This window comes from Microbacterium sp. NPDC080220 (assembly GCF_040686395.1).
Taxonomy (GTDB): Bacteria; Actinomycetota; Actinomycetes; order Actinomycetales; family Microbacteriaceae; genus Microbacterium; species Microbacterium gawkjiense.
Genome location: NZ_JBFBOP010000002.1, coordinates 112,688 through 168,234, shown reverse-complemented (window position 1 = coordinate 168,234; position 55,547 = coordinate 112,688). Strand labels below are relative to the sequence as shown.

The 55,547-nt window shown below is 70.2% G+C and carries 54 protein-coding genes and 1 tRNA gene (2 of these 55 running past the window's edge); 35 read left to right on the top strand and 20 right to left on the bottom strand.

Annotated features, from left to right (window positions below):
• Nucleotides 1–609: the beginning of a non-homologous end-joining DNA ligase gene (gene ligD, locus AB0P29_RS04340; RefSeq protein WP_363378777.1), read on the bottom strand. 624 nt of this gene lie to the left of the window's left edge; only the first 609 of its 1,233 coding nucleotides appear in the window; its start codon is at nucleotides 607–609; its stop codon lies beyond the left edge, outside the window.
• A gap of 99 nt (nucleotides 610–708) precedes the next feature.
• Between ligD and AB0P29_RS04335 the strand changes: the two genes are divergently transcribed.
• Complete coding sequence (locus AB0P29_RS04335; protein ID WP_363378775.1) at nucleotides 709–2,004, top strand: M18 family aminopeptidase; 1,296 nt, start codon at nucleotides 709–711, stop codon at nucleotides 2,002–2,004.
• Nucleotides 2,005–2,071: 67 nt separating this feature from the next.
• On the opposite strand, the gene AB0P29_RS04330 is transcribed toward AB0P29_RS04335, so the two are convergent.
• Complete coding sequence (locus AB0P29_RS04330; RefSeq protein ID WP_217530740.1) at nucleotides 2,072–3,094, bottom strand: hypothetical protein; 1,023 nt, start codon at nucleotides 3,092–3,094, stop codon at nucleotides 2,072–2,074.
• 246 nt (nucleotides 3,095–3,340) lie between these two features.
• Here AB0P29_RS04330 and AB0P29_RS04325 point away from each other — a divergent pair, with 246 nt between their 5' ends.
• The 3 genes from AB0P29_RS04325 (at nucleotide 3,341) to AB0P29_RS04315 (ending at nucleotide 6,311) form a co-directional block, all read left to right on the top strand.
• Nucleotides 3,341–3,952 (top strand): PadR family transcriptional regulator, encoded by a 612-nt coding sequence (locus AB0P29_RS04325; protein WP_064002954.1) that lies wholly within the window; start codon nucleotides 3,341–3,343, stop codon nucleotides 3,950–3,952.
• 5 nt (nucleotides 3,953–3,957) lie between these two features.
• Complete coding sequence (locus AB0P29_RS04320; RefSeq protein WP_363378772.1) at nucleotides 3,958–5,685, top strand: AarF/UbiB family protein; 1,728 nt, start codon at nucleotides 3,958–3,960, stop codon at nucleotides 5,683–5,685.
• Nucleotides 5,686–5,753: 68 nt separating this feature from the next.
• The gene (locus tag AB0P29_RS04315) at nucleotides 5,754–6,311 is read left to right on the top strand and encodes an NYN domain-containing protein (RefSeq protein ID WP_064002956.1); all 558 of its coding nucleotides are present in this window, start codon (nucleotides 5,754–5,756) and stop codon (nucleotides 6,309–6,311) included.
• 6 nt (nucleotides 6,312–6,317) lie between these two features.
• Here the strand turns inward: AB0P29_RS04315 and AB0P29_RS04310 are convergent, their stop codons facing one another.
• Nucleotides 6,318–7,352 (bottom strand): beta-propeller fold lactonase family protein, encoded by a 1,035-nt coding sequence (locus AB0P29_RS04310; RefSeq protein WP_363378770.1) that lies wholly within the window; start codon nucleotides 7,350–7,352, stop codon nucleotides 6,318–6,320.
• 87 nt (nucleotides 7,353–7,439) lie between these two features.
• Between AB0P29_RS04310 and AB0P29_RS04305 the strand changes: the two genes are divergently transcribed.
• From AB0P29_RS04305 to AB0P29_RS04290, 4 genes are read left to right on the top strand one after another with little or no spacing between them, the layout of a single operon-like run.
• A complete protein-coding gene (locus AB0P29_RS04305; protein WP_363378768.1) occupies nucleotides 7,440–8,237 on the top strand; it encodes a sulfite exporter TauE/SafE family protein in 798 nt (265 codons plus the stop codon).
• A gap of 38 nt (nucleotides 8,238–8,275) precedes the next feature.
• A complete protein-coding gene (locus tag AB0P29_RS04300; RefSeq protein WP_363378766.1) occupies nucleotides 8,276–8,722 on the top strand; it encodes a MaoC family dehydratase N-terminal domain-containing protein in 447 nt (148 codons plus the stop codon).
• Nucleotides 8,719–9,138 carry a MaoC/PaaZ C-terminal domain-containing protein gene (locus tag AB0P29_RS04295; protein ID WP_363378764.1) on the top strand — a complete coding sequence of 140 codons (420 nt, stop codon included), beginning with the start codon at nucleotides 8,719–8,721 and terminating at the stop codon, nucleotides 9,136–9,138. Before AB0P29_RS04300 ends, AB0P29_RS04295 begins: the two co-directional genes overlap by 4 nt.
• On the top strand, nucleotides 9,138–10,274 hold the full coding sequence (locus tag AB0P29_RS04290) for a UDP-N-acetylmuramate dehydrogenase (protein WP_363378762.1): 1,137 nt from the start codon (nucleotides 9,138–9,140) through the stop codon (nucleotides 10,272–10,274). Before AB0P29_RS04295 ends, AB0P29_RS04290 begins: the two co-directional genes overlap by 1 nt.
• 43 nt (nucleotides 10,275–10,317) lie before the next feature.
• Here the strand turns inward: AB0P29_RS04290 and AB0P29_RS04285 are convergent, their stop codons facing one another.
• Both AB0P29_RS04285 and map read right to left on the bottom strand, forming a co-directional pair.
• Nucleotides 10,318–11,535, bottom strand: coding sequence for a pyridoxal phosphate-dependent aminotransferase (locus AB0P29_RS04285; protein WP_363378759.1), 1,218 nt, complete (start codon nucleotides 11,533–11,535; stop codon nucleotides 10,318–10,320).
• 62 nt (nucleotides 11,536–11,597) lie between these two features.
• Nucleotides 11,598–12,371 carry a type I methionyl aminopeptidase gene (gene map / locus AB0P29_RS04280; RefSeq protein ID WP_363378757.1) on the bottom strand — a complete coding sequence of 258 codons (774 nt, stop codon included), beginning with the start codon at nucleotides 12,369–12,371 and terminating at the stop codon, nucleotides 11,598–11,600.
• Between the two features lie 87 nt (nucleotides 12,372–12,458).
• On the opposite strand from map, the gene AB0P29_RS04275 reads away from it, so the two are divergent.
• Nucleotides 12,459–14,249 (top strand): DEAD/DEAH box helicase, encoded by a 1,791-nt coding sequence (locus AB0P29_RS04275; RefSeq protein WP_363378756.1) that lies wholly within the window; start codon nucleotides 12,459–12,461, stop codon nucleotides 14,247–14,249.
• Nucleotides 14,250–14,311: 62 nt separating this feature from the next.
• Here AB0P29_RS04275 and AB0P29_RS04270 read toward each other — a convergent pair whose 3' ends face one another.
• The gene (locus tag AB0P29_RS04270) at nucleotides 14,312–15,907 is read right to left on the bottom strand and encodes an isocitrate lyase (RefSeq protein WP_363378754.1); all 1,596 of its coding nucleotides are present in this window, start codon (nucleotides 15,905–15,907) and stop codon (nucleotides 14,312–14,314) included.
• A 29-nt stretch (nucleotides 15,908–15,936) separates the two neighbouring features.
• Nucleotides 15,937–17,595 (bottom strand): malate synthase A, encoded by a 1,659-nt coding sequence (aceB, locus tag AB0P29_RS04265; protein WP_363378752.1) that lies wholly within the window; start codon nucleotides 17,593–17,595, stop codon nucleotides 15,937–15,939.
• Nucleotides 17,596–17,740: 145 nt separating this feature from the next.
• Here aceB and AB0P29_RS04260 point away from each other — a divergent pair, with 145 nt between their 5' ends.
• The gene (locus AB0P29_RS04260) at nucleotides 17,741–19,204 is read left to right on the top strand and encodes a helix-turn-helix domain-containing protein (protein WP_363378750.1); all 1,464 of its coding nucleotides are present in this window, start codon (nucleotides 17,741–17,743) and stop codon (nucleotides 19,202–19,204) included.
• 94 nt (nucleotides 19,205–19,298) lie between these two features.
• Here AB0P29_RS04260 and AB0P29_RS04255 read toward each other — a convergent pair whose 3' ends face one another.
• Entirely contained in the window at nucleotides 19,299–20,831 is a 1,533-nt protein-coding gene (locus AB0P29_RS04255; RefSeq protein ID WP_363378748.1) for a PucR family transcriptional regulator, read from the bottom strand.
• A gap of 96 nt (nucleotides 20,832–20,927) precedes the next feature.
• On the opposite strand from AB0P29_RS04255, the gene gabT reads away from it, so the two are divergent.
• Genes gabT through AB0P29_RS04220 form a run of 7 tightly spaced genes read left to right on the top strand, consistent with a single transcriptional unit; the run spans nucleotide 20,928 to nucleotide 30,423 of the window.
• Nucleotides 20,928–22,286, top strand: coding sequence for a 4-aminobutyrate--2-oxoglutarate transaminase (gabT, locus tag AB0P29_RS04250; RefSeq protein WP_064002969.1), 1,359 nt, complete (start codon nucleotides 20,928–20,930; stop codon nucleotides 22,284–22,286).
• Nucleotides 22,287–22,288: 2 nt separating this feature from the next.
• Nucleotides 22,289–23,758, top strand: coding sequence for an amino acid permease (locus AB0P29_RS04245; RefSeq protein WP_363378745.1), 1,470 nt, complete (start codon nucleotides 22,289–22,291; stop codon nucleotides 23,756–23,758).
• The gene (locus tag AB0P29_RS04240; RefSeq protein WP_363378743.1) at nucleotides 23,759–25,117 is read left to right on the top strand and encodes an NAD(P)/FAD-dependent oxidoreductase; all 1,359 of its coding nucleotides are present in this window, start codon (nucleotides 23,759–23,761) and stop codon (nucleotides 25,115–25,117) included.
• Entirely contained in the window at nucleotides 25,114–25,998 is an 885-nt protein-coding gene (locus tag AB0P29_RS04235; protein ID WP_217530784.1) for a universal stress protein, read from the top strand. The genes AB0P29_RS04240 and AB0P29_RS04235 overlap by 4 nt, the downstream gene beginning before the upstream one ends.
• 17 nt (nucleotides 25,999–26,015) lie before the next feature.
• Nucleotides 26,016–27,581, top strand: coding sequence for an APC family permease (locus AB0P29_RS04230; protein ID WP_064002973.1), 1,566 nt, complete (start codon nucleotides 26,016–26,018; stop codon nucleotides 27,579–27,581).
• Nucleotides 27,578–29,038 (top strand): NAD-dependent succinate-semialdehyde dehydrogenase, encoded by a 1,461-nt coding sequence (locus AB0P29_RS04225; protein WP_363378740.1) that lies wholly within the window; start codon nucleotides 27,578–27,580, stop codon nucleotides 29,036–29,038. Before AB0P29_RS04230 ends, AB0P29_RS04225 begins: the two co-directional genes overlap by 4 nt.
• A 20-nt stretch (nucleotides 29,039–29,058) precedes the next feature.
• Nucleotides 29,059–30,423 (top strand): NAD-dependent succinate-semialdehyde dehydrogenase, encoded by a 1,365-nt coding sequence (locus AB0P29_RS04220; RefSeq protein WP_363378738.1) that lies wholly within the window; start codon nucleotides 29,059–29,061, stop codon nucleotides 30,421–30,423.
• Here AB0P29_RS04220 and AB0P29_RS04215 read toward each other — a convergent pair.
• Nucleotides 30,395–30,592: a hypothetical protein gene (locus tag AB0P29_RS04215; protein ID WP_363378736.1), complete on the bottom strand. Its 198-nt coding sequence runs from the start codon at nucleotides 30,590–30,592 to the stop codon at nucleotides 30,395–30,397. The two genes, AB0P29_RS04220 and AB0P29_RS04215, sit on opposite strands and share 29 nt — an antisense overlap.
• A complete protein-coding gene (locus tag AB0P29_RS04210) occupies nucleotides 30,520–31,344 on the bottom strand; it encodes an ATP-binding protein (RefSeq protein ID WP_363378734.1) in 825 nt (274 codons plus the stop codon). The genes AB0P29_RS04215 and AB0P29_RS04210 overlap by 73 nt, the downstream gene beginning before the upstream one ends.
• Before the next feature lie 216 nt (nucleotides 31,345–31,560).
• On the opposite strand from AB0P29_RS04210, the gene AB0P29_RS04205 reads away from it, so the two are divergent.
• The 9 genes from AB0P29_RS04205 to AB0P29_RS04165 all read left to right on the top strand — a co-directional run bounded on the left by AB0P29_RS04205 (nucleotide 31,561) and on the right by AB0P29_RS04165 (nucleotide 37,917).
• Nucleotides 31,561–31,633 (top strand) — tRNA-Trp (locus AB0P29_RS04205).
• A 44-nt stretch (nucleotides 31,634–31,677) separates the two neighbouring features.
• Complete coding sequence (secE, locus tag AB0P29_RS04200; protein WP_064002978.1) at nucleotides 31,678–31,944, top strand: preprotein translocase subunit SecE; 267 nt, start codon at nucleotides 31,678–31,680, stop codon at nucleotides 31,942–31,944.
• 107 nt (nucleotides 31,945–32,051) lie between these two features.
• Nucleotides 32,052–33,056, top strand: a complete 1,005-nt coding sequence (nusG, locus tag AB0P29_RS04195; RefSeq protein WP_363378732.1) for a transcription termination/antitermination protein NusG — start codon at nucleotides 32,052–32,054, stop codon at nucleotides 33,054–33,056.
• A gap of 188 nt (nucleotides 33,057–33,244) precedes the next feature.
• The gene (gene rplK, locus AB0P29_RS04190) at nucleotides 33,245–33,676 is read left to right on the top strand and encodes a 50S ribosomal protein L11 (RefSeq protein ID WP_064002980.1); all 432 of its coding nucleotides are present in this window, start codon (nucleotides 33,245–33,247) and stop codon (nucleotides 33,674–33,676) included.
• 13 nt (nucleotides 33,677–33,689) lie between these two features.
• Nucleotides 33,690–34,379 carry a 50S ribosomal protein L1 gene (gene rplA, locus AB0P29_RS04185; protein WP_064002981.1) on the top strand — a complete coding sequence of 230 codons (690 nt, stop codon included), beginning with the start codon at nucleotides 33,690–33,692 and terminating at the stop codon, nucleotides 34,377–34,379.
• Nucleotides 34,380–34,452: 73 nt separating this feature from the next.
• On the top strand, nucleotides 34,453–35,493 hold the full coding sequence (locus AB0P29_RS04180; protein WP_363378729.1) for a DUF561 domain-containing protein: 1,041 nt from the start codon (nucleotides 34,453–34,455) through the stop codon (nucleotides 35,491–35,493).
• Between the two features lie 112 nt (nucleotides 35,494–35,605).
• Entirely contained in the window at nucleotides 35,606–36,400 is a 795-nt protein-coding gene (locus AB0P29_RS04175) for an amino acid ABC transporter substrate-binding protein (protein ID WP_363378728.1), read from the top strand.
• A gap of 70 nt (nucleotides 36,401–36,470) precedes the next feature.
• Nucleotides 36,471–37,145 carry an amino acid ABC transporter permease gene (locus tag AB0P29_RS04170; protein ID WP_363378725.1) on the top strand — a complete coding sequence of 225 codons (675 nt, stop codon included), beginning with the start codon at nucleotides 36,471–36,473 and terminating at the stop codon, nucleotides 37,143–37,145.
• Complete coding sequence (locus AB0P29_RS04165) at nucleotides 37,132–37,917, top strand: amino acid ABC transporter ATP-binding protein (protein ID WP_363378723.1); 786 nt, start codon at nucleotides 37,132–37,134, stop codon at nucleotides 37,915–37,917. The genes AB0P29_RS04170 and AB0P29_RS04165 overlap by 14 nt, the downstream gene beginning before the upstream one ends.
• 4 nt (nucleotides 37,918–37,921) lie before the next feature.
• On the opposite strand, the gene AB0P29_RS04160 is transcribed toward AB0P29_RS04165, so the two are convergent.
• The 6 genes from AB0P29_RS04160 to AB0P29_RS04135 all read right to left on the bottom strand — a co-directional run bounded on the left by AB0P29_RS04160 (nucleotide 37,922) and on the right by AB0P29_RS04135 (nucleotide 42,611).
• Entirely contained in the window at nucleotides 37,922–38,200 is a 279-nt protein-coding gene (locus AB0P29_RS04160) for an acylphosphatase (protein ID WP_217530793.1), read from the bottom strand.
• Nucleotides 38,200–39,231: an NADP-dependent oxidoreductase gene (locus tag AB0P29_RS04155; protein WP_363378721.1), complete on the bottom strand. Its 1,032-nt coding sequence runs from the start codon at nucleotides 39,229–39,231 to the stop codon at nucleotides 38,200–38,202. The genes AB0P29_RS04160 and AB0P29_RS04155 overlap by 1 nt, the downstream gene beginning before the upstream one ends.
• A gap of 125 nt (nucleotides 39,232–39,356) precedes the next feature.
• On the bottom strand, nucleotides 39,357–39,833 hold the full coding sequence (locus tag AB0P29_RS04150) for a MarR family winged helix-turn-helix transcriptional regulator (protein WP_217530797.1): 477 nt from the start codon (nucleotides 39,831–39,833) through the stop codon (nucleotides 39,357–39,359).
• Between the two features lie 10 nt (nucleotides 39,834–39,843).
• Nucleotides 39,844–41,523: an MDR family MFS transporter gene (locus tag AB0P29_RS04145; RefSeq protein WP_363378718.1), complete on the bottom strand. Its 1,680-nt coding sequence runs from the start codon at nucleotides 41,521–41,523 to the stop codon at nucleotides 39,844–39,846.
• A gap of 128 nt (nucleotides 41,524–41,651) precedes the next feature.
• Nucleotides 41,652–42,329 carry a YqaJ viral recombinase family protein gene (locus AB0P29_RS04140; RefSeq protein ID WP_359919516.1) on the bottom strand — a complete coding sequence of 226 codons (678 nt, stop codon included), beginning with the start codon at nucleotides 42,327–42,329 and terminating at the stop codon, nucleotides 41,652–41,654.
• A 66-nt stretch (nucleotides 42,330–42,395) separates the two neighbouring features.
• Nucleotides 42,396–42,611, bottom strand: a complete 216-nt coding sequence (locus AB0P29_RS04135; protein ID WP_363378716.1) for a hypothetical protein — start codon at nucleotides 42,609–42,611, stop codon at nucleotides 42,396–42,398.
• A gap of 64 nt (nucleotides 42,612–42,675) precedes the next feature.
• Here AB0P29_RS04135 and AB0P29_RS04130 point away from each other — a divergent pair, with 64 nt between their 5' ends.
• The 3 genes from AB0P29_RS04130 to rplL all read left to right on the top strand — a co-directional run bounded on the left by AB0P29_RS04130 (nucleotide 42,676) and on the right by rplL (nucleotide 45,120).
• A complete protein-coding gene (locus AB0P29_RS04130) occupies nucleotides 42,676–43,764 on the top strand; it encodes a hypothetical protein (protein WP_363378714.1) in 1,089 nt (362 codons plus the stop codon).
• Nucleotides 43,765–44,200: 436 nt separating this feature from the next.
• A complete protein-coding gene (gene rplJ / locus AB0P29_RS04125) occupies nucleotides 44,201–44,689 on the top strand; it encodes a 50S ribosomal protein L10 (RefSeq protein WP_363378712.1) in 489 nt (162 codons plus the stop codon).
• A gap of 50 nt (nucleotides 44,690–44,739) precedes the next feature.
• The gene (rplL, locus tag AB0P29_RS04120; protein WP_018186979.1) at nucleotides 44,740–45,120 is read left to right on the top strand and encodes a 50S ribosomal protein L7/L12; all 381 of its coding nucleotides are present in this window, start codon (nucleotides 44,740–44,742) and stop codon (nucleotides 45,118–45,120) included.
• 77 nt (nucleotides 45,121–45,197) lie between these two features.
• Here rplL and AB0P29_RS04115 read toward each other — a convergent pair whose 3' ends face one another.
• Nucleotides 45,198–46,238, bottom strand: a complete 1,041-nt coding sequence (locus AB0P29_RS04115; RefSeq protein ID WP_363378710.1) for a LacI family DNA-binding transcriptional regulator — start codon at nucleotides 46,236–46,238, stop codon at nucleotides 45,198–45,200.
• Between the two features lie 265 nt (nucleotides 46,239–46,503).
• On the opposite strand from AB0P29_RS04115, the gene AB0P29_RS04110 reads away from it, so the two are divergent.
• The 3 genes from AB0P29_RS04110 (at nucleotide 46,504) to AB0P29_RS04100 (ending at nucleotide 50,257) form a co-directional block, all read left to right on the top strand.
• Nucleotides 46,504–47,838: an extracellular solute-binding protein gene (locus AB0P29_RS04110; protein WP_363378708.1), complete on the top strand. Its 1,335-nt coding sequence runs from the start codon at nucleotides 46,504–46,506 to the stop codon at nucleotides 47,836–47,838.
• A gap of 110 nt (nucleotides 47,839–47,948) precedes the next feature.
• Entirely contained in the window at nucleotides 47,949–49,286 is a 1,338-nt protein-coding gene (locus AB0P29_RS04105; RefSeq protein WP_064002999.1) for a sugar ABC transporter permease, read from the top strand.
• Entirely contained in the window at nucleotides 49,286–50,257 is a 972-nt protein-coding gene (locus tag AB0P29_RS04100; RefSeq protein WP_363378706.1) for a carbohydrate ABC transporter permease, read from the top strand. Before AB0P29_RS04105 ends, AB0P29_RS04100 begins: the two co-directional genes overlap by 1 nt.
• 66 nt (nucleotides 50,258–50,323) lie before the next feature.
• On the opposite strand, the gene AB0P29_RS04095 is transcribed toward AB0P29_RS04100, so the two are convergent.
• Together AB0P29_RS04095 and AB0P29_RS04090 are read right to left on the bottom strand one after the other, a co-directional pair.
• Nucleotides 50,324–51,010: a DUF305 domain-containing protein gene (locus tag AB0P29_RS04095; protein ID WP_217530814.1), complete on the bottom strand. Its 687-nt coding sequence runs from the start codon at nucleotides 51,008–51,010 to the stop codon at nucleotides 50,324–50,326.
• Entirely contained in the window at nucleotides 51,007–51,717 is a 711-nt protein-coding gene (locus AB0P29_RS04090) for a DUF3105 domain-containing protein (RefSeq protein ID WP_363378704.1), read from the bottom strand. The genes AB0P29_RS04095 and AB0P29_RS04090 overlap by 4 nt, the downstream gene beginning before the upstream one ends.
• A 179-nt stretch (nucleotides 51,718–51,896) precedes the next feature.
• Between AB0P29_RS04090 and AB0P29_RS04085 the strand changes: the two genes are divergently transcribed.
• From AB0P29_RS04085 to AB0P29_RS04075, 3 genes are read left to right on the top strand one after another with little or no spacing between them, the layout of a single operon-like run.
• Complete coding sequence (locus tag AB0P29_RS04085; protein WP_363378701.1) at nucleotides 51,897–52,550, top strand: phosphatase PAP2 family protein; 654 nt, start codon at nucleotides 51,897–51,899, stop codon at nucleotides 52,548–52,550.
• Nucleotides 52,551–52,555: 5 nt separating this feature from the next.
• Entirely contained in the window at nucleotides 52,556–54,466 is a 1,911-nt protein-coding gene (locus AB0P29_RS04080; RefSeq protein ID WP_363378699.1) for a helicase HerA-like domain-containing protein, read from the top strand.
• On the top strand, nucleotides 54,463–55,068 hold the full coding sequence (locus AB0P29_RS04075; protein WP_363378696.1) for a GNAT family N-acetyltransferase: 606 nt from the start codon (nucleotides 54,463–54,465) through the stop codon (nucleotides 55,066–55,068). The genes AB0P29_RS04080 and AB0P29_RS04075 overlap by 4 nt, the downstream gene beginning before the upstream one ends.
• On the opposite strand, the gene AB0P29_RS04070 is transcribed toward AB0P29_RS04075, so the two are convergent.
• On the bottom strand, nucleotides 55,063–55,547 hold the 3' end of the coding sequence (locus AB0P29_RS04070) for an MFS transporter (RefSeq protein ID WP_363378694.1). It continues 1,024 nt past the right edge of the window; 485 of the gene's 1,509 nt are visible here — the last part of the coding sequence; its start codon lies off the right edge, out of view — the gene reads right to left on this strand; the stop codon is at nucleotides 55,063–55,065. The genes AB0P29_RS04075 and AB0P29_RS04070 overlap by 6 nt on opposite strands.

Here is a 55,547-nt window from a genome sequence, read left to right as displayed (position 1 = left end):
CTCGCGCGCGAACGTCTGCGCGGCCAGTCGCACCTGCGGGTAGTCGTGGGCTCGATCGGTGCGGACCAGGATGTGGATGCCGCGCGACCCCGACGTCTTCGGCCAGCCCACGAGCCCGACGTCGGCGAGCACGTCGCGCGCGACGAAGGCGACGTCGACGATCTGCGCCCAGTCCACGCCGGGCATCGGGTCGAGGTCGATGCGGAGCTCGTCCGGGTGGTCGAGGTCGTCGGCGCGGACCGGATGCGGGTTGAGGTCGAGGCATCCGAGCCCCACCGCCCAGACCAGGCCCGCGGCATCCCGGATCACCGCCTCTTCGGCGCTCGTCCCCGAGGCGTAGCGGAGCGTCGCGGACGACACGAAGTCCGGCCGGTTCTCGGGCACGCGCTTCTGGAAGAACGCCTCCTGGCCGATGCCCTTCACGAAGCGCTTCAGCACCATCGGGCGGTCGGCCACGCCCCGGAGCGCGCCGTCGGCGACGGAGAGGTAGTAGTCGGCGAGGTCGCGCTTGGTGATCCCCGGCTCGGGGAACACCACCTTGTCGGGGCTCGAGAGCCGCACCACGTGCCCGTCGACCTCGAGCGTGACCGCGTCGTCCTTCTTCGCCATGCGCCCGGTCTACCCCGCCCGCGCCGGCCCCGCCACGGGGTTGCGGAGCGGGGTGTCTACGATCGAGAGGTCCCGTCCGGCATCCCTCCTGGAGGTCCCATGTCCACGCCCGTGTCCGGCACGGCCGCACTCGACCACGCCGCCGACCTGGCCGACTTCGTCGCCGCCTCGCCGTCGAGCTACCACGCCGCAGCCGAGGTCGCCCGTCGACTGCGCGAGGTCGGCTTCCGCGAGCTCGACGAGCGCGAGGCCTGGCCGGCGCAGCCGGGTGGCCGGTTCCTCGTGGTCCGCGACGGTGCGGTCCTCGCCTGGATCGTCCCGGAGAGAGCGGATGCCGCGACCGGCGTCCACGTCTTCGGAGCCCACAGCGACTCGCCCGCCCTGAAGCTCAAGCCGCGCCCCACGACCGGGTCGCACGGGTGGCTGCAGGCCGGCGTCGAGGTCTACGGCGGGCCGCTGCTGAACTCCTGGCTCGACCGTGAGCTGCGCCTCGCGGGTCGCCTCGTGCTCGACGACGGCACGAGCGTCCTCGCCGCGACCGGACCGCTCCTGCGTCTGCCGCAGCTCGCGATCCACCTCGACCGCGAGGTCAACGACGGGCTCGCCCTCGACCGGCAGCGGCAGACCCAGCCGGTCTGGGGTCTGGGGGACGCCGATTCGGCGGATCTGCTCGGCGAGCTCGCGGCGCAGGCCGGCGTCGACGCGACCCGCATCCGCGGATACGACGTGGTCACGGCGGATGCCGCACGCGGCGTGGTCTTCGGCAAGGACGATGCGTTCTTCGCCTCGGGGCGGCTCGACGACCTCGCGTCGGTGCACGCCGGTGTCGTCGCGCTCGCGCGCGCGGCGGACGGGTTCGACGGGGAGCGCATCGCGATGCTCGCCGTCTTCGACCACGAGGAGGTCGGCTCCGCCACCCGCTCGGGTGCCGCGGGGCCCTTTCTCGCCGACGTACTCGAGCGGATCCAGCTGAGCCTCGGCGCCGACCGCGAACAGCAGCTGCGCGCCCTCGCGTCGTCGTGGTGCGTCTCGAGCGATGTCGGTCACGCCGTGCACCCCAACTACGCCGAGAAGCACGACCCCGTCGTCCAGCCGCGGCTGGGCTCCGGCCCGATCCTCAAGATCAACGCGAACCAGCGCTACGCGACCGACGGCGCCGGGGCCGCTGCGTGGCACGGCTGGTGCGAGACCGCCGGTATCGGCTCGCAGGAGTTCGTCTCGAACAACGCGGTGCCGTGCGGCTCGACCATCGGTCCGATCACGGCGACGCGACTGGGCATCGCCACGGTCGACGTCGGCATCCCGATCCTGTCGATGCACTCGGCCCGCGAGCTCGCGGGCGTCACCGACCTGTACGACCTCGCCCGTGTCGCCGAGGCGGTCTTCACCTCCTGAAACGGCGGATGCCGCGGGCCCGCCGACGTCGTGTCGGGGACCCGCGGCATCCGGGGGCGTGCGGGGGTCAGTACCAGCCGTTGGACTGGGAGTGGCCCCATGCGCCGCAGGGGCTGCCGTAGCGGCCGTCGATGTAGCCGAGGCCCCAGGCGATCTGCGTCGCCGGGTTCGTCTTCCAGTCGGAGCCGGCGCTGCCCATCTTGCTGCCGGGCAGGGCCTGCGGGATGCCGTAGGCGCCGCTCGAGGAGTTGTAGGCCTGGTAGTTCCAGTTCGACTCCTTGTTCCAGAGGGAGACGAGGCACGAGAACTGGTCGTCGCCCCAGCCGTAGTTTCCGAGCATGCTGCGCGCGGTCGCCTGCGCGGCGCCGGCGGACGTGCCCGAGGCGGCGCGCTTGGTCGTGCCGGCGGAGCTCGACGAGCCCGACGACGACGAGCCGGAGGAGCTGGACCGGGATGCCTCGGCCGCGGCAGCTTCTTCGGCGGCCTTTTTCTCGGCAGCGGCCTTCGCCGCAGCCTCGGCCTTGCGCTTCTCCTCGGCCAGACGCTCCTTCTCCTTCTGAATGGCGGCGTCCAGGCGGCCCTGGAGCGCGCCCGTCTGCTCGTTCACCTCGGCGACCGCCTCTTCGACGGCGGCGGTGGCGTCGCGCGTGTCGAGCAGCAGCGGGAGGGCGGAGACGTTCTCGAGGTCCGAGACGGCCTGAGCGAGGTCATCGGTTTCGACCGTGGTGTCGTCCGTACCGACGTCCAGCTTCGAGGTCGCGATGTCCGCGGTGACCTTCTTCGAGGCTGCGACCGCGTCGTCGGCGCGGTCGAGGGTGGACTGGATCTTCGAGGCGGGGACCGAGGTGGCGACGCCGGCGGTGATCGAGTCGGGCAGTGCCTTCGTGAACGAGGCCAGCGCGATCGCCGGGGTCGATTCGGCACGTGCCGTGGCCGGAGCGGGGGCCATGGCGGTGGCGCTCGCGGCGATGGCGAACGCGGTGGTCAACGTCGTGAGGACGAGGACCGGACGGCGCCGGAGTCGGCGTGCGTCGGTGCGGGTCGTGCGGATGGATCGGCGGGTGGGGGTGGATGGCGTGTCTGTAGGCATGCAGAGAGAATGGTTCCGTGTAGCGAGAACACGCTCCGATGGAGCGCGCGTGTCCGTTCGGGCGGGCACGAGTCGCCCACTCTGTCCCACGTTCCTGGGCGTTACCCGAACGTTACCTGGACAGTGACGTCGTCGACGGTGTCCGAAAAAGACCTGGTCACGATCCCTGGGAAGTTGCTGACGCCGCCCATCGAATGTCGTCAGCGATATATCGTTGGGTATCGGTCACCATCTGGAGGAGACATCATGAACAGCTCATTCGGCTCGCAGGGCTTCGGTTCGGGCGGCTTCGGCGGCGGCGGTCGCGGCTTCGGATCGGGGTCCCAGGGCTTCGACCTCAGCGGCCTCGGCGCGAATCTCATGGAGGCGTTCGAACAGTTCCGCACCCAGTTCGACCAGCGTCCCGCATCGCCCCGGATGAGCCGCGGCGACGTCCGCACCGCCGTGCTCGCCCTCCTCGCCGAGAAGCCGATGCACGGGTACCAGATCATCCAGGAGATCGACTCGCGCAGCGGCGGCTCGTGGAAGCCGAGCGCCGGCTCGGTCTACCCCACTCTTCAGCTCCTCGCCGACGAGGGCCTGATCGTCGCCGAGGAGGCGAACGGTCGCAAGACGTACTCGCTGACGGACGCCGGCCGGATGGTCGCCGAGGAGGCCGTGGGATCGGCCCCGTGGGAGACCGCCGCGCCGCAGAAGGAGCACCCGCACCGCGCGACCGCGCTGCCCAAGGCGGGTGTCGAGCTCGCCCAGGCCGCCGCGCAGGTGGCGCGCTCCGGCTCTCCCGAGCAGGTGGCACAGGCCGTCGAGATCCTCGACGAGGCCCGCCGCCGGCTCTACGCCCTGCTCGCGCAGGGCTGACCCGCGTGGCAGCACGGCGTCGGGAAGGCGACGACCTTCCCGACGACCGCGACGCACGGGCGCGCTACCGCCGCATCCTGCGTTTCGCCGCGAGGGCCCTCGTGGTCACGTGGTGGTTCGAGCTGTTCCTTCCCCGGATCGGTCTCGGCTGGATCGGCGTGCGCGGCCGTTCGGCGCGCATGCAGCGGATCGCCCGGCGCTTCCACGCGCTCGCGATCGACCTCGGCGGTCTCATGATCAAGGTCGGGCAGTTCATGTCCTCGCGCCTCGACGTGCTGCCGCCCGAGATCACCAAGGAGCTCGAAGGTCTGCAGGACGAGGTCCCCGCCGTCCCGTTCCCGCTCATCCGTGCCGAGGCCGAGGGCGAGCTCGGGGTCACCCTCGACCGCGCGTTCGCCGCCATGGAGACCGTGCCGGTGGCCGCGGCATCCCTCGGCCAGGCTCACCGCGCACGACTGTCGTCGGAGGACGCAGCCCTGACCGGGCTGGACGCCGTCGTCGTGAAGGTGCAGCGCCCGGGCATCCAGGACATCGTCGACACCGACCTCGCGGCACTGCGCCGGGTCGGCAGGTGGCTGAGCCACGTACGGATCGTGTCGGACCGCGTCGACGCGCCGCAGCTCGTCGAAGAGTTCGCCGAGACGAGTCTCGAGGAGATCGACTACCTGCACGAGGCCGCCAACGGCGAGAGGTTCGCGGCGGACTTCGCCGGCGACCCTCGCGTCGGCGTCCCCACCGTCGTCTGGGAGCGCACCTCGCGGCGCACCCTGACCCTCGAAGACGTCACGGCCATCAAGATCACCGACCACGAGTCGCTCCGGGCCGCCGGCATCGATCCCGCCGAGGTGGCGCAGGTGTTCGCCTCCGTCATGTTCGACCAGGTGTTCACGCACGGGTTCTTCCACGCCGACCCGCATCCGGGCAACATCTTCGTCACGCCGATGCCGACGACGGATGCCGCGGGTCCCGCGACCCCGCCGTGGCGGCTCACGTTCATCGACTTCGGGATGATGGGCGAGGTTCCGCCGAGCCTGCGCGCCGGTCTCCGCCGCCTCATGATCGCCGTCGCCGCGCGCGACGGCGTGGCCCTTGTGCAGAGCATCCGCGATGTCGGCGTCCTGCTGCCGAGTGCCGACACGAGCGAGCTCGAGCGCGCCATGACCCAGCTGTTCGCGCGCTTCGGCGGGATGGGCTTCGCCGAGCTGCGCGAGGTCGACCCGCGGGAGTTCCGCGCGTTCGCGATCGAGTTCCAGGACGTCGTGCGGACGCTGCCGTTCCAGCTGCCGGAGAACTTCCTGCTCATCGTGCGCGCCATGTCGCTGACCTCGGGTGTCTGCAGCGCCCTCGACCCCGCGTTCAACCTGTGGGATGCCGTCGAGCCCTATGCCTCGCGTCTCGTCCGGGAGGAGGGGCGCAACGCCGTGACCGACGTGCTGCGGCGCGCGGTGACCTCGCTGACGACCGCTTCGCGCCTGCCGGGCCGCGTCGACGACCTGATCACCCGCGTCGAGGACCATCGCATCACCCTGCCCGACCCGGCGCTGGAGCGTCGCGTCGGGCGGCTCGAGCAGCTCGGCCGTCGCACCCTGTCGGGCATGCTGTTCGCCGGCCTTCTCGTCGGGGGCGCGGTGATCCGCCCCGACGATCCGGTGCTCGGCGGTGTCCTCATGACGGGGTCGCTCCTGCCGCTCGCGCACGCCGTGCTCGCGGGGGTCTTCGGCCGCCGCTGGTGAGCGCGCGCCGGCGCCTAGGATGAGTCGGGCGCACCGGTCCGCGGGTGGCGGTGCGCGGAGGAGGCGGCATGGCCGGCAATCGCAGGACCTGGGTGCTCGTCGACGGAGAGAACATCGACGCCACCCTGGGCGGATCGATCCTCGGCCGGCGTCCGCAGCCCGATGAGCGGCCGCGGTGGGACCGCATCCTGTCGTTCGTCGCGGACAGCTGGAACCAGGATGCCCGCGGGCTCTTCTTCCTCAACGCGTCCATCAACCTGCCGATGTCGTTCGTGCAGGCGCTCCTGGCCCTCGGCTACCAGCCCGTGCCGCTGTCGGGAGACCCCGACGAGAAGGTCGTCGACCTCGCCATCCAGCGCACCCTCCGCGCCCTGCAGGACCACGGCGACGACGTCGTCCTCGTCAGTCACGACGGCGACTTCGTCGACGACCTCGGCGTCCTCGCCGACGGCTCGCGCCGTGTCGGCGTCCTCGCCTTCGAGGAGTTCCGCAACGCCGGCTTCGCCCAGATCCCCGGCATCCGCTTCTTCGACCTCGAGTACGACGCCGGAGCCTTCGACGCTCAGCTGCCGCGCGTGCGCATCATCCCGATCGCCGAGTTCGACCCGGAGCAGTTCCTGCGCTGAGCGCGCTCAGGCGAAGCGGACCCAGTTCGCGCCGCGGCCGGTCTCGTACCGGCCCTGCAGGTGCAGGTCCGCGCCGTCGACGCGGTACAGCGAGACGGTCGTCGAGCGCTCGCCCGCCGCGACGAGCAGCGTGCGGTCGTCGCTGACGGCGAAGCCACGCGGCTGCTCCTCGGTCACGACGAAGCCGGTCGGTTCGGAGAGGGAGCCGTCCGGCGCGATGCGCAGGGCCGCCAATGTGCTCGCGGTCCGCTCGGAGGCCCACACGACGCCGTCGGTGAGGTGGATGTCGGCGCCCCAGACGTAGTGGTTCTCGCGGGGGTCCTCGTCGATGACGCTGTGACGGAGCTTCTCGGACGGGTCGTGCGCGGGCGTCGCCGACAGCAGCTCGAGCGTCCCCGCCGCCGGATCGCGCCGGTAACGCAGGACCTCGCCGGTGAACTCCGTCAGGACGTACAGCGTCTGCTCGTCGTCGCCGAACGCGAGGTGACGCGGGCCGCTGCCGGTCGGAGCCGCGGCCACCGGCGGGTCGAGCGGGGTCAGCGCGAGGTCGTCGCCGAGCGAGAACTGCGCGAGGAGGTCGCTCTCGAGCGAGACGAAGTAGGCGTGGCGGCCGTCGCTGCTCGCGAGCACCGAGTGCAGTCGCGGGAAGCGGACCTCGGCGGCGGGCGGGCTGACGACGCCGTACGCGTCGACGGCGCAGACGATCCCGTACCCGCCGGAGTACGCCGCACCCAGCAGCACCGAGCCGTCCCGCGTGAGCGAGAGGTAGTTCATCGCGCCGCCGGGCAGCGGCACGCGGGTCAGCGGGGTGAGGTCGCCCGTCTCGCGGTCGAGGGAGAGGGTGAGGATGCCGGCCTCCGCGTTCTCGTCGTCGGCCTTGACCGACGCGTAGACGAGGCCGCGCTCGGGGTCGACGGCGAAGTTCGAGCATCCGGTGGTGCCGGTCGTGACCGACAGGCGCTCGAGCCCCGCATCCGTCACACGGAACGTGCTGATCGAGGATTCACCGGCATTGGCCACGAGGACGAGCGATGGGGACATGCTTCGATCGTAGGCCGAGGCTCCGCGCGGGCGTCCGCCGGGCCGGGAGTAGGGTCGAGGCATGCGTTTCCTGTCGGGCCCCGCCTCGTGACCACGACACCCCCCGTCGCCCGCACCCCCCGCTACTACCTGGGCGCACTGGGCATCGGCCTGCTCGCCGGGCTCATGTCGGGCATGTTCGGCGTGGGCGGCGGAACGGTCATCGTGCCCCTTCTGCTGACGCTGCTGGTCTTCGATCAGAAGCGCGCCGCCGGCACCTCGCTCGCCGCCATCGTGCCCACCGCCGCGGTCGGCGTCGTGTCGTACGCGGCCGTCGGGGCCGTCGCCTGGGTGCCTGCGCTGATCCTCGCCGCCGCCGCGGTCGTCGGCGCGCAGATCGGTACGTGGCTCCTGGCCCGCCTGCCGCAGAACGCGATCCGCTGGGGCTTCATCGCCTTCCTCGTCGTCGTCATCGTGATGCTCTTCATCGTCGTGCCGTCCCGCGAGGCGGAGTTGCCGCTGACGTGGCTCACGGGAACGGGCCTGGCCGTGCTCGGTGTCTTCACCGGCGTGATGGCGGGGCTCCTCGGGGTGGGCGGCGGCGTCATCGTCGTGCCCGCGCTCATCTTCCTTTTCGGCACGAGCGACCTGGTGGCCAAGGGCACCTCGCTGCTCATGATGATCCCGACCGCGATCTCGGGGACGATCGGCAACCTCCGCCGCCACAACGTCGACCTCGTCGCCGCCGGCGTGATCGGCATCGCCGCGTGCACGACCACCGCCCTCGGCGCGTGGCTTGCGACCCTCGTCGACCCGTTCACGGCGAACGTCCTCTTCGCGGTCTACCTGACCTTCATCGCCGTGCAGCTGTCGATCAAGGCCGTGCGGGCCCACCGCGCCCGCTGAACCGGGCCGGCGCCGGACCCGGACGGTAGGATCGACCGGTGCCCGTGAATCCCGAGTTGCAAGGTCGCGCCTTCCCGCCGACCGCCCCGTACCTCGTCGGCCGCGAGAAGGTGCGCGAGTTCGCCCGCGCGGTGTTCGCGACCGACCCGCAGCACGACGACCCCGAGGTCGCGCGTTCCCTCGGCTACGCCGACGTCGTCGCGCCGCCGACCTTCGCGATGGTGATCCAGGACGCCACGCTGCAGCAGCTGCTGAGCGAGCCGGATTCCGGGATCGTGCTCGAGCGCGTCGTGCACGCCGAGCAGCGCTTCCGCTACACGCGGCCCATCGTCGCCGGCGACGAGCTGACGGGACGCCTGACGGTCACCGGCATCCGCGCCTTCGGGAAGGGTGCGATGGTGACGAGTGAGGCCGAGATCACGGATGCCGCCGGTGACCGCGTCGTCACCGCGACCTCCGTCCTGCTGGTGGGAGGCGACGAATGACCGCCGTGGGCCCGAACCTCGAGGTCGGCGCGGTCGTCGCCGAGCGCACCGTGCACCTGACCCGCGCCGCGCTCGTGCGGTACGCGGGCGCATCGGGGGACTTCAACCCGATCCACTACAACGACGCCATCGCCGAGCGCGTGGGGCTGCCGGGTGTCCTCGCCCACGGCATGCTCACGATGGGCCTCGCCGTCGAGACGATCGTGTCGTGGCTGGGGGACTCCGGCCGCATCCTCGACTACGGCGTCCGCTTCACGCGCCCCGTCGTCGTCGACACCGATGCGGGGGCCGACGTCTCCGTCGTCGCCAAGGTCGGCGCGATCGAGGACGACGCCGTGCGCATCGACCTGACCGTCTCGCACGACGGCACGACCGTTCTCGGCAAGGCGCAGGTGCGCGTGCGCGCGGCATCCTGATGCCCGAGATCGCCCCCGTCCCGCTGTCGCAGCTCACGACGCTCCGCGTCGGAGGGATGCCGCGCCGCATGGTCGAGGCCGCGACGACCGACGAGCTCGTCGCCGCCCTCCGTGACGTGTGGGACGACGGCGAACGCTGGCTCGTCGTCGGCGGCGGGTCGAACCTGCTGTTCGGCGACGACGAGTTCGACGGCACCGTCGTCCTCGTGCGGACGAGCGGCATCGAGCGCCTCCCGTCGCCGCACCCCGGCCGCGTGCGGCTCAAGGTGCAGGCCGGTCACAACTGGGACGACCTCGTCGCGCAGACCGTGGCCGCAGGACTCAGCGGCATCGAAGCCATGTCGGGGATCCCCGGCACCACCGGCGCCGCCCCCATCCAGAACGTCGGCGCCTACGGCCAGGAGATCGTCGAGTCGCTCGTCGAGGTCGAGCTCATCGATGAGGCGACCGGCGAGGTGTCGGTGGTCCCGGCATCCGATCTGGGACTCGGGCTCCGCACCTCGGTGCTGAAGAAGCATTACGGGTCGGTCCCCGAGCGCTCCGCCGTCATCCTCTCGGTCACGCTGGAGCTCACGCAGGTCGGTCACGGCGACGTCCCCGTGCGCGGCGCGCAGCTGCGGTCGGCGCTGGGCCTCGAACCGGATGCCGCGGTCTCGCTCGCGTGGATCCGCGAGACGGTGCTCGACATCCGCTCCCGCAAGGGCATGGTGCTCGACGAGGACGACCACGACACGTGGAGTGCGGGGTCGTTCTTCCAGAACCCGATCGTCTCGGCGCAGTTCGCCGCGACGCTGCCGCCCGAGGCGCCGCGCTGGTCGATGGCGCCCGAGCCCGAGGCCGACCGCGTGATCCCGCTCGACCGGTTCGACGGATTCATCCCGCCCCGCTCGGACGGCCCCGCGCCGGTCAAGATCAGCGCCGCGTGGCTCATCGAGCAGGCGGGGATGCGCAAGGGCTTCCGCCTGCCGGGCTCGCGCGCGTCGCTGTCGACGAAGCACGCGCTCGCCCTCACGAACCGCGGACGCGCGACCGCAGAGGAGGTCGCCGCGCTGGCGCGACTCATCCAGCAGCGCGTGCAGTCCGAGTTCGGGGTGCTGCTGCAGCCCGAGCCGGTGCTCTTCGACGTCGAGCTCTGACCCGAGCCGTCGACCTCGGTGGTCGACGCCCGGCGGGCGCGCGTCAGCCGAAGAGGCGCTGCAGGCGCTGGACTCCCTCGAGCAGCTGCTCCTCACCGAGGGCGTACGACAGGCGCAGGTAGCCGGACGGGCCGAAGGCCTCGCCCGGGACGACGGCGACCTCGGCGCGCTCGAGGATGTAATCCGCCAGCTCGAGCGACGTGTCGATGTGCACACCGTCCCACTCGCGCCCCAGCAGTCCGGTGACGTCCGGGTAGACGTAGAACGCGCCGAGCGGGTTCGGGACCGTGACGCCGGGGATCTTCGCGAGCTCCGAGACGATCAGTCCGCGACGGCGGTCGAAGGCCTGGCGCATCTTCTCGGCCTCGTCCTGCGGGCCGGTGAGGGCGGCGAGGGCCGCGCGCTGCGCGATGTTGTTGACGTTCGAGCTGAGGTGCGACTGCAGGTTGCCGGCGACCTTGATCGCGGCGGCGGGGCCCACCATCCAGCCCACGCGCCAGCCGGTCATGGCGTACGTCTTCGCGACGCCGTTGACGAGGATCGTCTGGCCGGCGAGCTCGGGCACGGCCTCGACGATCGAGACCGCGCGAGCGCCTTCGTAGACGAGGTTCTGGTAGATCTCGTCGCTGATGACCCAGATGCCGTGGGCGAGGGCCCACTCGCCGATCGCCTTCGTCTCATCGGCGGTGTAGACGGCGCCCGTCGGGTTCGACGGCGACACGAACACGAGCGCGGTCGTCTTGTCGGTGCGGGCGGCCTCGAGCTGGTCGACGGTGACCTTGTACTCCTGGTCGGCGCCGGCGAACACCTCGACGGGCACACCGTCGGCCAGGGCGATCGCCTCGGGGTAGGTGGTCCAATACGGCGCGGGCAGCAGCACCTCGTCGCCCGGGTTCACGACCGCCTGGAAGGCCTGGTAGACGGCTTGCTTGCCGCCGTTGGTGACGATCACCTGCGACGGGGCGACCTCCAGCCCCGAGTCGCGCAGCGTCTTCGCGGCGATCGCCTCGCGCAGCACGGGCAGACCGGCCGCGGGGGTGTACCGGAAGTTGGCGGGATCGCGCAGCGCCTCGGCCGCGGCATCCACGACGAACTGCGGGGTCGCGAAGTCGGGCTCGCCGGCCGCGTACGAGACCACCGGTCGTCCCGCGGCCTGCAGCGCCTTCGCCTTCGCGTCGACCTTCAGGGTCGCGGACTCGGCGATCGCGCTGAGCTTCGTGGAGACGGCGGGCGTGCGGGGGGCGGCAGCGTGTTCGGTCACCCTCCGAGCGTACCGTCGGGCGCAATGTCGCGGGATGCCGACCGGCACCCTGTCCGGCCGGTTCAGCGCGTCGGGCGCGTCAGGATCTCGTTGCCGGATTCGAGGATCGCGACCGTGTGCTCGGTGTGGGCGGTGCGGCATGCGGTCGCGCTGCGCAGCGTCCAGCCGTCCTCGTCGACCTTCAGTTCCTCGGTGTCGACCATGACCCACGGCTCGATCGCGAGCATGAGTCCGGGGCGCAGGCGATACCCGCGGCCGGCGCGGCCGATGTTCGAGACGTGCGGGTCCTGATGCATCGTCGTGCCGATGCCGTGCCCGCCGAACTCGGTGTTCACGGGGTAGCCGGCACCGGTCAACACGTCGCCGATCGCGGCGGAGATGTCACCGATGCGCGCGCCAGGCTGGGCGGCTTCGATGCCGGCGGCGAGGGCCTCCTCGGTCGCACGGATGAGGGCATCGTTCTCGGCGTGGGGCGCGCCGCCGACGGTGAAGCTGATCGCGGCATCGGCGGCGACCCCGCCCGTCTTGATCGCGAGGTCCAGCGTCAGCAGGTCACCGGCGGCGACACGCTGGTCCCGCGGACGGCCGTGCAGCACGGCGTCGTTGACGGCGGTGCAGATGTAATGGCCGAACGGGCCGCGGCCGAACGACGGCGCGTAGTCGACGTAACAGGACTCGGCGCCGGCGCCGAGGATCATGTCCTTCGCCCATGCATCGATCTCAAGCAGGTTCGTGCCCGGCTTCACGCGCTCCTTGATGCCGTGCAGGATGTCGCCGACGAGGCCGCCCGTCGTGCGGGCGCGGTCGATCTGGTCGGGGGTGAGGATCTCGATCACGAGGCAGTCCGTTCCGGTCGGCAGGCGCGACCTCTCATCCTACGCCCGCCCGGATGGTTCCCAGCCCGGCTCCACTACGGTGGATAGGTGAGTGACCCCCAGACCCCGACCGAGCCCGCAGACACCCCCGCCCTCCCCGGCTTCGACGAGCTGGGCCTCACCGGTCCCGTCCTCGCCGCCATCAAAGACCTCGGCTACGAGACGCCCTCCGCGATCCAGGCCGCGACCATCCCCGTCCTCCTCGGCGGCCGCGACGTCGTCGGCATGGCACAGACCGGCACCGGCAAGACCGCCGCGTTCGCGCTGCCGATCATGGAGAACCTCGACCTGACGCAGAAGACGCCGCAGGCGCTCGTGCTCGCCCCCACCCGTGAGCTCGCGCTCCAGGTGTGCGAAGCGTTCGAGTCCTACGCCGCGCGCATGAAGGGCGTCCACGTCCTCCCCGTCTACGGCGGTCAGGGCTACGGCGTGCAGCTGTCGGCTCTCCGCCGCGGCGTGCACATCGTCGTCGGCACGCCCGGCCGCATCATGGACCACCTCGAGAAGGGCACCCTCGACCTCTCGCAGCTGAAGAACCTCGTGCTCGACGAGGCCGACGAGATGCTGAAGATGGGCTTCGCCGAGGATGTCGAGCAGATCCTCGCGCAGACCCCCGCCGAGAAGCAGGTCGCCCTGTTCTCGGCGACGATGCCGGCATCCATCCGCCGTCTCGCGCAGCAGTACCTGCGCGACCCGGAGGAGATCACGGTCAAGACCAAGACATCCACGAACACGAACATCACGCAGCGGTATCTGATCGTGTCGTACCAGCAGAAGGTCGACGCCCTCACCCGCATCCTCGAGGTCGAGGACTTCGACGGGATGATCATCTTCGTCCGCACGAAGAACGAGACCGAGACCCTCGCCGAGAAGCTGCGTGCCCGCGGGTTCAGCGCGGCGCCCATCAACGGTGACATCCCGCAGCCGCAGCGCGAGCGCAGCATCCAGCAGCTGAAGGACGGCAAGCTCGACATCCTCGTCGCGACCGACGTCGCCGCGCGGGGCCTCGACGTGGAGCGCATCAGCCACGTCGTGAACTTCGACATCCCCACCGACACCGAGTCGTACGTGCACCGCATCGGCCGCACCGGTCGCGCCGGCCGCACCGGCGACGCGATCAGCTTCGTCACGCCGCGCGAGCGCTATCTGCTCGCCCACATCGAGCGAGCGACGCGTCAGGCGCCCACGCAGATGCAGCTGCCGACGACCGAGGACATAAACTCGACCCGTCTCGCGCGCTTCGACGACGCCATCACGGCGGCGCTCGCCGAGACCGACCGCATCAACGGGTTCCGCGACGTCATCGCGCACTACGTCCGCAACCACGACGTGCCCGAGCAGGACGTCGCCGCGGCGCTCGCCGTCGTGGCGCAGGGCGAGACACCGCTGCTGCTCGACCCCGAGCGCGACGAACTCGCGAAGGCGGTCGCCGCCGACGCCGAGCGCGGCACGCGCAAGGACCGTCCGGCGCGCGCCGACGGCCCCCGTGAGCGTCGTGGCAAGGGCGACTTCACGACGTACCGCATCGCGGTCGGACGCCGGCAGCGCGTCGAGCCCCGGCAGATCGTGGGCGCACTCGCGAACGAGGGCGGCCTCGGCCGCGACGACTTCGGCGCCATCACGATCCGTCCCGACTTCTCGCTCGTCGAGCTCCCGACGAACATGGATGCCGGCGTCCTCGACCGCCTGCGCGCCACGCGCATCTCGGGTCAGCTGATCAACATCGCCCCCGACCGGGGACGCCCCGGCCAGCGGGGCGGTGATCGGCGCCCGTTCGACGACCGCCCGAAGCGCAGCTTCGACGACCGTCCGCCGCGGAAGCCCCGGCACAAGGACTGACCGCACGAAGAGGGGGCGGATGCCTGAACAGGCATCCGCCCCCTCTTCGTTCCCCCCGGACGTCAGCCGAACTGGTTCATCGTGTTGTGCGCGCCGCCCGCCTTCAGGGCGGCCTCGCCGGCGAAGTACTCCTTGTGGTTGTCGCCGATGTCGCTGCCGGCCATGTTCTGGTGCTTGACGGTCGCGATGCCCTCGCGGATCTCGCGCCGCTGCACGCCGCGCACGTATGCGAGCATGCCCTCGTCGCCGAAGTAGCCCTTGGCCAGGTCATCCGTCGACAGCGCGGCGGTGTGGTAAGTCGGCAGGGTGATGAGGTGGTGGAAGATCCCCGCCCGCGCGGCGCTGTCGCGCTGGAAGGTGCGGATCTTCTCGTCCGCCAGCCGGGCGAGCTCGGTGTCGTCGTAGGCGACGTTCATGAGGTCGGCGCGGTCGTAGGCCGAGAGGTCCTCACCGCGCTGCTCGAGCGCGTCGTACGCCTGCTGCCGGAAGTTCAGCGTCCAGTTGAACGACGGGCTGTTGTTGTACACGAGCTTCGCGTTCGGCACCTCGGCGCGGATCGCGTCGACCATGCCCGCGATCTGCTCGATGTGCGGCTTCTCCGTCTCGATCCACAGCAGGTCGGCGCCGTTACGGAGCGACGTGATGCAGTCGAGCACGACGCGCGCCTCGCCCGTCCCGGGCCGGAACTGGTACAGGTTGCTGGGCAGGCGCTTGGGCCGCAGCAGCGTGCCGCCCCGCTTGATGACGACGTCGCCGTTGCCGAGGTCGTCGCCCGAGATCTCCTCGACGTCGAGGAACGCGTTGTACTGGTCGCCGAGGTCGCCCGGCTCTCGCGTGACGGCGAGCTTCTGCGTGAGGCCGGCGCCGAGCGAATCGGTGCGGGCGACGATGACGCCGTTGTCGATGCCGAGCTCGAGGAATGCGTAGCGGACCGCGTTGAGCTTCGCGATGAAGTCCTCGTGCGGGACGGTGACCTTGCCGTCCTGGTGACCGCACTGCTTCTCGTCCGACACCTGGTTCTCGATCTGGATGGCGCACGCGCCCGCCTCGATCATCTTCTTCGCCAGCAGGTACGTCGCCTCGGGGTTGCCGAAGCCGGCGTCGATGTCGGCGATGATCGGGACGACGTGCGTCTCGAAGCTGTCGATCTGCGACTGCACGAACTCGGCGGCCGTCTCGTCGCCGGCGGCGCGGGCGTCGTCGAGCTTGGTGAACAGCAGGTCGAGCTCACGGGCATCCGCCTGCCGGAGGAACGTGTACAGCTCCTCGATGAGGGCGGGGACGGCCGTCTTCTCGTGCATGGACTGGTCGGGGAGCGGCCCGAACTCGGAGCGCAGCGCCGCGACCATCCAGCCCGACAGGTACAGGTAGCGCTTGTTCGTGCTCTTGAGGTGCTTCTTGATCGAGATCAGCTTCTGCTGCCCGATGAAGCCGTGCCAGACGCCGAGCGACTGCGTGTAGAGGGACGAGTCGGCGTCGTACTCGGCCATGTCGCGCCGCATGATGTCGGCGGTGTACTGCGCGATCTCCAGTCCCGTGCGGAACCGGTTCTGCGCGCGCATCCGGGCGACGGATTCGGGGTCGATGGCATCCCAGGAGGGGCCGTTCGCCTCCTTCAGGGTGCGGATGGCGTCGATGTCGTTCGAGTAAGCGGTCATTGCTCTTCCTCTGGTGTGCGGGGCCGGGGTCAGTCGGCGTCGGTCAGGTAGGTGGCGTAGGCGCCGAGGGTCAGGAACGTCGGGAACTCGGCGCCGAGGGCGACATCGCGGAACACGGCGGCGGCGTCGTCGAACCGGTCGCCGCCCTGGCGCTCGACCTCGCTCAGCACCTGCGCGATGAGGCCCTCGATGTAGTCCCGGGTGATCGGCGTGCCGTCCTCGGTGGTGCGGTCCTGGTGGATCCACTGCCACACCTGCGACCGGCTGATCTCCGCGGTCGCGGCATCCTCCATCAGGTTGTCGATCGCGACGGCGCCGAGTCCGCGCAGCCACGCCTCGATGTAGCGGATCGCCACCGACACGTTGCCGTAGACCCCGGCAGCGCTGATCGGCAGGCCGATGTGGCAGTCGATCAGCTGCGACGGGTGCACCTGGACGTCCTCCCGCAGGCGGTCGACCTGGTTCGGCCGGTCGCCGAGCACGGCGTCGAACTCCGCCTGCGCGACCGGGATGAGGTCGGGGTGGGCGACCCACGTGCCGTCGAAGCCGTCGCCGGCCTCGCGCTTCTTGTCGGCGGCGACCTTCTCGAACGCCTGCCGCGTCACCTCGGGGTCGCGCCGGTTCGGGATGAAGGCGCTCATGCCGCCGATCGCGTAGGCGCCGCGCTTGTGGCACGTCTGCACCAGCAGCTCGGTGTACGCCCGCATGAACGGGACGGTCATGGTGACCTGGCTGCGGTCGGGGAGGACGAACCGGGCGCCGCGGCCGCGGTAGTTCTTGATCATCGAGAAGATGTAGTCCCACCGGCCGGCGTTCAGACCCGCGATGTGGTCGCGCAGCTCGAACAGGATCTCGTCCATCTCGAACGCGGCGGGAAGCGTCTCGATGAGGACGGTCGCGCGGATCGTGCCGTGCGGGATGCCGACGTACTGCTCGCTGTAGGTGAAGACGTCGTCCCACAGCTTGGCCTCCTCGGACGACTCGATCTTCGGGAGGTAGAAGTACGGGCCGCGGCCGTTGGCGATCAGCTGCGCGGCGTTGTGGAAGAAGTACAGGCCGAAGTCGACGAGCGAGCCGGACGCCGCGAGGGTGCGGCCGTTCCGGTCGGTGAACTCCATGTGCTTCTCCATGAGGTGCCAGCCGCGCGGCCGCATGACAATCGTCGGCGTCCGCTCCGCCGTGACGCGGTACTCCTTGCCCGCCTCGTTCGTGTAGGTCAGCTGCCCGCGGATCGCGTCGAAGAGCGAGAGCTGGCCCTCGATGACGTTGCGCCACGTGGGGCTGGTGGCGTCCTCCTGGTCGGCCAGCCACACCTTCGCGCCGGAGTTCAGCGCGTTGATCGTCATCTTCGGGTCGGTCGGGCCGGTGATCTCCACCCGGCGGTCCTCAAGCCCGGGGCCGGGGCCGGCGACGCGCCATTCCGCGTCGTCGCGGATGTGCGCCGTGTCATCCCGGAACGTGGGGTCCTGGCCGTTGCCGATCTCGAAGCGCCGACGCATCCGCGCGGCCAGCCGGTCGTGGCGACGACCGCCGAAGCGGGCGTGGAGCTCGGCGAGGAAGTCGAGCGCGGCGGGAGTCAGGATCTCCTCGTACCGGTCGCCCATCCGACCGCGAACGACGAGCGTCGGCGTGATCTGCGTCGGGGTGGGGGTGGTGACGGGCGCGATGCCCGTGGCAGTGAGGGTCATGGCCGGCTCCTTCGCGGTGAGGTCGACGCCGGTGCGGCGCCGATTCGGTTCGTGACACCCAGCCTGTGTGAAGTTCGACTCTCGCAACGAACATTTCCGGAGAGAAGATTGCGCGATCTTCTGCTTCCGTGACACACTCCCGGTCATGACAATCATCGAAGACGCCCCGGTCGACGGCGATGCGGCCGACGCGCTCACCATCGGGAGGCGGGTGCGGCAGCTGCGCGTCGCGCGCGGGATGACGCTCGACGACCTGGCATCCGCCGTGTCCCGAGCGCCGAGCCAGTTGTCGATGATCGAGACGGGCAAGCGGGAGCCGAAGCTCACGCTGCTGCAGGCGATCGCGCGTGCCCTCGGCACGACGATCGACGCGCTGCTCGAGGCGGAGCCGCTCGACGAGCGCGCCACGCTGGAGATCGCGGTGGAGAGGGCGATGAAGGGGCCGACGTTCCAGTCCCTCGGGATCGAGCCGTTCCGCATCGGCAAGGCCGTGCCCGACGAGGTGCTGCGTACCGTGCTGCGCCTGCAGGGCGAGGTCGAGCGGCTCAACGACGAGCGCTCCGCGACGCCAGAAGAGGCGCGTCGCGCCAACGTGGAGCTCCGCCACCTCATGCGGCGGCAGGACAACTACTTTCCGGAGCTCGAGGACCACGCGCAGCGGATCCTCGCCGCCGTCGACCATCCAGGCGGCCCGCTCACGCAGCGGACCGCATCCGAGATCGCCGCCCACCTCGGCTTCTCACTGCACTACGTGAGCGACCTGCCGCAGTCCACGCGCAGCGTCGCCGACATCCGCCACGGCCGGCTGTACCTCTCGAGCACGGTGCCGCACCGCGGCGACTCGCGGACCCCCGTGCTGCAGGCGCTCGCCAGCCGCATCCTCGGCCATGCCGAACCGCGCTCCTACGCCGAATTCCTGCGCCAGCGCGTCGAGACCAACTACCTCGTCGGCGCGATGATGGTGCCCGAGGCGCACGCGGCGGCGGCGCTGCAGGAGGCGAAGTCCCGTCGCGCGCTCTCGATCGAGGACCTCCGCGATGCCTATTCGGTGTCGTACGAGACCGCCGCGCACCGGTTCACCAACCTCGCGACGCGGCACCTCGACTTCCCGGTGCACTTCCTCAAGGTGCACGAGTCGGGCACGATCACGAAGGCGTACGAGAACGACGACGTGAACTTCCCCGCCGACCGGTTCGGCTCGATCGAGGGGCAGCTGTGCTGCCGCAAGTGGACGAGCCGGGTCGTGTTCGACATCCCCGACAAGTTCAACCCGTACTACCAGTACACCGACACCGGGAACGGGACCTACTGGTGCACGGCCCGCGTGGAGGCGTCGAGCGAAGGCTCCCACTCGGTGAGCGTGGGCGTCCGCTTCGACGACACGAAGTGGTTCATCGGCCGCGAGACGACGAACCGCGGCGTGTCACGTCACTCCGTCGAGGTGTGCTGCCGGCGCCCGCCGGAGGACCTCGAGTCGCAGTGGCGCGACCAGGCGTGGCCGAACGTGCGGACGCCGCGGACGCTGCTCGCGACGCTGCCGACGGGGGCCTTCCCCGGCGTCGACACGACCGACCTGTACGAGTTCCTCGAGGCGCACGCGCCGGAGTGAGGCCGCCGCCGGGCCGAACGGCGGAGATCCTCGCGACGCGCCGTGGTGCGGCATCCGTTCCGCGGCGTGTCCGACCGGATCTCCGCCGTCGGCCTCACCCCCCGAGCTGCAGCGCCGCCCACAGCTCGGCGCGCCCGGCGAACGACGAGAGGTCGACGCCGAGCACGCGTTCCGCGGCGGCGAGGCGCGTGCGCACGGTGTGGCGGTGCACACCGAGCGCGGATGCGGCGCCGTCGTTCGACCCGTCGGCGGCCACCCACGCGCGCAGGGTCTGTTCGAGCCGGCCGCCCTGCTCGCGGTCGTGCCGGCGCAGCGGCTCGAGGAAGGCGGCGGCCACCGTCGGCGCGGTCCCCGCCGACAGCGCCGACAGGATGCCGCCGGCCTGCACCTCCGCGAATCCCACCACGCCCGCGCTCCCGGCGCGTCCGCGCGCCACGCGGGCCTGGTCCAGGGCCTTCGCGAAGCCGGCGTAGGGCGTCGGTTCCGACACCCCCAGCCGCGCGTCGAAGCGTCCGGCGAACTCGTCGAGGACCGATGACGCGGATGCCGGGACCACGATCACCACGTCGTCGTCGACGCTCCCGAAGAACAGCCCGCCGTGGCGCTCCTCGGCGCGCAGCTCCAGCAGGTCGAGCAGTGCGTCCGCGCGGCGACCGGCGGCATCCGTCACCGCCACCACGACCGGCGCGGGCGGCAGGGCGCCCCAGACGTCCCGGGAGATCTGCCGGGCGAGGGCCGGATCCCCGGTGAGGAGCGAGCGCACCATCCCCGAGCGCAGCGCCTTGCGCGCCCGCGACAGGCGCTGATGCTGCTCGAGGGCGAGCCCCGCCATCGCGATCACCGCGGTGACGACGTCGCGCCCGGCGCGGTCGAGCTCGCCGGCGGCGATCGCGAGGACGCCGCGCAGCTCGCCGCCGCGCCCGAGGGTCTGCAGCGTGAAGGCGGCGGCGTCCGAGTGCAGCGACGAGCCGGCGCGCGCACCGCGCCGCAGCACCGCGCCGACCTCGGCGCGCAGGGTGTCCGCCGCCGTGGGCGAGAGCGCGCCAGCGGGGTGCTCTCGGACGAGCTCGCCGGCGGCGTCGTACATCCCGACCCAGGTGTCGAGCTGCTTGGCGAGCTCGGCGATCGTCGCCCCGAGCCCGTCGGGGCGGAGCGCGGCGAGGGCGAGGGCGCGCTGCGCCGACAGCGCCCACGTGCGCCGTGCGTAGGCCTGCGCGGCGACGGCTTCGGCGTTGGCGCGGGCGACGGCGATGAAGGGTGTGCTGTAGGGGACCTCGAACAGGGGGAGCCCGGCGGCCCGGCACGCCGCCGCGAGGTCGGGCGGGATGCCGTCGCGCACCACCTCGGTGCCGAAACCGAGCGCCGCCACGCCGCGGTCCACGAGCCGCCGGACGTACGCGTCGAAGGGGTAGTCGCCGTCGGTCGGGAACTGGGTGCCGGTCGTCAGGAGGACGAGGTCCTCGGCGAGGAACGGGGTCGGATCGTCGAGGTCGGAGCTGTGCACCCACCGGGTCGGTCGGTCGAGCGCCCCCGGCCGGAAGGCCGACTCGTCGTCGGCGAGGCGGAGGGCCAGCTCGCGGCGAGAGAGCAGCGCCCGCAGGGTCGGCTCGGCCTCGCGCGTGACCATGTCGCCTCCTCCGGTGTGTACACGATGTACACCCCTGCGCTGAGGATAGACGCAACGGCGAGTGACCGCTCGCCCGCGCCCCTCTACGCTCGCCGCATGAGCACCTCGACCGCAGCCGTCACCACGCCCCTCGGCGGACCGTCCCTCCCGCAGGAGCGCCGCCTCGAGACCGCGATCCCCGGGCCCCGCTCGCAGGAGCTCCTTTCGCGCAAGGCCGAGGCCGTCGCCGCGGGCGTCGGGCACACCGTCCCGATCGCGGCCGTCGCCGCCGGCGGTGGCGTCGTGGTCGATGCTGACGGCAACTCGCTCATCGACCTCGGCTCGGGCATCGCCGTCACGACGGTGGGTGTCGCGCACCCGAAGGTCGTCGAGGCGATCGCCGCCCAGGCCGCGCAGCTGACGCACACCTGCTTCATGATCTCGCCGTACGAGTCCTACGTGGAGGTGGCCGAGAACCTCAACCGGCTCACCCCCGGCGACCACGCGAAGAAGAGCGCCCTGTTCAACTCGGGCGCCGAGGCGGTCGAGAACGCCGTCAAGATCGCCCGCAAGTTCACCGGCAAGCAGGCCGTCGTCGCCTTCGACCACGCCTACCACGGCCGCACCAACCTCACGATGGCGCTCACCGCCAAGTCCATGCCCTACAAGAGCGGCTTCGGTCCGTTCGCCTCCGAGATCTACCGCGTGCCCGGTTCGTACCCGCTCCGCGACGGACTGTCGGGGGCGGATGCTGCGGCCCGCGCGATCTCGATGATCGAGAAGCAGGTCGGTGCCGACAACCTGGCCGCCGTCATCATCGAGCCCATCCAGGGCGAGGGCGGCTTCGTCGTCCCGGCCGACGGCTTCCTGCCGGCCGTCGTCGACTGGTGCCGGGACAACGGCGTCGTCTTCATCGCCGACGAGGTGCAGTCGGGCTTCGCCCGCACCGGCGCCATGTTCGCGAGCGAGCACTTCGGCATCGTGCCGGACCTGATCACCACGGCCAAGGGCATTGCTGGGGGCATGCCCTTGGCCGCGGTCACCGGTCGCGCCGACATCATGGATGCGACGCACACCGGCGGCCTCGGCGGCACGTACGGCGGTAACCCCGTCGCGTGCGCGGCCGCGCTCGCGGCGATGGACGCCTTCGAGAACGACGGCCTCATCGAGCGCGCGCAGCAGATCGAGGCGCTCCTCACGGCGCGACTGGGCGCCATGGCGGCATCCGACCCCCGCATCGCGGAGGTCCGCGGGCTCGGCGCCATGATCGCGATCGAGTTCGTCGACCCGACGACCGGTGCGCCGGACGGTGCGCTCACGTCCGCGGTCGCGAAGGCCTGCATCGCCGAAGGCGTCATCGTGCTCACGTGCGGCACCTACGGCAACGTGATCCGCTTCCTGCCCCCGCTGTCGATCAGCGACGACCTGCTGACCGAGGGCCTCGACGTCCTCGCGCGGGCGCTGAAGACGGTCTGAGTATGACGGGGTCCGAAAACTGGTCGCAGCCGGTCTCGCCCGAGACGTCGGCGGGGCTCGGCGCGGTGACGCAGGCGCGCGCCAGCAAGCTGCGCTCGCGCCACGTGACGATGATCACCCTCGGCGGGATCATCGGGGCGAGCCTGTTCGTCGGCTCCGGCAACGTCATCCGCGAGGTCGGACCCGCCGCGATCGTCTCGTACCTGATCGGCGGTCTGCTCGTCTTCTTCGCCATGCGCATGCTGGGCGAGATGGCGGCATCCCGCCCCGCAATCGGTTCCTTCATGGAGTACGCCCGCGTCGGTCTCGGCGACTGGGCGGCGTACCTCGTGGGCTGGCTCTACTGGTACTTCTGGGTCGGGGTCCTCGCCTACGAGGCGGTGCTCGGCGGCGAGACGCTCCACACGTGGCTCCCGGCGCTGCCGTCCTGGGCCTGGTCGCTCATCCTCATCGCGATCTTCGTCGGCACCAACGTCATCTCGGTGCGCACCTTCGGGGAGGTCGAGTTCTGGCTCGCGAGCATCAAGGTGGTCGCCATCGTCGTGTTCCTGGGCGCCGGCATCCTTTTCGCCCTCGGACTCTGGCCGAATGCGACCTTCGCCGTCCCGAACCTGTGGGAACACGGCGGCTTCGCCCCCAACGGCATCGGCGTCGCCTTCACCGGCGTCGCGCTCGTGATCTTCTCGTACTTCGGCACCGAGATCGCCGTCATGGCCTCGGCCGAGTCAGTGGACCCCGCCAAGGGCATCCGACAGGCGACGAGCACGATCATCTGGCGCATCCTGCTGTTCTTCGTAGGATCGGTCCTCGTCATCGTCACCGTCGTCCCCTGGGACGAACTGCCCGTGCCGACCGACGTCGCCAACGCGCCCTTCACGATCGCACTGTCGCGCTTCGGCATCCCGTTCGCCGACGTCATCATGCAGCTCGTCATCTTCACGGCCGTCATCTCAGTGCTGAACTCCGGGCTGTACTCGGCCTCGCGCATGTTCGCGGCCCTCGCCGACAAGGGGTTCGCCCCGAAGGTCGTCGCCCGCCGGTCGCGCACCGGGGTGCCCGTGTTCGCCCTGCTCGCCTCGACGATCGGCGGGCTCATCGCGACGCTCGTGAACTTCGTCGCCCCCAGCTCGGGCATCTTCGACTTCATCATGAACTCGGCGGGCCTCGTCGCCCTCTTCGTCTACGTCTTCATCGCGCTCACGCAGATGCGGCTGCGGCAGAAGATGACGCCCGACGAGGTCGCCGCGTTGAAGCTCAAGGTGTGGCTGCACCCGTGGCTCAACATCCTGCTGATCGCCGCGATCACCGCCGTCGTCGCCATCATGCTGACGTCGGAGTCCGGGCGCGCGCAGGTGTGGACGAGCCTCATCGCGACCGCCGTGCTACTCGTGTTCTGGCCGCTCGTGCGGCGCAACCTCCGTCGCCGGCCCGACCACGCGCCGACGACCAGCTCTCTGACGAAGGAGTCGTGAATGACCGAGATCACCCGTGACGTCGTGATCGTGGGAGCCGGTGCCGCCGGCCTCACCGCCGCGAACGAGCTGCGCAAGGCCGGTCTGTCGGTCGCCGTCCTCGAGGCGCGCGAGCGCGTCGGCGGTCGCCTGTGGACCGACGTCGTCGACGGCGCGATGCTCGAGCTCGGCGGCCAGTGGGTCTCGCCCGACCAGGACGCCCTCATCGAGACGGTCGCCGAACTGGGTCTCGAGACCTTCAGCCGCTACCGCGAGGGCGACAGCGTCTACGTCGGGCCCGACGGCACCGTGTCGCGTTTCACGGGCGAGATGTTCCCCGTGAGCCCCGAGACCGAGCGGACGATCGACGCGATCACCCGCCGGCTCGACGCGATGGTCGCCGAGATCGACCCCGACCGTCCCTACGCGCACCCGAAGGCCGCCGAGTGGGACACGATCACGTGGGACGCGTGGCTCCGCCAGCAGACCGACGACGACGAGGCGGTCCGCAACCTCGCCTTCGCGACCGGGTCGGCGATGCTCACGAAGCCGACGCACGCCTTCTCGCTGCTGCAGTCCCTGCTCATGGCCGCGAGCGCCGGCAGCTACTCGCACCTCGTCGACGCGGACTTCATCCTCGACAAGCGCGTCGTGGGCGGCCTGCAGCAGGTGCCGGTGCTCTTGGCGGAGCGCCTCGGCGACGACGTCTTCCTGAACCGTCCGGTGCGCACGCTCGAATGGTCGGATGCCGGGGTCACGGCGCACGCGGAGGGCCTCACCGTCCGCGCGCGCAGCGCGATCCTCGCCCTCGCGCCGGTGCTGTACCACCGGATCTCGTTCGAGCCGCCGATGCCGCGTCTGCAGCATCAGATGCACCAGCACCTGTCGATGGGGTTCGTCATCAAGGTGCACGCCGTCTACGAGACGCCGTTCTGGCGCGAGAAGGGCCTGTCGGGCACCGCCTTCAGCCCCTACGAGATCTGCCACGAGGCCTACGACAACACGAACCACGAGGACCCGCGCGGCACGCTCGTCGGCTTCGTGTCGGACCGTAACGCCGACGACATGTTCCGCCTGTCGGCCGAGGAGCGCAAGGAACGCATCCTCGAGTCGCTGTCTCACTACTACGGCCCCGAGGCGAAGGACCCGGTCGTCTACTACGAGAGCGACTGGGGCACCGAGGAGTGGACCCGCGGCGCCTACGCGGCGAGCTTCGACATGGGCGGCCTGCACCGCTACGGCGCGGATGTGCGCACGCCCGTCGGGCCCATCCACTTCGCCTGCAGCGACATCGCGGGCGCCGGCTACCAGCACGTCGACGGCGCGATCCGCATGGGTCGCCTGGCCGCCCGGAACATCCTCGCGGACGGCCGGACATGAGCGGCCGGATCGTCGTCGGGTACACCGCGACGAAGGCGGGCCGCGACGCGGTGGCCGTCGCGGGCGGGCTCGCCGCGGCATCCGGTGCCGAGCTCGACATCGTCCTGGTCCTGCCGGGGGAGGGGCGCAGCGTCATCACCCCTCCCGACGCGTCGTACGACCGCTACCTGCTCGGCCAGGCCGAGTCCTGGCTCGCCGAGGCGGCCGCGGATGTGCCGAACGGCGTGGTCCACCGCGAGCACGCCCGCTACGCCGAGTCGTTCGCCGAGGGTCTCGTCGAGGCCGCCGACGAGTTCGGCGCCTCGCACCTCGTGGTGGGCGCCGCCGACGGCGGCTCGCGGGGCCGTCACCGGCTGGGCTCCACGACGAGCCAGCTGCTCCACTCCTCCGACGTTCCGGTTGTGCTCGTGCCGCGCGGTGCGCGCAAGCGGGTGACGGATGCCGGTGTCCCGCGCCTGACCGTCGCGGTCGGCACGCGTGCCGGTGCCGACGTCCTCCTCGAGGAGGCCGTCGCGCTCGCGTCGGCGACGGGGGCGTCGCTGCGCCTCGTCTCGCTCGTGACGGTCGACCTGCCCGCCTCGGTCGACACGGGGGTCATCCGCCTCGCCGGGGCCGCCCACGCCGAGAAGGTCCTCGACGACGTCCTGACGGCCATCCCCGAGGGTGTCCGCGCCGACATCGTGACCGCGAAGGGCGACAGCATCGAGGATGCCGTGGCCCACCTCGACTGGCTGCCGGGCGAGATGATCCTCGTCGGCTCGAGCCGCCTCGCGCAGCCGCGGCGCCTCTTCCTGGGATCGGTCGCGGCGAAGCTGCTGAGCGAGATCCCGGTGCCGATGGTCGTCGTGCCTCGCACCCGCACCCCCGAACAGTCCCGCTGATCCGAAGGAGCTCGACGATGAGCCAGCACGCCGCAGAGAAGATCCCCGGCGCGAAAGACGCCGCGATCTCCGCCAAGGGCCTCAGCGCCGGAACGGTGGGCCTGGTCGGCGCCGTCGTGATCGGTGTCTCGACGATCGCCCCCGCCTACACGCTCACCGCCTCCCTGGGGCCGACAGTCTCGGCGGTGGGCGTGCAGGTGCCCGCCGTGATCCTCGTCGGGTTCATCCCGATGCTGCTCGTCGCTCTGGGCTACCGCGAGCTGAACCGGGTCATGCCCGACTCCGGAACGAGCTTCACGTGGGGCGTCCGCGCCTTCGGCCCGTGGATCGGATGGATGACGGGCTGGGGCCTGATCGCGGCGACCGTCATCGTGCTGTCGAACCTCGCTGGCATCGCCGTCGAGTTCCTCTTCCTGCTGATCGCGCAGATCAGCGGCAACGAGGGCATCGCCGAGCTCGCCTTCAACCCGTTCATCAACGTCGGGGTGTGTCTCCTGTTCCTCCTGGGCGCGACGCTCGTGTCCTACCGCGACATGCAAACCACGCAGAAGTTCCAGTACGTCCTCGTTGGTTTCCAGGTCATCGTGCTCGTCCTCTTCGCGGTCGCCGCCTTCGTGAAGAGCTTCAGCGGGGACGGCATCGACCACCTCGCCTTCGACTGGTCGTGGGTCAACCCGTTCGAGGTGTCGAGCTTCAGCGCCTTCGCCGCGGGCATCTCGCTGTCGATCTTCATCTTCTGGGGCTGGGACGTCGTCCTGACGATGAACGAGGAGACGAAGGACCCCGACCGCACGCCCGGACGCGCCGCGATGGTGACCGTCGTGGTCGTGATGGCGCTCTACCTCGCCCTGTCCGTCAGTCTGATGATGTTCGCCGGCGTCGGGACCGGGGAACTCGGGCTCGGCAACGAGGACATCTCGGCGAACGTCTTCTTCGCGCTCTCGGGCCCCGTGCTCGGACCGTTGGCGTTCCTCGTCTCGCTGGCCGTGCTCTCGAGCTCGGCGGCATCCCTCCAGTCCACCGCGGTGGGACCGGCCCGGACGCTGCTGGCGATGGGGCACTACGGCGCGTTGCCGCGTCGGTTCGCCGCCGTCAGCCCGCGGTTCTTCACGCCCGGCTTCGCGACGATCGTGTCCTCCGTCGTCGCCGCGGTGTTCTACGCGGTCATGCGGCTGCTCAGCGAGAACGTCCTCACCGACACGATCCTGTCGCTCGGGATGATGATCTGCTTCTACTACGGGCTCACCGCCTTCGCGTGCGTCTGGTACTTCCGCAAGCAGTGGTTCGATTCCGTCCGGTCGTTCCTGTTCACATTCCTCTCGCCGCTCGTCGGCGGGGTGATCCTCGCCGTCATCTTCGTCACGACCCTCGTCGACTCGATGGACCCGGCCTACGGGTCCGGCTCCGAGGTGTTCGGCGTCGGCCTCGTGTTCATCCTCGGGATGCTGATCATCGTCGTCGGGATCGTCACCATGATCTGGCAGTCCGTCCGCCGTCCGGCGTTCTTCCGCGGGCAGACGCTCGCGATGGACGCACCCCCCAGTGCGCGGAAGCTGCGCGCAGAAAGCGAGAACAACCGATGACCTCCCGCGAGTCCGACTTCCTCGCCCAGATCCCGAACCAGCTCTTCATCGGAGGCCGGTGGGTGGATGCCGAGGGGGGAAAGACCCTCGACGTGTTCGACCCGTCGACGGGAGACGTGATCCGGCGGATCGCCGACGCCTCGCCGGGCGACGGCATCCGGGCCCTCGACGCGGCCGTCGCAGCGCAGGAGGCGTGGGCGGCGACCGCGCCCAGGGAGCGGAGCGACATCCTCCGCCGCGCGTTCGACCTCGTGCAGGCCCGCAAGGAGGACCTCGCCCTCCTCATGACCCTCGAGATGGGCAAGCCCCTCGCCGAGTCCCGGGGAGAGGTGGCCTACGGGGGCGAGTTCCTGCGCTGGTTCAGCGAGGAGGCCGTGCGCATCTCGGGCCGCTACGGCATGAATCCCGAGGGCACGGGGCGCATGGTCGTCTCGCAGCGCCCCGTGGGTCCGTCCTTCTTCATCACGCCGTGGAACTTCCCGCTCGCGATGGCGACTCGCAAGATCGCCCCCGCGCTCGCCGCGGGCTGCACCGTGGTCGTGAAGCCCGCCGAGCTGACGCCGCTGACGACCCTGTTCTTCGCGCAGCTGCTCGCCGAGGCCGGCGTCCCCGAGGGCGTCGTCAACGTGATCACGACCTCGTCGTCGAGCGCGGTGTCGGGGCCGATCATCTCCGACCCGCGGCTGCGGAAGCTGTCGTTCACGGGGTCCACGCCCGTCGGTCAGAAGCTCATCGCCCAGGCGGCCGAGGGCGTCCTGCGCGTCTCGATGGAGCTCGGCGGCAACGCGCCGTTCGTCGTCTTCGAGGACGCCGACCTCGACAAGGCCGTCGACGGCGCGATGCTCGCCAAGTTCCGCAACATCGGACAGGCCTGCACCGCGGCCAACCGCTTCATCGTGCACGAGTCGGTCGCGGCCGAGTTCTCGCAGCGCGTCGCCGACCGCGTGCGCGCCATGAACGTGGGCCGCGGCACCGAGGACGGCGTGCAGATCGGTCCGCTCATCGACGACCGCGCGGTCGCGAAGGCGCAGGAGCTCGTCGGCGACGCCGTCGAGCGGGGCGCCCGCATCCTGGCCGGCGGCAACGCCCTCGAAGGTCCCGGCACCTTCTACGAGCCGACGGTCGTCGAGGGTGTCGTCCCCGGCAGCGCCATCCTCCGCGAGGAGATCTTCGGGCCGGTGCTCGCGATCTCCACCTTCTCCGAAGAGGACGAGGCCGTGCGCCTGGCCAACGACACCGAGTACGGGCTGGTGTCCTACGTCTTCACGCAGGACCTCGCCCGCGGCCACCGCATGATCGACCGTCTCGAGACGGGCATGATGGGCCTGAACGTCGGCGTCGTGTCCAACGCCGCCGCCCCGTTCGGCGGGGTCAAGCAGTCGGGCATGGGGCGCGAAGGCGGCCTGGAAGGCATCCACGAATACCTGAACGTGAAGTACACCCTGATCCCCGCCTGAGCGGGACGAAGAGGAGCATCATGAGCGACTACGCCGTCATCGACCCCGCCACGGGGCAGACCCACGCCACCTACCCGACCGCCACCGCCGACGAGGTGGAGCACGCCCTGGCCACCGCCGACGAGGCCGCCCGCGGGTGGGGGCGCACCTCCACGCCCGCCGAGCGGGCCGATCTGCTGCGCCGCGCCGCGCAGCTGCACCGCGAGCGCCGGGACGAGCTCGCGAAGATCATCGTCCGCGAGATGGGCAAGCAGATCGACGGGGCGCTCGGCGAGGTCGACTTCGCCGCCGACATCACCGAGTACTACGCCGACCACATCGAGGAGATCACCGCGGACGCGCCCGTCCCGATCGACGGCGACGGCACCGCCGTCATCCGCAAGGCGCCCCTGGGCGTGCTGCTGGGCGTCATGCCGTGGAACTTCCCCTACTACCAGGTGGCCCGTTTCGCGGCTCCGAACCTGGCGGTCGGCAACACGATCCTCCTCAAGCACGCGCCGCAGTGCCCCGAGTCCGCCGCGGCGATCGAGGCGATCTACCGCGACGCGGGCTTCCCCGAGGGCGCGTACACGAACGTCTACCTGACGAACGAGCAGGCCGCCGACGTCATAGCCGACCCGCGGGTGCAGGGCGCCTCGGTGACGGGTTCCGAGCGTGCCGGCGCGGCGGTCGCCGAGGTCGCCGGGCGCAACCTCAAGAAGGTCGCCCTCGAGCTCGGCGGGTCCGACCCGTTCATCGTGCTGTCGGCCGATGACATCGACGCGGTCGCGCAGGCGGCGGTCGACGCGCGCCTCGACAACACCGGGCAGTCCTGCAACGGCGCGAAGCGGTTCATCGTCGTCGACGGGCTCTACGACGCGTTCCTCGAGGCGTTCACCGCCAAGATGGCCGCGGCGAGCGTCGGTGACCCGTGGAGCTCGGACACGGTCCTCGGCCCGCTCTCGTCGGTCGCGGCCGCCGAGCGTCTCGAGAAGCAGATCCGGGATGCTGCGGCCCAGGGCGCCACGATCGTCACCGGCGGCACCCGCGACGGTGCCTTCTTCACCCCGACCGTCCTCACGGGTGTCACCCCCGAGATGGACGTGTACCGCGAGGAGCTGTTCGGTCCGGCGGGCGTCGTCTACCGCGTCGCGAACGAGGACGAGGCGGTCCGCCTCGCCAACGACACCCCGTTCGGCCTCGGATCGTACGTATACACGACCGACGCCGAACAGGCGAAGCGGGTCGCCGACAGGATCGAGGCGGGCATGGTCTACGTCAACCTCGTGCTCGCCGACGAGCCGGGCCTGCCCTTCGGCGGCATCAAGCGCAGCGGCACCGGCCGCGAGCTGGGGCTCCTGGCGGCCGACGAGTTCGTCAACAAGAAGCTAATCCGCATCGGCTGAACGAACGGCCGGCCAGCAGGCGCGCGCGCGTGTCGAGCACGTCGGCGACGTACCAGTGCGCCTCGTTGGCCCGGCCGAGCGCCAGCGCCTGGTCGATCACGTCGGAGGCGTCCTCGTCGCCGCGCTGCATCTTGGCCTGCGCGAGCAGGTGCAGCGCCTCGGCGAGCACGCCGACCTGGTCCTCGCGGTCCCGGATGAGGCCGATCGCGGTGTCGAACGAGCACGGCGTCGTCGAACTCCCCGAAGTTGCCGAGGTGCCGGCCCTGCTGCACGAGCGCCTGCGCCTGGCCCTCGGCCTCCGGTGACGGTCGTCTCGCCGCCGCCGGGGAGGTCGACCACGACGGTGTGGGGCAAGTAGCGCCCGAACGTCTCGGCGAGGTCGAGGACGGTGCTCGTCTCGAGCAGCGACCGCGTGTCGGCGCGCGGGGTCAGGTGCACGCTCGTCCCGACGGGGAGGTCGCCCGCGTACGGCGACACCGTGAAGGTGCCGTCGGCGTGTCCGGTCCATTCCACGGCGCCGCCCCTCGCGGCGCTGCGCGAACGGATGACGATCGTGTCGCACACCATGAAGCACGACAGCATCCCGATGCCGAACTGGCCGAGGAAGTCGCCGCGCGGCAGATCGAAGATGTCGCGCTTCGAGCTGCGTCCCACCGTCGCGAGCAGATCCGCGACCTCGGCCTCGGTGAGCCCGATGCCGTCGTCGCGCAGGACGAACTCGTCCGACGCGGCGCTCACGGGCGTGATCCGGATGCGGCCGCCCCCGCCGTCGAGCGCACGTCGAGCGGCGATCGCGTCGACGGCGTTCTGGAGGAGTTCGCGCAGGAACACGCGGGGGCTCGAGTAGATGTGGCGACTGAGGAGGTCGATGACACCCCGGAGGTCGACCTGGAACTGGTGGGCGGCGGAACTGTCGGTCACCGGGCTCCTCGTGATCGTCCGCGCGCCGGACCCCCTCCGGCGCTGCCGCGACGGGACGGCCGGACAAGCCTAGCGAGGCCCTTCCGGGAGGGGGAGGGATGCCGCGCGTTCGCCAGCCCGCGAGGCATGCCGTATGCTTGTGCGCGCAGTTGTCTGCATTCTTTTGCCGTGCCCATGGGGTCGGCGAGGATGTGGATCCCCGGGTCGCAAGACCTTAGGGCGGTAGCTCAATTGGCAGAGCAGCGGTCTCCAAAACCGCAGGTTGCAGGTTCGATTCCTGTCCGCCCTGCGCGTCAGCGTCAGCTGACTCGAACCGAGCAACAGGTGGGTTGAATGGTCCAGGATGAGCCGAACGGCGAGGTCGTCGCTGCCAGCAGCGGCGCCACCCGTGAGAAGAAGCTCAACTTCTTCCAGCGGATCGCCCTCTTCATCCGTCAGGTGATCGCCGAACTCCGCAAGGTCGTCACGCCGACCCGGCAGGAGCTCGTCAAGTTCACGCTCGTGGTCCTCGGATTCGTCGTCGTCGTGATGGCGATCGTCTACGGGCTCGACCTGCTCTTCACCTGGGTCACGGACATCGTCTTCGACGTGCCGAGCTGACGAACGGACGACCATCCGTCGCGGTGACGGACGGCATCCCGGACCACGGGATCACCCGCCGACGCGCCGCTGAACATCGAAGCCGAACCTGCAGGGAAGTGAATGACGTGACCGAAAGATATGTCGACGACGCCGACTGGTCGACCGCCGCGGAGCAGTCCAGCGAGGACGACGAGGCCCAGGAGGGCAACGTCCTGGCCGACCAGGAGCGTTCCGCCGAGTCCGCCGAGCACGCCGCCCTGCACATCGAGGACGACGAGCCCTCCGATGACGAGCCCCCGGGAGAGGACGCCGTCGTGATCGAAGACCCCGAGGCCGACCGCATCGTGAACGACGCGCTCGAGATCGACCAGGCCGACGAGGCCGAGGCCGCCGCCGAGGTGCTGACCGAGTCGCTCGCCGACGAGGAGGCCGAGCGCGCCGCGGCCGCCGCCGACGAGGTCGCCCCCTACGACGGTCCCGAACTCGGCGACGACGAGGACGAGACCCCCGAAGACCCGTACGAGGCGTTCCGTCAGGAGCTGCGCTCGCTCGAGGGCAAGTGGTACGTCATCCACTCCTACGCCGGCTTCGAGCGCAAGGTGAAGGCCAACATCGAGCAGCGCAAGTCGACGCTCGAGGTCGAGGACGACATCTACCAGGTCGAGGTCCCCATGGAGGACGTCGTCGAGATCAAGAACGGCCAGCGCAAGATGGTCAACCGCGTGCGGATCCCCGGCTACGTGCTGGTCCGCATGGAGCTCAACGAGGACACCTGGTCGGTCGTGCGTCACACGCCCGGTGTCACCGGCTTCGTCGGCAACGCCCACAACCCCACGCCGCTGCGCTTCGAAGAGGCCTTCAACATGCTGAAGCCCCTCGTCGAGGCCAAGGAGGTCGCCCCCGCCAAGGCCGGTGCCGCCAAGGGCTCCGCCACGCAGGCGCGCTCGGTCGTCACCGAGGTCGACTTCGAGATCGGCGAGACGATCACGATCAAGGAGGGTTCGTTCGCGGGTCTGCCCGGATCGATCTCCGAGATCAAGCCCGAGAGCGGCAAGCTCACCGTCCTCGTCTCGCTCTTCGAGCGCGAGACGCCGGTCGAGCTCAGCTTCGACCAGGTCACCAAGCAGTAAGCGCCGCACCGCGCGACGCGAAGGCCCCGCTCCGGCGGGGCCTTCGCCGTACTGCCGGAGGATGCCGGATGCGGTAGACTCATGTGGTTTGTGTGTCGCTTCGTCGCGCGCACGGACACCACCACGACCCGGAACCGCCGGGACCGTGGGAGAACGGGGCATCCGTCCCGCTCGTGAAAGGAAGAGGAATGGCACCGAAGAAGAAGGTGACCGGCCTGATCAAGCTTCAGATCAACGCCGGTGCCGCCAACCCGGCGCCGCCGATCGGCCCCGCGCTCGGTCAGCATGGCGTCAACATCATGGAGTTCTGCAAGGCGTACAACGCCGCGACCGAGTCGCAGCGCGGCAACGTCATCCCCGTCGAGATCACCGTCTACGAGGACCGCAGCTTCACCTTCGTCCTGAAGACCCCGCCCGCCGCGGAGCTCATCAAGAAGGCCGCCGGCGTCGCGAAGGGCTCGAAGACTCCGCACACCGTCAAGGTCGCGAAGCTCACCAAGGACCAGGTCCGTCAGATCGCCGAGACGAAGATGCCCGACCTGAACGCGAACGACATCGAGGCCGCCTCGCTGATCATCGCCGGCACCGCCCGCTCCATGGGCATCACGGTCGAGGACTGAGGGGAAGAACATCATGGCTAAGTCCAAGGCTTACGAAGCAGCAGCGGCGAAGATCGACCGCTCCACGTTCTACTCCTCCGAGGAGGCCGTCGCCCTCGCGAAGGAGACCGGCTCCGCGAAGTTCGACTCGACCGTCGAGGTCGCGCTGAAGCTCGCCGTCGACCCGCGCAAGGCGGACCAGATGGTCCGCGGCACGGTCATCCTGCCCCACGGCACCGGCAAGACCGCGCGCGTCATCGTGTTCGCGACCGGTCCCGCCGCCGAAGCGGCCATCGCCGCGGGTGCGGACGAGGTCGGTGGCGCCGAGCTCATCGAGAAGGTCGCCGGTGGCTACACCGCGTTCGACTCGGCGGTCTCCACCCCCGAGCTCATGGGCCAGGTCGGTCGCCTCGGTAAGGTCCTCGGACCCCGCGGCCTCATGCCGAACCCCAAGACCGGCACCGTGACCCCCAACCCGGCCAAGGCCGTCGAGGAGATCAAGGGCGGAAAGATCGAGTTCCGCGTCGACAAGCACGCCAACGTCCACTTCGTGGTCGGCAAGGCGTCGTTCACGGCTGAGCAGCTCAACGAGAACTTCACCGCCGCTCTCGAAGAGATCGTGCGCCTGAAGCCCTCGAGCGCGAAGGGCCGTTACATCCAGAAGGGCGCCATCTCGACCACGTTCGGTCCCGGCATCCCGCTGGACGTCAACGCTCTCGTCTGAGATCACTGACCGTACGGGGCTCCACCTTCGGGTGGGGCCCCGTCGTCGTTCCCGCCCTTGGTAGCGTCAGGGGGTGACCGGTGATCTGCATTCCCTTCTCGGTATCGACACCCCGATCGTCCTCGGCCCGTTCGGTGGGCTCTCGTCGGTCGCGCTGACGGCGAGCGTGAGCGACTGCGGCGGCCTCGGATCCTTCGGACTGTACGGCTACTCGGGCGACCGCATCCGTGACACCGCGACGGCGCTGCGCGCCGCGACCGGGCGCCCCTTTGCGCTCAATCTGTGGCTGCCGCAGGGCGACGAGGTCGCGCCCGACGAGGTCGACCTGACCGCCGCGCAGGCGGCCGTCGCGCCGCTGTTCGAGGCGGCCGGTGCGGCCGTCCCGCCGCTGCCCGCCGCGTTCCTCCCCTCGCTGTCGGAGCAGCTCGACGCGGTCTGGGATGCCGCGCCCGCCGTCCTGAGCGTCGTGTTCGGGGTGCCCGCGCCGGAGGTCGTCGCCGAGGCGCATCGTCGCGGCATCCGCGTCATCGGCACGGCGACCTCCGTCGCCGAGGCCGTCGCGCTGGAGGAGGGTGGCGTCGACGCGGTCGTCGCGAGCGGTGCCGAGGCAGCCGGTCACCGGGTGAGCTTCCTGCGACCGGCCGAGGAGTCCCTCGTGGGGACGTTCGCCCTCGTGCCGCAGGTCGTCGACGCCGTCGACATCCCGGTGATCGCCGCCGGCGGCGTGGCCGATTGTCGGGGTGTCGCGGCGGCGTTCGCGCTCGGGGCGGCCGGCGTGCAGGTGGGGAGCGCGTTCCTGCGGACGCGGCAGTCGGCGGCCGCCGAGGCGCACCGAGCCGCACTCGCGGCGGCGGCGGACACCGACACGGTGCTGACCCGGGCGATGAGCGGGCGCCTGGCCCGCGGCATCCCGAATCGAGCGGTGCGGACGATCGAGGACGGCGGGGCGATCGCGCCGTTCCCGGCGCAGAACTGGCTGACCGGCGGATTCCGCTCCGCCGCACCGCACAACGGCGACCTCGTGTCGCTGTGGGCGGGTCAGGCGGCCGGTCTGTCGCGGTCGGACGACGCCGCCGCAGTGTTCGCGGAGCTGGTCCGCGGGCTGCCGCGCTGACACAGTCCGTCACCCGGGGAAGATCTCGGGCCGCTGCGTGTTGTACTGAAGGGTCGCGCCGGCCACCGATGCTGCGCGACCGCATCCCGACACCCCCTCACCAAGGAGATCCATGTCCCGTCGTACCGCTGCCCTCGGAGCCCTCGCCCTCAGCACCGTCCTGGCGCTGACCGCCTGCTCCACGAGTTCGGGGCAGCCCGGTGCCGGCGGCGAGGACCTCGGTCTCGCCAAGGCGGGCACGCTCACGGTCGCCACCGAGGGCACCTACCGTCCGTTCACGTACCACGACGAGACCGGCAAGCTCGTCGGCTACGACGTCGAGATCATCGAGGCCGTCGCCGAGAAGCTCGATCTGAAGGTGGAGTTCCAGGAGACCCAGTGGGACGGCATCTTCGCCGGTCTCGATGCGGGCCGCGTCGACGTCATCGCCAACCAGGTCTCGATCAACCCCGAGCGCGAGGAGAAGTACCTCTTCAGCGAGCCGTACACCGTGTCGCCGAGCGTCGTCGTGGTCCAGGAGGACGACGACTCGATCTCGAGCTTCGCCGATCTGAAGGGCAAGAAGACGGCGCAGTCGCTCACGAGCAACTTCTTCCAGCTGGCCGAGGAGGCCGGCGCCGACGTCACCCCGATCGAGGGCTGGGCACAGGCCGTCGAGCTGCTGCGTCAGGGCCGCGTCGATGCGACCGTCAACGACAAGCTCACCTTCCTCGACTACGAGAAGACCAACGGACCCACGGGCCTGAAGATCGCGGCCGAGACCGACCCCGCCCAGAGCGCCATCGTCGCCGCGAAGGACAAGACCGAGCTGATCGAGAAGATCGACGACGCGCTCGACGAGCTGCGCGAAGATGGAACCCTCGCGAAGATCAGCGAGACCTACTTCGGAGCCGACGTCACCGAGTGATCCCGGCCCCGACGGGCTCGGCGCGACGCTGCGAGGCGTCCGTCGGGCCCGTCGCCCGTTCTGAGAAAGGATGCCGGTGGACGCCGATACGTGGCAGCTGGTCCTGAGCTCGTTCTGGCCGATGCTCCTGGCCGGGGTGACGGTCACGATCCCCCTCGCGATCGTCTCGTTCGTGGTCGGTCTCGTGCTGGCGATCGCGGCGGCCCTGATGCGGATCTCGGGCAACCGGGTGCTGTCGGGTCTCGCTCGGGCGTACATCTCCGTCATCCGCGGCACGCCGTTGCTCGTCCAGATCTTCGTCGTCTACTACGGTCTGCCGCAGATCGACATCCGCCTCGAGGCCTGGCCGGCCGCGGTCATCGCGCTGTCGCTCAACGTCGGCGGGTATGCCGCCGAGGTCATCCGTGCCGCGATCCTCTCGGTCCCCAAGGGGCAGTGGGAGGCCGCGTTCACCGTCGGGCTGTCCCGGGCGACGGCGCTCCGGCGCATCATCCTGCCCCAGGCGGCCCGCGTCTCGGTCCCGCCGCTGTCGAACACGTTCATCTCGCTCGTGAAGGACACCTCGCTCGTCGCCCAGATCACGGTCGCCGAGCTGTTCCTCGCGGCGCAGCGCATCGCCGCCTTCAGCTCGGAGTTCCTCGTCGTCTACATCGAGGCCGCCGTCATCTACTGGCTCTTCTGCCTCGTCCTCTCCTTCGGTCAGGACCGCATCGAACGGAGGCTCGATCGCCGTGTCGCACACTGACGCCCCCCTGCTGGCCGTGACCGGACTGCGGAAGTCCTTCGGCGACAACGTCGTCCTCGACGGCGTCGACTTCGCCGTCGGCCGTGGCGAAGTCGTCTGTCTCATCGGGCCCAGCGGGTCGGGCAAGACCACGGTGCTCCGCTGCCTGAACGGGCTCGAGGCCCCCGACGCCGGCGTCGTCACCTTCTCCGACGGCCAGACGCACGACTTCGGCCAGTCGGCCACGGGGCGGGCGGCGAAGCAGCAGCGCGCCGCGCTGCGGGACCGCTCCGCGATGGTCTTCCAGCACCACAACCTCTTCCCGCACCTCACGGTCCTCGAGAACGTCATCGAGGGTCCCGTCCACGCCCGAGGAGTCGCGCGGGATGCCGCCGTCGCCGACGCGGAGCGGCTGCTGGCGCGCGTCGGACTCGCTGAGAAGCGCGATGCCTATCCGCACGAGCTGTCCGGCGGACAGCAGCAGCGGGTCGGCATCGTACGGGCGCTCGCGCTCGCTCCCGACGTCCTTCTCTTCGACGAGCCGACCAGCGCCCTCGACCCGGAGCTCGTGGGCGAGGTGCTGCTGGTGCTCAAGGAGCTCGCCGACGAGGGGTGGACGATGGTCATCGTCACCCACGAGCTCGGCTTCGCACGGCAGGTCGCCGACGAGGTCGTCTTCTTCGACGGCGGGGTCATCGTCGAACGCGGCCACCCCCGTGATCTGTTCACGGCGCCGCAGAACGAGCGCACCCGGCGCTTCCTCGACCGCATCCTGCGACCGCTCGAGGAGTGAGGCGTCAGGCGTCGCGGCGGATCTCGAAACCCGCGTCGCCTTCCACCGTCGACACCTCGGTCATCGCGACGTCGTCGACCACGCCACCCCGGGGTCCCTTCGCCGCCCAGTCGAGGACCGCCTCGACGGCCGCTGCGCCGCCCTGGACCTCGGCCTCGACGGTGCCGTCCGACAGGTTGCGCACCCAGCCGGTCGCGCCGACCGTGCGTGCGATGTGCTGCATCGCGTACCGGAATCCGACGCCCTGGACGATGCCCCGGACGACGAGGCGGATGCGGCGCATCAGGCGTCCGCCACGCTCAGCACGATCTTGCCGCGCGTGTGGCCGCGTTCGAGCTCGCGGTGCGCCTCGGCGGCGTCGGCGAGATCGAACACCCGGTCGATGTAGACCTGCACGGCACCCGAGTCGAGCAGGCGTCCGAGCGTCGCGAGCACGGCACCGTCGGGGATCGTCTTGTAGGAGGTCGCGCGCACGCCGGCCGCCGCGGCGGCATCCGCGTATCCGTCCCAGGCTCCCGTGGGCACCATGACGTACAGACCGCCCGGGCGCAGGACGGTCAGGGACCGCGTACCGGTGTCGCCGTGGACGTTGCCCACGAGGTCGATGACGACGTCCACCTCGCCGACGACCTCCTCGAAGCGGGTCGTCGTGTAGTCGATGGCGACGGATGCCCCGAGCTCGCGCAGCCAACCGAGGTTGCGCTCCGAACCGGTCGCCGTCACGTAGGCACCGAAGTAGGCCGCGAGCTGCACGGCGAAGTGACCGACGCCGCCGGAGCCGGCGTGGATGAGGACGCGCTGGCCCTCGTGCGCGTGAGCGGTCTCGACGACGAGTCCCCAGGCGGTGAGCGCCGCGACCGGCACCCCCGCCGCCTCGACGTGCGACAGCGAGGCGGGCTTGCGCGCCACCGACAGGGTGGGCACGACGAGGTAGTCGGCGTAGCTCCCGCCCGTCCGGGGGAAGGCCGCCATCCCGAACACCGGGTCGCCCGGCTGCAACGGGTGGGCCTCGAACGGGCTCGCGACGACGACCCCGCTGAAGTCGAAGCCGAGGGGCGTGGGGGCACCGTCGAGGAGACCGTTCAGGCCGCGACCCGCGCGGGTCTTGGCGTCGATGGGGTTCACGCCGGCGGCGACGACGCGCACGAGCAGTTCGCTGAGCGCGGGCTTCGGGACGGGCAGCCGGGCGACACGGAGGGCCTCGGCGTCGCCCGGGGCGTCGTAGACCACGCCGCGCATGTCCGGGGGAGGAGCGGTCACCTCGACGACCTCGCTCGCGGTGGGGGCTGCGGATCGCAGCGGCCGGAATCGCATCGGCTGCTCCTTCTCACCTGCGCTCGACGGCGAGCGCGGGGGTGCTCGGTGGAAGACCAGTCAATCGCGACATTGTCTCGACGGTGTTACGTCGGCGTCACCGGAGCGAGAATCCCGGCGGCGGCCTACGTGGTGGGGCCGCCGTCGGGTCGGGATCCGGCGACGAGGGCGTGCAGCAGTCGGGCGAGGTTCTCGATGTCCTCGACCCGCCAGTCCTCCAGCGCGGCGAGCAGCGCGCCCTCCTGGGGGCCCCGGGCATCCGCGAGGCGATCGCGGCCGTGTGCCGTGGCGCTCAGCAGGCTCGACCGGCCGTCGTTGGGGTCGGGGGTGCGTTCGATGAGTCCGAGCTCCGTGAGCTCGCGCACGCTCCGGCTGAGTTGGCCCTTGTCGAGCAGGAGCATCTCGGCGAGGGCGGACTGGGTGACCGGCTCGTGACGCACGATCGTCGTGAAGACCTTGTAGGCGCCCGGCAGCATCCCCGGGCTCACACGGTTGGCGTTCTCGGTGATCTTGCGCCGGAAGAGGGTGATCAGGTCGCTGAACTCGCCCTCGAGAGCCCGCACCGCGCGGGTGCGGGCCTCTCGGTCGGTCGCTGCGGACATCGTGTCCATGTTATCGCCGTGCCTCGCTCGCGGTCTCGTCCGCCCGGGCGTCGGGGGCGACCACGGGAACCGTGCCCGTCGCGGTGACGGCGTCCATTCCGGCGGGCACCGACACGGTGGCCAGGTCGGCCTCCGACGCGTGGCGACGCTCGGAGGTCGTCATGGTGCTGAGGCTGCGGTTGGGCAGGAAGATCACGGCCAGGATGCTGATCACACCGAACGGCACCGCGATGAGGAACGCGGACGAGATGCCCTGCGCGTAGATGTCCTCGACGATCACGCGGAGGCTCTCGGGCATGGTGGCGACGCGGGGGAGTGCGCCGGAGGCGAGCTGCTTGGCCCAGGTCGCCCCCTCGGGCCCGAGGGCGGTGAGGGCGGCGACGATCTTCTCCTGCGCTCCGCCGAACAGGTCGGTGACGCGCGTGGCGAGCGCCGCGCCCATGAGCGAGACGCCGACGGTGCCGCCGAGGCTGCGGAAGAAGGTCACACCCGAACTCGCGACGCCGATCTCCGACGGCTTCGCGGTGTTCTGCACCGCCAGGACGAGGTTCTGCATCGTCATGCCGACGCCCGCGCCCAGCAGGAACATGTAGACCGAGACGAGGAAGAAGTCGGTGTCGTAGTGGATGGTCGACAGGAGGGTCGCGCCGGCGGTCAGCAGGATGCTGCCCACGACGAGGTACGGCTTCCAGTGGCCGAAGCGCGTGATGAGCGCACCGACACCGACCGACGACAGCAGGAGCCCCGCGATCATCGGGATCGTCATGAGGCCGGCCTCGGTCGGCGTGGCGCCGCGGGCCATCTGCATGTACTGGCCGAGGAAGACCGACGCACCGAACATCGCGATGCCCGTGGCGATCGAGGCGACGACCGCGAGGGTGAAGGTGCGGTCGCGGAAGAGGGTGAGCGGCACGAGCGGCTCGCTGGTGCGCAGTTCGACGACGACGAACAGCACGGCGGCGACGAGGGCGCCACCGACCATGAGGATGGTCTCGGTGCCCCACCAATCGAAGCTGGAGCCGGCGCTGGTGACCCAGATGAGCAGCAGCGAGACGGCGGTGGACAGCAGCACGATGCCGAGGTAGTCGATCTTCGGACGGCGACTGCTCACGCTCGAGTGAGGCAGGGTGCGCTGCACCATGATGAGCGCGGCGACGGCGATCGGGAGCGACACGAAGAAGTTCCAGCGCCAGCCGAACGCGTCGGTGATGACGCCACCCAGCAGCGGGCCGCCGACGGTCGCGACGGCCATGACGGCGCCGAACAGGCCCATGTAGCGGCCGCGCTCACGCGGGCTGATGATGTCGGCCATGAGCACCTGGCTGAGGGCCGCGAGGCCTCCTGCGCCGAGACCCTGCACGGCGCGGAACGCGATCAGCGTGCCGGGGTCCTGCGCGAACCCGGCGGCGGCGGTCGCGAGGACGAAGATGACGAGCGCGATCTGGTAGAGCGCCTTGCGGTTCACGAGGTCGGCGAGCTTGCCCCAGATGGGCGTCGAGATGGCCGTGGTGAGCAGCGTGGCGGTCACCACCCAGGTGAACGCGCCCTGGTCGCCCTCGAGGTCGTGGATGATCACGGGCAGCGACGTCGAGACGACCGTCGACGCGATCATCGACACGAACATGCCGAGGAGCAGCCCCGAGAGCGGGGCGAGGACCCGGCGCGGCGCGGTGGGGGTCGAGGTGGACATGCAACTCCAGTTAGATGATTCAGGTCAACATTTGATAGACGTCAACTATATGCCGTCATTTGATCCACGTCAACTATCTCCCCGAGGCGCGACGGAACACCGCCCCGAGGCGGCCTCATCGCGGGGGATCAGTCGGCGAGGGCGAGCGCGCGGAAGATGTCGCGTTCGCGCAGCTGCTCGCGGCGGCTCACCGGCGCGGCCGTCTCGCGCACCGGCGGCGTCTTACCGGTCGTGCGGTGGTAGAGCTCGTCGATCAAGGCGGTCGCCAGGCGCACGAGCGACCCGATCTCGGCCTCGTCGCGATCGATCCAGGCGCACCGCGGCTCGTCCCGGAGCGGGACGAAGTCCTGGTGCTCCTCCCACACGACGAGCGTGCGCTCGGCGCCGAGGACGTGCTGCTGCCACCACACCTGACGCAGGTACGTACGGGGGATCGACTTCCACGTCTTGTTGGTCGTCTTGATCTCGGCGAGCGTGACGCGGCCCGCGGCATCCACCATGATCCCGTCGGGGGTGGCGAGGTGCCGCTTTTCGATCTCGGCGTGGAACAGCGCCGACGACGGACGGATGCCGTGGGTCGCCGCGACCCAGGCGGCGATCTCGGGCTCACGCCGTCGGCCGTGGTCGGTGTAGGCGTTGCCGCTGAATCCGGAGCCGTTCAGTTTCGCCTCGGCCGCCCGGGCGATCGCCTTCTCGCTGGTGAGCGAGGCGACGTCCGTGGCCGTGATCCCGCGGGAGCGGGCCCGCATCCACGCGACCCGGTCGCGGGAGTCCGCGACGATCCGGGCGGCGAGTTCGGGAGTCACCCGTCGATCCTAAGTCGACCCTCCCGCACGGGCTGTCCCGACCCGCCGCGCGCGGCCGTCGCCTGATCAGACGGTCTCGACCTCCGCGGCGAGGACGTCCCGGGAGAGCGCATGCTCGACGGCGAGGATGCTGGCGCCCAGGACGCCCGCCTCCGACGCCGCCTTCTCCTCGCACTGACCCGAGCGCCGGTGCCGGCGCGCGAGGGCGTGCGCTGTGTCGCCCGCGCGCTGCGCTCCCGCCCGTGCGCTGCCGCCCGGCATCCGCCCTTCTGTCCACATCATGTCGTCTGGTCGACATCACACGTCGTGAGCTGCGCGGAACGTGTGTTCTCGTGCGGACGACATGATGTGGACATCCGTCGCTTCCTCCACTGGACGACGGATTGCGGAGGCTTCCCCGGTTCGGCGCGCGAATCCCCCTGGGTGGGCCGCCCTGCAGAGGCTTGGCTGCATGCCTCGACACATCTCGTTCGCCGAAGCGCGCCGGCTGATTCTCGATCGTGCCGATCTGGAACGCTCCGGGTGGCGGTCGCGTGACATCACGGACGCGGTGAGAGAGGGTCGGATGCTGCGGATCCAACGCAATCGATACGTCCTCGCCGAGCAGTTCGACGACCTATGGCCCGAAGCGCGCCACCTCGTCGAGATCGCCGCCGCCGATGCTGAGCGGAAGGACGGGACGAGCGTGTTCTCCTATCAGTCCGCAGCGGTGCTGTGGGGACTGCCGCTTGCACGGCACGTACCCGATGCGGTTCACGTGAGCTTGCCGGCGGATGGCCGGCTGGTCAGTCGCGCGGCGCTGCGCCGACACGCGGATCGGCTCGAGCCGTCCGAGATCACGAACCCGTTCGATGTGCCCTGCACGACCTTGGCCCGGACGCTCTGGGATGTGTGTCGAGTTCTGCCGCCGTCCAGCGGTGTCGCGGCCGCCGACGCGGCATTGCGCATCGTGGCGTCCACATCCGGCGGCGATCCCGAGGCGGTCGAGCGCTGGCGTCAGAGTGTGCTCGACATCGGCCGGCGAAAGCGCGGTGCACGCGGAGCGGCTCGTGCCGGGACGGTCATCGCCTTCGCGAACGGTCTCGCCGAGAGTACGGGCGAAAGCATCGCGCGCTGGATGCTGGCGGAGATCGGGTTCGCCCGATTCCGGCTCCAAGTCCCGGTGCGCGGGCCCGCCGGCTCGGACTACCGCGTCGACATCGAGCTGGAGGACGAGAACGTTCTCGTCGAGTTCGACGGCGCGGTCAAGTACCGCGACGATGAGCTCCGCGCCGGTCGACACCTGGACGACATCCTGCTCCTGGAGAAGCAGCGTGAGGATTGGATCCGAGGCGTGACACAGAAGCGACTGGTGCGCATCGGGTGGACGGACCTCGACACACCGCAGGTGCTCGCCGCCCGGATGGCTGCCTTCCGGATCTCCCCCCGCCCATGAGCGCGGCGAACGCGGCATCCCCTGCCTCCTCCGTCGTGCACATCATGTGCTCTGAACGACTGCACATCTCCTGAACCGTCCGCATCGTGTGCTCTCGTCGGGAGCACATGATGTGGACGACGCGGCGGCGCCTCGCCCGCACCCACCGGCACGCGTGCGCGCTTTCGCGCGAACGCACGGACCGGATGCCGGGATTTGGCGGGTGCGCGAGCGCGGCGTACACTGGGGGACAAGCCAAAGACCGTCGGTCATCGCTGTGCGCCCGCGCACACGATCGAAGCTCTGCATCGCAGGGGCCCACGCAGGTGTACGACAGACTTCCGGGAAACCGGGCCGAAGCTCCGTGCGCTTGCGCCGGAGCTTTTCTCATGCAGCCCGACCGTCGAGGTCGACGTCCCGCCACCGCGGGGCGTCTCGTACACATCAAGGAGTGACCATGGCGCAGAAGGATGCATCGGTCGCCGAGCTCACGAAGAACTTCGAGGACTCGAACGCCGTCTTGCTGACCGAGTACCGCGGTCTGACGGTTGCCCAGCTCAAGCAGCTGCGCAACGCGATCCGTCAGGACGCGCAGTACGCCGTGGTGAAGAACACGCTGACCAAGATCGCCGCGAACAACGCGGGGATCACGGCGCTGGACGAGGACCTCAAGGGTCCCTCGGCCGTCGCTTTCGTGCACGGCGACTTCGTCGCCACTGCCAAGGCTCTGCGTGACTTCGCCAAGGCCAACCCGCTTCTCGTGATCAAGGGCGGCATCTTCGAGGGCACCGCGCTCTCGGCCGACGAGGTCAACAAGTACGCCTCGCTCGAGAGCCGCGAGGTTCTGCTGGCGAAGGCTGCGGGCATGATGAAGGCGACGATGGGCAAGGCTGCCGCCACCATCGACGCGCTTCGCGAAAAGCTGGAGACCGCTGACGCCGCGTAAGCGACGAGCGAGCTCTTTTACACACACCCCATCTATCTAGGAGATACATCATGGCGAAGCTTTCCACCGAGGAGCTGCTCGAGCAGTTCGCCGGCCTCACCCTCGTCGAGCTCAGCGAGTTCGTGAAGGCGTTCGAGGAGAAGTTCGACGTCACCGCTGCTGCCCCCGTCGCCGTTGCCGGTGCCGGTGGTGGCGCTGCTGCTGAAGAGGTTGAGGAGAAGGACTCCTTCGACGTCATCCTCGAGGCTGCCGGCGACAAGAAGATCCAGGTCATCAAGGTCGTCCGCGAGCTCACCTCGCTCGGCCTCGGCGAGGCCAAGGCCGTCGTCGACGGTGCTCCCAAGGCCGTGCTCGAGGGCGCGAACAAGGAAGCCGCCGACAAGGCGAAGGAGGCCCTCGAGGCCGCCGGCGCGACGGTGTCCGTCAAGTAAGGTCCCGCACCTTTCCGAAGGCCTCGGATGCTTCGGCATCCGGGGCCTTCGGCCGTTTCCGGGATGGATGCCGGGGGTCAGGACCAGGCGGCGTCTCGGACGGCGGCGCTCGATGACCCGGTCGGTGTGGACGTCGAGTTCCGCACCACCAGTCGGGGTCGGATGATGACGCTGGTCGGTTCGGCCGTCGGATCCTCGATGTGCCGCATGAGCATTTCCACGGCCGTCGCGCCCTGCTCGCGCGGGATCTGCCGCAGCGTCGTCAGGGCGAACATCTCCGCATTCTCGTGGTCGTCGATGCCGATGACGCTGAGGTCGGAGGGGACCAGGATGCCGAGGCGCCGCGCCGCGATGATGGCGCCGATCGCGACCTCGTCGCACGCCGCCACCAGTCCCGTGGGTCGCTGCGAGGGGTCGCTGAGCAGATCGACCGCGGCGGCGTAGCCGGCGGACATCGTGAGCTCTGCGGGCGTGCGGCTGATGTGGTCGCCGAGCCCCGACTCGCGCATCTCGCGCTCGTACCCTTCGTAGCGCGCGGACTCGACGTGGGGCCACAGCGTCGCCGCCGTGCCGCCGAGGAACGCGATGCGGCGGTGTCCCAGCGAGACGAGGTGCGCCGTCGCCAGGGCGGCCGCGTGCGCGTCGTCGAGGGTCACGACGCTCGTCGTGCGCTCCGTGCCGATGATGCTGACGACCGGGCGGCTGAGCGACAGCAGGGTCTCGAGCTCGCTCTCGGCGGGCTCCAGCCCGACCGCGATGAGCCCGTCGAACCTCTTGCGGGTGAGGAACTCGTCGAACACGCGACGGCGGGTCTCGCTGCCCGGGTCGGCGTCGTACAGGGTGAGGTCCAGTCCGCGTTCCAGGAGTGCCTGCTGGACGCCCTCGAGGACCTCGGCGAAGAACCATCGGTTGACGTGCGGCATCACGACGCCGACGTTGCGGGTGCGCCCCGTCGCGAGGCTGACGGCGCTCGTCGACGGTGTGTATCCGAGCCGGCGTGCGGCCTCGTGCACACGTCGTCGGGCATCGGCCGACACCTGCGTGCTGCCCGTCAGTGCGCGACTGGCGGTCGCCTTCGATACGCCGGCCTCACGTGCGACGTCGGCGATGGTGCTCATCGGTCCTCCTCGACCCCGTCCGACCGTCCCCTCGGTCGAGGACTCAGCGTAGTGCCTGGAACGGCACTCCGGAACCGGTTCCGTGGGCCGGCCGTGAGAGCGGTCTCACGGCTCGAGGGCCCAGGCACTCTAATGGATGCAGAACCTTGATATTTCGCTGTTGTGTCGAAGCGCTACCGCCAAGTAGGTTGTCTTGGAATCGGTTCCCCAAGGATGCGGCCAAGGCTCCTCTGGGCGGACGATGATCCCGAAAGAGGAGAAGTACATGGCATTGTCACAGCGATACCGTCTTCTTGCCCCGGTCGCCCTCCTGGGCGCGGCAGCACTGGTGCTCGCCGGGTGTGCAGAAGGTGGCACCGAGGGCGAAGGCGGCACGGGCGGCGAGGCGAAGAAGACCGTCCGCATCGCCGGAGGCATCACCGGCGGTGAGGCCGACGCCCTCAACAAGTCGTTCGAGAAGTTCACCGCCGACACCGGCATCACGGTCGAGTACACCGGCGACAAGTCGTTCGAAGGAAACATCGTCACGAAGGTCACCGGTGGTGACGCCCCGGACATCGCGATCGTCCCGCAGCCCGGTCTGCTGAAGACGCTCGTCGACACCGGCAAGGTGCTGCCCGCCTCCGACGCGGTCGAGAGTGCCGTCGACGAGAACTGGTCGCCCGACTGGAAGAACTACGGCACGTTCGACGACGAGTTCTACGCCGCCCCCATGCTCGCGAACCTGAAGGGGTACGTCTGGTACTCCCCGAAGCAGTTCGCCGAGTGGGGCGTCGAGATCCCCAAGACGTGGGACGAGATGATCGCCCTCACCGACAAGATCGTCGAGACCACCGGCGGCCCCGCGTGGTGCGCCGGATTCGCCTCCGACGCCGCGTCGGGATGGCCGGGCACCGACTGGATCGAGGACCTCGTCCTGCGCCAGTCCGGCCCCGACGTCTACGACCAGTGGGTGGCCGGTGACGTGAAGTTCACCGACCCGCAGATCAAGGAAGCGTTCGACGCGGTCGGCGACATCCTGCTCAACCCGGACTACGTCAACGCCGGCTACGGCGACGTCAAGAGCATCAACTCGACGGCGTTCGGCGACGTGGCTGCGGCCGTCGCGAGCGGCGACTGCGCGCTCACGCACCAGGCGTCGTTCCTCTCGGCGAACTTCCTCGACGTGCAGACCGCCGACGGCGAGACCCCCGAGGTCGCCCCCGACGGTGACGTCTACGCGTTCATCATGCCGGGCTACACCGAGGGCGAGCTCCAGGTCGAGGGTGGCGGCGAGTTCGTCGCCGGCTTCTCGGACGACGAGTCCACTCAGAAGGTGCTGGAGTTCATGGCCTCGCCGGAGTTCGCCGACGCTCGTGTCGAGCTCGGCGGTGTGATCTCCGCGAACAAGAACGCCGACCCCAGCCTCGCCTCCAGCGAGTTCCTCAAGGAAGCGATGACGACGCTCCAGGACGAGTCGACGGTTTTCCGTTTCGACGCCTCCGACCTGATGCCCTCCACGGTGGGCTCGGGCTCGTTCTGGAAGGGCATGGTCGACTGGATCGACGGCAAGGACACCGAAACGGTGCTCTCGGACATCCAGGCCGGTTACGAGAACTGATCGTCGCCTGACGATCGGCTGAGCCGAGCGGGGTCGGGCTGCACCAGCCCGACCCCGCTTCTCCCATCCGCACCGCCCGAGTGCGTCGTCGTACTCAGAAGGGGACACCCATGTCGCAGACCACCGTCGACAGGCCGGTCGACACCGAACCCGCCGTGACCACTCACGCGCAGGACCCCAAGGGACGATCGATCACCCGAATCGTCGTCGCCGCCGGCTTCGCCCTGATCGTCCTGCTCTTCTTCCTGTTGGCCTTCACGGCCTCCAGCGAGGAGTCGGCACGCATCACCATCGGGTTCTCGCTCAACAGCTTCTTCCTCTGGCTCGGCGGTCTGAACCCGCTGATCCAGATCCCCGTCATCCTGGTGGTGTTCGGGATCGTGGTCGGCATCATCCTCGTGCTGATCGAGTTCGCCCCGCGGCCCGGCCGCGGCTACTTCATCATGCGGTTGGCGGCCTGCCTGCTGATCCCGCTGCTGGCCTTCCTCCTGCTGCGTCCCTACGCGAACGCGGTGGTGTACGTCGTCGCGATCGCCCTGCTGGTCGGTGGACTGCTCTTCTTCGCGGACTTCCGCTCCCGTCAGGGCGCCGGCTACCTGTTCCAGCTGATCCTCTTCATGGCGCCGGCCAGCATCATGCTGATCCTCGGTCTGATCTACCCGGCGATCTCGACGATCTTCAAGTCGTTCTTCGACAAGTCGGGCGAGCAGTTCGTCGGCATGGAGAACTACATCTGGGTGTTCACGAACCCGACCGGTACGGCGTCGGTGGTCAACACGCTGCTGTGGGCGCTTCTGGCGCCGACGATTTCGGTCGTGATCGGTCTCGCCTACGCGGTCTTCATCGATCGCGCCCGCGGCGAGAAGATCCTGAAAGTCCTCGTGTTCATGCCCGTCGCGATCTCGTTCGTCGGCGCCGGCATCATCTGGAAGTTCATGTACGACGCCCGCCAGGGCGACCAGGTCGGTCTGCTGAACGCCATCGTCACCGCCTTCGGGGGCGACCCGGTGCAGTGGCTGGCGATCAAGCCGGTCATCAACACGCTCATGCTCCTCGTCGTCTTCATCTGGACGCAGACCGGTTTCGCGATGGTGATCCTGTCGGCGGCCATCAAGGCGGTCCCCGTCGAGCAGATGGAGGCGGCGCAGCTGGACGGCACCAACGCGTGGCAGCGGTTCCGCAACGTCACGGTCCCCGGCATCCGCTCGTCGCTGATCGTCGTGCTCACGACCATCACGATCGCCTCGCTGAAGGTGTACGACATCGTCGCCGTCATGACCGGCGGTCGCGACGAGACGACCGTCCTCGGCTTCGAGATGGTCAACCAGCAGCAGCGGTTCCAGAGCTACGGTCACTCGTCCGCTCTGGCCGTCGTCCTGTTCCTGTTCGTCCTGCCGCTGATCATCTACAACGCCCGATCGATGGCCAAGCAGAGGGAGATCCGCTGATGACCGTCGCAGCACCCACCACACCGGTCGACAACCGCACGGCCCGCCAGGTCGCGCGCGACACCCGCAAGAACGAGGCGATCGCCCACAAGAAGCTGACGTCGAAGGGCGCGACGATCGCGGCCGTCATCATCGCCATCTTCTGGACGATCCCGACGTTCGGCCTCTTCGTCACCTCGTTCCGACCCGGCGCCGACACGCAGTCGACCGGGTGGTGGACGGTGTTCACGAACCCCGACTTCACCCTCGACAACTACTTCGAGGCGCTGAACGCGGGCGGTACGTCGACGACACTCGCCTCGGCGTTCGTGAACTCGCTCGCGATCACCATCCCCGCGACGGTCTTCCCGATCGTCATGGCGGCGCTGGCGGCCTACGCGTTCGCGTGGATCGACTTCAAGGGGCGCAGCGCGCTGTTCGTCTTCGTGTTCGCCCTGCAGATCGTGCCGCTGCAGATGGCCCTCGTGCCGCTGCTGTCCCTCTTCTCGCAGGGGCTCACCATCAACGAGGTGCCGATCTTCCCGGGCTTCGGTCTGAACGACGTGCAGTACAGCTTCGCCCGCGTCTGGATCGCGCACGCCATTTTCGCGCTGCCGCTGGCGACGTTCATGCTGCACAACTTCATCGCGGAGATCCCGGGTGAGGTCATCGAGGCGGCGCGGGTGGACGGCGCCGGCCACGGTCAGGTCTTCTTCCGGATCATCCTGCCGCTGGCCGCTCCGGCGATCGCGTCGTTCGCGATCTTCCAGTTCCTGTGGGTGTGGAACGACCTGCTGGTCGCGACGATCTTCGCCTCGCCGGGCGCCCTGCCGATCACGCAGGCGCTGAACTCGCTGTCGGGAACCTGGGGCAACCGCTGGTTCCTGCAGTCGGCGGGCACGTTCATCTCGATCATCGTCCCGCTCATCGTGTTCTTCGCGCTGCAGCGCTTCTTCGTCCGCGGCCTGCTCGCGGGTGCGACGAAGGGCTGAGCCCGGAACGACGAGAGAGGGGGATGCCGGTGGCCACCGGCATCCCCCTCTTCGTTCGTCTGCGGGTCAACCGCTGCAGCCGAGGCGCTGCTGCATCGAGGTCATCGCCTGGATCTCGAAGGACTGACCCTTGATCATGGTCTGAGCGACCGTCCGGACCCGCTCGTCGGAGGCGAGGTCGACGGCGGCCTCGGCCATCGGGATCGCGCCCTCGTGGTGGCGGATCATCAGGGTGAGGAACGAGCAGTCCGCCTGCTGACCGGTGGCCGCCTTGAGAGCTGCCAGCTCGGCGTCCGAGGCCATGCCCATCTGCTCGCGCATCTCTTCGTCCGAGAGGGGCTCGCCGTCGGTGCCGCCGTGCGCATGCCCGGAATCGGATGCCGCCATCCACGCCATCGGCTGGTCGTCGTACTGCGGCAGCCCCCAGCGGACCAGCCAGTCCAGCATCTCGCCGCGCTGCGACGACTGCCCGGTCGCGATGTCGTACGCGAGGGCGCGGAGCTCGTCGTCGTCGGTCTCGGCGTAGATGGTCATCGCCATGTCGACCGCCTGCGCGTGGTGCATCTGCATGTCGCGGGCGAAGCCGGCGTCGGCGGAGCCTTCACCCGGGGTGGAGCCGGCGATGCCGAACGTCGAGAAGCGGCCGATCGCGAACGCCACCGCGGCGATGGCGAGGCCCACGAGCAGCACGACCCACCACGGGGGCAGGGTGCGCTCGGTGCCCGGCTCGTCGCCGACGGTGCCGTCGGTCACTGCTTGCCGGGCGCGTCCAGAGCGCCGGTGCACGCGGCGCCCGGCTCGGGACCGTTCACGTTGCGCCAGTAGGCCTTGATGAACTCGCCGATGCGCTCATCGTCGGGGGAGTCGACCTTCAGCTGCGCGTTCCACGCGCTGACGGCGATGGGAGTGTCCATGTCCTCGTAGGGCGAGAGCACGGTGTAGTCCGAGGGCAGCTGCGCGTCGAGGGCGTCGATGCCCGCCTGGTCGACCTGCGCCGGGTCGTACGTGATCCAGATGGCGCCGTGCTCGAGGGTGTGGACGGCGTTCTCGTTCGGGACGGGCTGGTCGTAGACACCGCAGTTCAGCCACACCGCGTTGTGGTCGCCGCCGGCGGGAGGGGTCTGCTCGTAGTCGACGACACCCTCGACGTGGTTCGCGGTGTGCTCGAAGGTCTGCACCCCCGCGATGCCCGAGCCGTCGCCGTCGCCGCGGGCGACGGTCACGGGGCGCGGGGTGAGAACGACGGAGGCCACGACGAGGCCGACGATAAGCACGGCGGCGATGACGCTGACGATCCACCAGGTGGTCTTCGTGCGGCGGCGCTTAGCGAGCTGGCGCTGGTACTCGGCGAGCTTCTGCTGCTTCTGCTGCTCGCGCTGCTGCTTCACGGTGAGGTTCAGCTGCGCCTGCGTGGCAGGGTTGCCGCTCGTGCGCTTACCGGTGGGATCGTTCGGGGTCATGGGAGTGGCCTCGTCGGTCGGGGTGGGGAGGGCGCAGGTGCGCCGCTTCGATTTTATTCGCAGGCATCTGCACGGGCCCTGGGCGGTGAGCGTTTCATAGGGTCTCGTGACGTGGGAGGCATCCCGCGCGGCTGCGCAAGGGGTGCCTGACGGCGCCCCGCGTCGAGCAGGATGGGACGATGACAGTGCCCACGCACGAACACGAGATCGGTATCGGCCTGCGGCTGGCGGTGATCGGCGCAGTGCTCCTCGTCGCGGCCGTCGCCACCGGGATCGCCGTCGAGTCGACCGACTCCGAACTCATCGACCTCGATTCCTGGTGGAACGCCTACGTCGCGACGTTCCTCCCCGGCATCCGACCCGTGTCGCTGCTCATGAACGTCCTGGGCGCGGGGGTCATCGGGACCTACGTCGTGCCCCTCGTCGGCGCGGCCTTGCTGCTGCTGGCCCGGCGGCCGTGGGGCGCCGTCTTCTTCCTCGCCGCGTCGATCGTGGGCGCGCTCGTCGTGCAGCTGCTCAAAGGGATCTTCGGCCGCGTGCGGCCGGAGGAGATGCTCGTCATCTCCGACCACGGGTCGTTCCCGTCCGGCCACACGGCGAACGCCGCCGTGATCGCCACCGTCGCGGTCATCCTCTTCCCGCGCGTCTGGGTGCTCCTCGTCGGGGTCGCGTGGACCCTGCTTATGGCGTTCAGCCGCACGCAGGTCCATGCGCACTGGTTGACCGACACCCTGGGCGGGACCGTGCTCGGTGTCGCCACGACGCTGCTGGTCGCGGCGGCGCTGACGATCCCTGTCGTCCGGGAACGTGAGCGCCGGTTCTCGCTAGGCTGAGCGGCATGAGCGCCGAGGAAGCCGCTGCCGAACTCGCCCGTCTCGAAGCCGAGGCCGCCGCCGCAGAGGCGGAGCTGAAGCTCGCGAAGGCGCAGGCCGCCCTGGCCGCCGCACGTGCGGCGGCCGCACGGACACAGACGGATGCCGCGCCTCCGACCGCGGCCGGCCCGGACGGCGATCCCGCCCCGGCCGCCGACCCTCCGCCGCCCGCCGCGCCCGCTCCTGCCGACGCACCCACTCCGGCCGACGCACCCACTCCGGCCGACGCGCCCGCTCCCGACGCGCCCACCGGCCCGCTCGACGCGGAGGAGGTCGCGCGGATCGTCACGGGGTACACGTTCGAAGAGGAGACGCTCGACCTCGGCGCGCTCGTCAACGGCGACGCGGTCCGCGAAGCGCAGATCCGAATCCCGATCGCGATGACCAACAGACACGGGCTGGTCGCCGGGGCCACCGGCACGGGCAAGACCCGCACCCTGCAGGGGCTCGCCGAGCAGCTCGCGGCCAAGGGCGTGCCGGTCTTCGCGGCCGACATCAAGGGGGACCTCACGGGGGTCGCCACGGCCGGCGAATCGAGCCCGAAGCTCCTGGCCCGCACCGAGGCGATCGGGCAGGCGTGGGAACCGGCGGCATCCGTCACGGAGTACTTCGCGCTCGGCGGCATCGGTACCGGCGTCCCGGTCAGGGCCACCGTCACCGGGTTCGGTCCGCTGCTGCTGAGCCGCGTGCTCGGTCTCAACGAGACGCAGGAGTCGAGCCTCGGCCTCGTCTTCCACTACGCCGACGCGCACGGGCTGCCGCTCGTCGACCTGGCGGACCTGCGCGCCGTCCTCACCCACCTGACCAGCGACGCCGGCAAGCCCGAGCTGAAGGACCTCGGCGGGCTGTCCTCCGCCACGGCCGGTGTCATCCTGCGCGAGCTCATCACCTTCGCCGACGGCGGCGCCGACGTGTTCTTCGGCGAGCCGGAGTTCGACGTCCGCGACTTCCTGCGCACCACCCCCGACGGACGCGGGATCATCTCGCTCCTCGAGGTGCCCGGCATCGCCGACAAGCCCGAACTGTTCTCGACGTTCCTCATGTACCTGCTCGCGGAGCTGTTCGAGATCCTCCCCGAGGTGGGGGATGCCGCCAAGCCCAAGCTCGTGTTCTTCTTCGACGAGGCGCACCTGCTGTTCCGCGACGCGTCGAAGGCGTTCACCGCGGCGATCGTGCAGACCGTGCGCCTCATCCGCTCGAAGGGGGTCGGAGTCTTCTTCGTGACGCAGACCCCGAAGGACGTGCCGGGCGACGTCCTCGGCCAGCTCGGCTCGCGCATCCAGCACGCGCTCCGCGCCTTCACGCCCGACGACGCGAAGGCCCTGCGCGCGACGGTGGGCACGTATCCGACCTCGGGCTACGACCTCGAACGCGTGCTGCAGGAGCTCGGCACCGGCGAGGCGATCGTGACCGTCATGAACGAGAAGGGCGCGCCGACGCCCGTCGCCTGGACGCGGCTGCGCGCGCCGCAGGGGCTTATGTCCCCGACCCCGGCGGCCGCCGTGCAGGCCGCCGTCGCGGCGTCGCCGCTGCTCGCGACCTACGGCACCCCGGTCGACCGGGAGTCCGCGCGCGAGATCCTGGCCGCGAAGATGGCGGCGGCGGACGCCGAGGCGGATGCCGCCAAGGCCGCCGCCGACAAGGCGAAGGCCGACGCGGAGTACGCGAAGCAGAAGGCCGCGATGGACAAGGCGCAGAAGAAGGCCGAAGCCGACGCGCAGCGCGAATACGACCGGATCCTCCGCAGCACCGGCGGCCGCACCCGGACCTCGCGTCGCGTCGAGTCCTCGCCGCTCGAGCAGATCCTCGGATCGAAGGCGACGCAGTCGATCATCGGCAGCGTCATCCGCGGCGTGTTCGGGAACGGTCGGCGGTGAGTGCGGCATCCCGCATCCGTCCGTTCCGTCCCGGGGACGAACCCGCCCTCGCCGAGATCTGCCTGCGGACCGCCGACGGCGGCGGCGACGCGACCGGGATCTTCGAGGACGACGCGATCTGGGCCCACATCTGGGTCCTGCCCTACGTCGAACGCCACCCCGACGTGGCTTTCCTCGTCGAGGACGAGGACGGCACCGTCACGGGGTACGTCGTCGCGACGCCCGACACCGACGCGTTCGAGCGGTGGTTCCGCGACGAGTGGTGGCCGCGCCACGCGCACCGCTGGCCGAAGCCCGAGCGCGAGGTCACGCGTCAGGACGGCACCCTGCTCTACGCCTACAGCCGCGGGGAGAAGCCCGAGCGGTACGCCGAGGAGTTCCCCGCGCACCTGCACATCGACCTGCTGCCGCAGGCCCAGGGCAAGGGCGCGGGGCGCCGCCTCGTCGAGACGCTCTTCCACGCGCTCCGCGAGCGGGGTGTCTCCGGACTGCACCTCGTGGCGTCGGCGGGGAACACCGGCGCGATGGCCTTCTACACCCGCCTCGGGCTCGCTCCACTGCCCTCGTCGCCGGGGTCCCGCGCCTACGGCGTGAAGCTATGAGCGGTGCACCGGGATCGGCATCGTCGACGTGTCGATGAGCGGGTCGTCGTCCTGACGCTCGACGACCTCGACCGCCTCCGCGCGCGTCTCGACGGTCGGCACCGAGCCGAGCAGCGGTCGCTTCGCGGTCTCCTTCATCGACAGCAGCGCGATCCCGCCCAGCAGCGCGAAGAACATGATGTAGAACGCGGGCATGTAGGTGTTGCCGGTGGCGTCGATGAGGGCCTGACTGAACAGCGGAGTCGTGCCGCCGAACAGCGAGACCGAGACGTTGTAGGCGATCGCCATCGCGCCGAACCGCGACGCGGTCGGGAACAGGGCCGGCAGTGTGGACGCCGACACGGCGACGTAGAAGGCGACGGGGATCGCCACCATCCCGAGGGCGACGAAGACCGCCCACTCCTGCCCGATCTGCATGATCGCGAACGCCGGGATCATGAGCACGATCGTCGAGCCGGCGGCGATCATGTAGACCGGCC

Bases quoted from the DNA above. Each gene is read 5' to 3' on its own strand.
- AB0P29_RS04335 (WP_363378775.1), top strand. From the start codon at position 709: ATGTCCACGCCCGTGTCCGGCACGGCCGCACTCGACCACGCCGCCGAC.
- AB0P29_RS04330 (WP_217530740.1), bottom strand. From the start codon at position 3,094: ATGCCTACAGACACGCCATCCACCCCCACCCGCCGATCCATCCGCACG.
- AB0P29_RS04325 (WP_064002954.1), top strand. From the start codon at position 3,341: ATGAACAGCTCATTCGGCTCGCAGGGCTTCGGTTCGGGCGGCTTCGGC.
- AB0P29_RS04315 (WP_064002956.1), top strand. From the start codon at position 5,754: ATGGCCGGCAATCGCAGGACCTGGGTGCTCGTCGACGGAGAGAACATC.
- AB0P29_RS04310 (WP_363378770.1), bottom strand. From the start codon at position 7,352: ATGTCCCCATCGCTCGTCCTCGTGGCCAATGCCGGTGAATCCTCGATC.
- AB0P29_RS04295 (WP_363378764.1), top strand. From the start codon at position 8,719: ATGACCGCCGTGGGCCCGAACCTCGAGGTCGGCGCGGTCGTCGCCGAG.
- AB0P29_RS04290 (WP_363378762.1), top strand. From the start codon at position 9,138: ATGCCCGAGATCGCCCCCGTCCCGCTGTCGCAGCTCACGACGCTCCGC.
- AB0P29_RS04270 (WP_363378754.1), bottom strand. From the start codon at position 15,907: ATGACCGCTTACTCGAACGACATCGACGCCATCCGCACCCTGAAGGAG.
- aceB (WP_363378752.1), bottom strand. From the start codon at position 17,595: ATGACCCTCACTGCCACGGGCATCGCGCCCGTCACCACCCCCACCCCG.
- AB0P29_RS04260 (WP_363378750.1), top strand. From the start codon at position 17,741: ATGACAATCATCGAAGACGCCCCGGTCGACGGCGATGCGGCCGACGCG.
- AB0P29_RS04255 (WP_363378748.1), bottom strand. From the start codon at position 20,831: ATGGTCACGCGCGAGGCCGAGCCGACCCTGCGGGCGCTGCTCTCTCGC.
- gabT (WP_064002969.1), top strand. From the start codon at position 20,928: ATGAGCACCTCGACCGCAGCCGTCACCACGCCCCTCGGCGGACCGTCC.
- AB0P29_RS04245 (WP_363378745.1), top strand. From the start codon at position 22,289: ATGACGGGGTCCGAAAACTGGTCGCAGCCGGTCTCGCCCGAGACGTCG.
- AB0P29_RS04240 (WP_363378743.1), top strand. From the start codon at position 23,759: ATGACCGAGATCACCCGTGACGTCGTGATCGTGGGAGCCGGTGCCGCC.
- AB0P29_RS04235 (WP_217530784.1), top strand. From the start codon at position 25,114: ATGAGCGGCCGGATCGTCGTCGGGTACACCGCGACGAAGGCGGGCCGC.
- AB0P29_RS04230 (WP_064002973.1), top strand. From the start codon at position 26,016: ATGAGCCAGCACGCCGCAGAGAAGATCCCCGGCGCGAAAGACGCCGCG.
- AB0P29_RS04225 (WP_363378740.1), top strand. From the start codon at position 27,578: ATGACCTCCCGCGAGTCCGACTTCCTCGCCCAGATCCCGAACCAGCTC.
- AB0P29_RS04220 (WP_363378738.1), top strand. From the start codon at position 29,059: ATGAGCGACTACGCCGTCATCGACCCCGCCACGGGGCAGACCCACGCC.
- secE (WP_064002978.1), top strand. From the start codon at position 31,678: ATGGTCCAGGATGAGCCGAACGGCGAGGTCGTCGCTGCCAGCAGCGGC.
- rplK (WP_064002980.1), top strand. From the start codon at position 33,245: ATGGCACCGAAGAAGAAGGTGACCGGCCTGATCAAGCTTCAGATCAAC.
- rplA (WP_064002981.1), top strand. From the start codon at position 33,690: ATGGCTAAGTCCAAGGCTTACGAAGCAGCAGCGGCGAAGATCGACCGC.
- AB0P29_RS04175 (WP_363378728.1), top strand. From the start codon at position 35,606: ATGTCCCGTCGTACCGCTGCCCTCGGAGCCCTCGCCCTCAGCACCGTC.
- AB0P29_RS04170 (WP_363378725.1), top strand. From the start codon at position 36,471: ATGCCGGTGGACGCCGATACGTGGCAGCTGGTCCTGAGCTCGTTCTGG.
- AB0P29_RS04160 (WP_217530793.1), bottom strand. From the start codon at position 38,200: ATGCGCCGCATCCGCCTCGTCGTCCGGGGCATCGTCCAGGGCGTCGGA.
- AB0P29_RS04155 (WP_363378721.1), bottom strand. From the start codon at position 39,231: ATGCGATTCCGGCCGCTGCGATCCGCAGCCCCCACCGCGAGCGAGGTC.
- AB0P29_RS04150 (WP_217530797.1), bottom strand. From the start codon at position 39,833: ATGTCCGCAGCGACCGACCGAGAGGCCCGCACCCGCGCGGTGCGGGCT.
- AB0P29_RS04145 (WP_363378718.1), bottom strand. From the start codon at position 41,523: ATGTCCACCTCGACCCCCACCGCGCCGCGCCGGGTCCTCGCCCCGCTC.
- AB0P29_RS04135 (WP_363378716.1), bottom strand. From the start codon at position 42,611: ATGATGTGGACAGAAGGGCGGATGCCGGGCGGCAGCGCACGGGCGGGA.
- AB0P29_RS04130 (WP_363378714.1), top strand. From the start codon at position 42,676: ATGTGGACATCCGTCGCTTCCTCCACTGGACGACGGATTGCGGAGGCT.
- rplJ (WP_363378712.1), top strand. From the start codon at position 44,201: ATGGCGCAGAAGGATGCATCGGTCGCCGAGCTCACGAAGAACTTCGAG.
- rplL (WP_018186979.1), top strand. From the start codon at position 44,740: ATGGCGAAGCTTTCCACCGAGGAGCTGCTCGAGCAGTTCGCCGGCCTC.
- AB0P29_RS04115 (WP_363378710.1), bottom strand. From the start codon at position 46,238: ATGAGCACCATCGCCGACGTCGCACGTGAGGCCGGCGTATCGAAGGCG.
- AB0P29_RS04110 (WP_363378708.1), top strand. From the start codon at position 46,504: ATGGCATTGTCACAGCGATACCGTCTTCTTGCCCCGGTCGCCCTCCTG.
- AB0P29_RS04105 (WP_064002999.1), top strand. From the start codon at position 47,949: ATGTCGCAGACCACCGTCGACAGGCCGGTCGACACCGAACCCGCCGTG.
- AB0P29_RS04100 (WP_363378706.1), top strand. From the start codon at position 49,286: ATGACCGTCGCAGCACCCACCACACCGGTCGACAACCGCACGGCCCGC.
- AB0P29_RS04090 (WP_363378704.1), bottom strand. From the start codon at position 51,717: ATGACCCCGAACGATCCCACCGGTAAGCGCACGAGCGGCAACCCTGCC.
- AB0P29_RS04085 (WP_363378701.1), top strand. From the start codon at position 51,897: ATGACAGTGCCCACGCACGAACACGAGATCGGTATCGGCCTGCGGCTG.
- AB0P29_RS04080 (WP_363378699.1), top strand. From the start codon at position 52,556: ATGAGCGCCGAGGAAGCCGCTGCCGAACTCGCCCGTCTCGAAGCCGAG.